This is a genomic window from Sinomicrobium endophyticum (assembly GCF_052983315.1).
Genome location: NZ_JBRKIS010000022.1, coordinates 1 through 57,671, shown reverse-complemented (window position 1 = coordinate 57,671; position 57,671 = coordinate 1). Strand labels below are relative to the sequence as shown.

Sequence of the window (57,671 nt, the reverse complement as noted above, 5' to 3'; positions counted from 1 at the left end):
AACTCAGGTGATTTTAAATTTATATTTGTTAAAATATTCTGATATTGTGAAAACCAAGAGGTAAATTTCGTGAAAAGAAAGTATATTAGTGTGGAGGTAAAAGAAAATGCTTAATATAAGAAGTAATCTAAACTACTTCTAGTAAAATAATCACTAATGAAACATCTACCATTTTTATTAACCCTAATTTCCTTTACTTTGTCTGGACAAAAAATTGAAACAAAAAAAATAAATTCGACTATACTAGAACAGGAAAGGAATCTGTGGATTTATACCCCTTGGCAACATGAAGAATTTCCGGAAAAGAAATTAGAAGTTATTTATGTTTTTGACGCTCAGGCGAGAGAATATTTTGATATGGTACATTCTACTATACAGTTTATGGGGGGAGAGGAATTCGCTTTTCTGGTAGTCGGGGTAGAATCCCCATATATTGAGGATAAAAAACAGAATAGGAATACAGATTTTTTACCGAACGCGATACACAGTGAAACTTTAGAGAGCTACGATGGTTATTGTGGTGGGGCAAACAAATTTTTGACTTTTATACAGAAAGAGTTGATCCCCTATATAGAAGATCAATACCCCACTTTACCTACAAGAGTTGCTGTAGGACATTCTAATGGAGCTACGTTTATAAGCTACGCCCTTTTAAGAAAAAATGACTTATTTGATGCTTACATAGCTATTTCTCCTAATTATGCTTATGATCAGGGACAATTGGTGGACCGTTTAAAGAAAACCATCCCTGAAACCCAGGAAAGGAAAAAATTTCTATTCATTAGTCATGCCAATGAAAATAGTCAAACGGATAGCCGATGGAAAAACTGGGAAGAATGTCGTGAAGAAGTTGAGAAGATTCTAAAAGAAAAGAAGTGGAGTTCTAAAATTCATTTAGAAACGAGAGATTTTTCTGAGACGGAAAACCATGAGTCTACCTTTCCTATTGGTGTGTTTTATGGGCTTAAGTCCTATGTTGATTATCAGTTTAGGACAGGAGTGAATATCACAAAATACTACGACCACTTGACCAGACTCGGATTGGTGGAGTTAACTCCCCAAAATGTCAATTCCATGGCCTATGAGTGTTTTTGGAACGATAGGATTGAAGATGCATTGGTAGTGATAAATTGGGCTGTTAAAAAATTCCCCCAAGAACATAATCTTTACGATAGCCGGGGTGAGTTCTACGAGAAGAAAGGTAATCTGAAACAGGCAGCAGAATCGTATAAAAAAGCTATGGATATCCTTTCTGTTACAGCGAAAGGACTGGACAAAAGAACCTTTGAAGAAAAAATGAAATTATATCAAGAGAATTATGAACGGGTAAGTCAATGATTATATTTATTTTTTGTATTAATATTTTTCATTAACAAAAAAAGTGATGGAGAATACGTAAACTATATAACTTGAGTATTTTATTGGGTGCTTTAAGAAATATGGTTAAAGTTTCCATGAGTTTGTTAAAAAATACTAATTTAGTAAAATTGCTCCGATTACCGTGAACCGTTTTATCACTACATTTTTAATCAGTGCTATATACAATTGTGTATTATTCGGACAAACAGATACATTATTAAGCCGACCTTATGAAAAATTGGTAGAGAGTTATGGTAAAGGTGCTTCTTTTGAAAAAAAAGAAATCTTTGCAAAAGCCATAATACGAAAAGCCAAAAAAGAAAAAGATACTTCTTGGATCATATCTGGTTATCACATAATGACTGATTTATACAATGATGTTAATGTCCTTAAATATTGTGACAGCATTATTTCCTTAAGTACTAATCCGGATGATAAATACTACCCTGCAACCGCTAATTTGATTAAAGGAGTATACTACTACAATAAACGTGATTTTCAAAAAGCCCTGGACGAATATCTCGTAGCAAAGAAACTGGCTACCAGAAACTATAATCCATACCTAATTCAAAAAATTAATTACAGTATAGGGATTTTAAAAGATAGAATCGGCGAAAGTGAAGAAGCCTTAAAGATACACCAAGAGAATTTTTCTTATACCCGCAAAAATATTCAATTAGTAGACAAACAAGATTACCTCTTTTCCATTTTTGCTTTGGCTAGTACTTTCAATGATTTGAGAATTTTGGACTCTGCCTCTTATTATAACAATTTCGGGGTCAAAGAAGCTATAAAGTTAGATAACGAAACGGAATACAATCATTTTATTTTAAATGAAGGGGTTACTCTTTTTTATCAAAATAGGTATGCAGAAGCATTAGATAGTATTGAAAAATCAACAGCGTATTTTGAAGAAATAGAGAACTTGCCTAATATGGCTGTGGGGTATTTTTACTCGGGAAAAGTCTACTCCGAACTTGGAAAAACAGATTCCACTATTCTTTATTTCAAGAAGGTAGATACAGTTTTTCAAAAGAATAATGATTTGCTTCCAGTGGTAAGGGAGAGTTATGAGTATCTCATAAATCATTACAAACAACAGAACGATCTGAAACAACAGCTGATATATATTAAACAGCTTATAAAGCTGGATAGTATATTGTACAATGACAAAATATATCTCAGCAGTAATATTGTAAGAGAATATGATATTCCCAGACTTATGTCTGCTAAAGAAAATGTTATTACATCATTGCAAAGAAAGGAAGCTCGCTCTCGATTTGTTATCCTGTTTGTTTCGATTGGATTGGTACTGATGACCATTTTATTCTGTTATCAATACTACAAGAAAAAAATGTATAAAAGGAGATTCGAGGATATTTTTAATAGTGAACAAATTGATCTTACCTCAGCAACTAAAAAATTAGAAAGCCAAAAAGACAGAGATAAAATTGATTTGCCAGAAGAAGTTGTAAAAAATATCTTATTCGATCTTGACGGTTTTGAAAAGGACAAAAAATTCCTGAATTCAAATATTACCATTCAGATTCTTGCTAAAAGAATAGGAACTAATTCAAATTATCTTTCAAAAGTTGTAAATTTTTATAAGAAACAATCTTTTATCAATTATATTAATCAGCTGCGAATAACATATGCCATTGAGGAATTAAAAACAAATACAGAATATAGAAAATACACGATCAAAGCTATTGCCAAAGAGTTTGGTTTTAACAATAGTGAATCCTTTTCATCGGCGTTTTATAAAAATACCGGGATAAAATTGTCCTATTTTATTAAGGAGCTTTCCAAGAAGGATATAAAACATGAGGCTTTGGTCGAGAAATAAACCGAAATTCATGAATTTCGGTTTATTTCCACATAATTTTAACAATTTTATACTCTATTACGAAATAAGTTTGTTCTGTTAATCTAAAATTTGAAAAATAATGAAAAAAAAGAACAAATCTTTGGGACTGAACAAATTTACTATTGCTAAATTAAATAATAGCCAAAACATAGTGGGAGGAAATCCCCCCGATGACGGTACTGACCAAGGTAATGGAGGTGCTAAATGTCTGCAAACATCTAAAATAGTCATTGAAAATGGGGCATAAATTTTAAAGGTATTGTTTAGAAAGAAGATGACTTTGGATATATTTCAAAGTCATTTTTTATATTTATATCTATTTAACTGAAAATCTCTGCTATGCTAAAAAAGCTCTTTATCCTTTTATCTTTCTCTGTTGGCTTATTCCTTTTTTGTTGCAAACGATTTCCTGAGCTTCCCTACGTGTCTTATCCAAGTACACATCCTAAGAAAAAGGTGCAACTTACCGAAAATGAATTAAAGGATTGGTATCATAAAGACATTGTGGATGATACCATTCCCGGGATTAGTTTGGAAAAAGCGTATGATTTATTATTAAAGGATAAAAAAGGTAAAGAAATTATCATTGCAGTTATAGATATGGAGGTCGATATTGAACATAAAGATTTACATGATCAAATATGGATAAACGATAAAGAGATTCCCAATAATAATATTGATGATGATGATAATGGGTATGTAGACGATATTCACGGCTGGAATTTTTTGGGAAACAATAGAGGTGAAAATCTCAATTTTATGAAATATGAATACACTAGGATTATAAACAAATACGATAGTTTATTCAAAGACAGAGATATAAGTCATATCTCATTAGATAAAAGAAAACTTTTCTTGGATTATACAAGGGCTAAAAAGAAGTACAAGGAAAGAATGGAATATGCTTTAGAAGCTAAAAGGAATAGCGATCTGTTATATGACGGTTATTATTTGGCCAAGAAAGAACTTGCCCAATATTTTCCTTCAGAAAATTATACATTGGATAAACTGGATAGTCTTAAAAATACTTCTGTAGATACCATAATGAAGGGGCATATTACACTTTTATTTGATTGTATCAAATATAACATGACTGAAAATTATATCAAGGAATACAAGTTACATGCAGATGAGCGCATTAATAAATTGTTGAATCTATCTTATAATGACCGAGAAATTTTAGGAGATGACCCGAACAATATTTCGGATACAAAATATGGTAATAACAGGGTAAGTGCCCATACAACTTTTTTAGATCACGGCACTATAACTTCAGGAATCATTGCGGCGACAAGGTCTAATAACACTGGAATAAAAGGGTTCTCGGATAACTTCAAAATTATGCCCTTATGTACTTCCTCCTATGGAGATGAACACGATAAAGATATTGCTTTGGCAATTAAATATGCAGTAGATAATGGAGCTAAAGTCATTAATATGAGTTTCGGAAAGGAATTTTCAATGCATAAGAACTGGGTGGATAATGCCATTAAATATGCAGAAGAAAACAATGTACTGATTGTTACGTCTGCAGGTAATGATGGATACAATCTGGATAAAGAGGAGTTTTTTAATTATCCAGATGACAGCGATAACAATGGAATAGAGTTAGTTCAAAATTTCATCAAAGTTGGAGAAAGTGGTTATACTCTGGATGAAAAGCTGATAAGTTCAGAAAGTAACTATGGTAAAAAAAGTATAGATGTTTTTGCTCCTGGAACTAACATTTACACTACCTCCACAAAACCTGAAAAGTATGAGGTTGTCAATGGGACTTCTTTCTCTTCTGCTATGGTTTCTGGTATCGCCGCTCTATTATTTTCCTACTTTCCAAACCTTACTGCTTCCCAGGTAAAAAAGATTATCCTGGAATCAGGAGTTTCCTATGATATAGATTGCACAATATCAGGAAATGAGGACGGAAAAAAACAACCTTTTACCGAGTTTTCTAAATCTGGAAAGATAGTTAATGCATATAATGCCCTACTTATGGCTGAAAGGGAATTTTCTAAATAACAATATTTTTTCTTGTCTTTTTATGTAGAAGTCATCTAAACTTTTCTCCATTGGCTGCAAAGTGGTCTTTTTACCCCATATTTTGCTTTTTTTTTGCTCCGTAGCTAAGGCTATGCAGCAAAAAAACTGTATCTGGAACACCCCCCTGTTTTGCGCTTCAATTAAAAAAGTTTAGATGACTTCATAAGGATAAGTTTCGCTTAATAGTTAGAATAACGGAATAGTCAATTTTTAAATTTATAAGAAGTACTCCAAAATTAACAGGAAACTACTCCAAAACAGTTTCGAGAAGTCCATGCAAGGTGGGTTTGTGGAGAAAACACAAGTGTCACTTGTCATTTTTGTCGATCTGCCTAAGTATATTCAAGAGGCTACAACTATTCCAGATACTAAAAAAACTGGGGCTTGGCCTAGTATACCTTGTGTTATACTCCCGATAAAATATAGGCTACCGCTAATGAATATAAGAATCTTTGAATAAATGCTCTGGAATTCACGAATTTCAAGTCGAAATTCATGAATTTCGATTATAACTACTTGTTTTTAAATAATATCCCTAATAATATTGATGATTAAATAACCCCTTCTTACAAAATGAAGTTTCAAAATAGAGAAAGATTGTTTATGAATTTAACGAGTTTTTTCTGTAATCTTATGCAAATTCCTTTTTTTTCATATTCCAAGTTTCAAATTTCTGGAAAAGTGACAGAAGCCAATGGACAAGAACTTGAATTTGCTAATGTTCTTTTGAAAGATTCCACTGATAATATCATGACAGATGTTTTTACGAATAAAGATGGGGTTTATACAATAGTAAATGTCTCTAAAGGGAAGTATACCGTTATTGTAAGTTTTATAGGGTATAAGAATCAAATTAAGGAAATACTAGTGGATAAGGATATAGAACTTGGTCCAGTGGCATTAGAGGAAAGAGGCATTGGCATCTTAAGTAAAAGAATATAAATTCTCTCGATTGTTGGGACAAAGTATTATAAAATAGAGTTTAATAATAGGATTGAAAGAGAAAAATTCATAATAAGAATTTAGATAATATTCCATACGAAATGGTTTCCGGAAGCAAACGATAAAACATGAAGAATACAAAAAAAATCCTCATTTTTATTTTAGTTTTTATTTCCTATACCTCCTTTTCTCAAACGTATAAAGGTGTAGTTGTTGACTCTCAAAATAACCCAATTGAATATGCAAATGTTATTGCTAAAAGTCTCGATGATATAACTATTACTGGGACTATTACCAATAAGTCTGGGGAGTTCGAAATGTTGGTACAATCTAGGGATTCCTTTAATCTTACAATTAGCTTTATCGGTTATCGTGATTGGTCTAAAATCATGGAACCTAATATGAACTTGGACTTAGGGGGAATAACTATGAGCGAAAGTATTAGTGAACTTGAGGAAGTTGAAGTGGTTGCCAAAAAGCCAATCATAGAAAGAAAATTCGGTCGATTGATTTTTAATGTTGAAAACAGCGTTGTGGCTTCAGGGTACGATGGAATGGAAGCTCTTAAATATGCTCCTAAGATTGACCCGACCAGCCAGGGAATTAAGATGATTGGTAAAAGTTCCCTAGCCGTTATGGTTAATGACCGCTTAATTAATTTAGGAGGTAAGGATTTGGAAGCATATCTCAAATCATTACGATCGGAAAATATTTCTAGAATTGAAATAATTACTACTCCCCCTGCCAAATTTGATGCCCAAGGAAATAGTGGTTTGGTGAATATAATATTAAAAAAACGTGTGGATATAGGCTTTGATGGTTCGGTTACAGCGACCTATATACAAAGAAAGTACGCTGGCTTTATGCCATCGACGTATTTAAATTACTCTACCGAGAAACTCTCAATGGCTTTTAATATCTATGCCGATAATGAGATTAAAAAATACGAAGCGGAAACCAGTTTTTTATACCCTAATTATAGACGTAATTCAGATTCTGGACGTAAGCAAGAAATTAAAGGATTGTCCAGTGGATTGAACTTGGAATATCGATTTACCAATAAGCAAAAGGCTGGGGTAATTCTAAATGGTAATTTATGGAACACCGATGAAAAACTTGACAACATCATTAAATATCGTACTTCACTTAATAATCAAATTGACTCAACATTAGTAACTCCATCCAGAAATTCAAATGATTATCATTATTTATCTACATCCGCTTATTATGATATCGAATTGGATAGTATAGGGAGTAAGTTACAGTTCAATTATAACCATTTGGAGAAAAATAATGAAGATGATAGATCACTTTCATCAATAGTTTATCAAGGGGATTTAGGAACTAATTTAAATTCAAACTCAGCTACAAGTAATTCAGAGGCAACTTATAGTGTGAATTCCTTTAATGTGGATGTTATTTTACCAATAAATGAATCTAAATTAGGATTTGGAGGTAAAGCGACTTTTATTGAAAACAATAGTAATATCGACTATTTCGATACTTCAACGGGAGCTCCAGTCATAGATGAAAGTCAAAGTGATATTTTTAGGTATAATGAAGATATTTTAGCATTGTATACTTCCTTTGAGAAATCTTTTGGAGAGAAAGTATACCTAATTTTAGGACTTCGCTTTGAAAATACTCGTACAAAAGGATACTCCGTTACGTTGGCTTCCGAAAACTCCAATAGTTTTAGTACTCTGTTTCCTTCTGCAACTCTGGCGTATGATCCAAACGAGAACCATTCGTTTTCCATTGGATATGCAAAACGCATTGATAGACCAGGTTTTTCTGATGTTAACCCATTTAGAACGTATACCGATTTCTTTTCATATGAAGCAGGAAATCCTTTGTTGCTTCCGTCGATTACTCATAATATAGACTTCTCCTATCTCTTTAATAATAATTTGGAAGTAAGTTTTTATTATTCATTACTTAAAGATGCAGCAGATTATATCACTCTATCTTCTTCCAACAGTAATATTATTATTTCTCGACCAGAAAACTTTTATGACCAGCATACATTAGGTCTTGATGTATATTATAATTGGGAACCAATAAGCTGGTTTGCTAGTAATAATGGTTTTAGTGCATATTATAATGATTCAGATTCCAATCTGCCAGACATAACGTTATCCAATGTAAGCGGATATGGTTATTATGTATCTACGCGAAACACTTTTACATTAAACAAAGAAAATGGAAATAGTATATATGTGAATTTTTTTCAAAACTTTCCCTCCTATGAAGGTCTTTCCAAAATTTTCAATAGAGCTAATCTTCAAATTGGTGCGCGTTTCTCATTCCTTGAAAGAAAATTACAATTAAATATTTCTGCTAGTGATATTTTTAGGCAAAATCGAAATCGGGTAAAAGAAGTGTATCAAGACTATATCTTCACTTCCAACATATACAATGATATTAGGAGACTCAATATCTCCTTAACCTATAAGATAGGTAACAATAAATATAAATCATCTAATCGAAAGATAGATGACTCGGAGAAAAATAGAATGTAACCAATTAAAGAAACACTATGAAAGTAGTACAGAGTTTTTGGTCTGGAGGAAGTACAACTATTCAAAAATATGGTTGGTTGTCAGCAAAATATCATTTTCTCGGATGGATACTAAGTGCAAACCAATTACGTAAGTATTATGACAACCTCGAATTGGTAACAGATTCTTTTGGTTATTCATTACTCATCGAAACACTAAAATTGCCTTATACTGATGTTCGTGTCGAATTAGATGAATTAAACCGTTATCCTAGTGGTCTCTGGGCCTTGGCGAAAGTAAAAGCATATCAATTACAAAATAAGCCCTTTTTGCATGTGGATGGTGATGTTTTTATTTGGAAGGAATTTTCTAAAGAACTTTTGGAGTCCGGTTTAATATCACAGAATAAAGAAATAATTACAAAGTACTATCGAAATATGTGGGATGATATTTCATGTCATTTATGTTATTTACCTAAAAGCTTACATGCCTTTGATAATGGATATAATAATTATTCATATAACATGGGAATTTTTGGAGGCTATGATTTAGACTTCATAAAGGAATATACAAATAAAATACTCTCTTTTGTCAGCAGGAATTGTAGTGTTTGGACAAAAATTAATCTTTTCAATTTTAATATTTTTTTTGAGCAAGTATTATTCTATGGATTGACGAAGGAAAGTTCAAAAAATGTTTCTACAATGTTCTCTAATGTAATAAAGGATGGGGAATATATAGGTTTGGATGATTTTGATAGTATTCCAAAAAAAACATATCTACATCTACTTGGCCCATTTAAGCGTCAATTGACTACTTGTAAAAAATTGGAGTCGTATGTAATGAATTTTTACCCAAAATATTATGAAAGACTGGAAAAGCTTATTAAGCAAGAACCTCTTTCTTCATATTTGGAATATGACTACACCCTTGAAAAAAATATAACCCTTAAAAAAAATTATGCGGACTTACTTGCAAAAAATAGATGTGATAATGTCGATAAAACACCGATCAAAAATTGGAGAGAAAATATATTAGGCAGGGACCTTTTTATGGTTGGACAAGTCCAGTTTTTCTGGAAGCTAATGAAAGAAGAGAGGTGTTTTCTGATAATACCAATAGCAGACTTTGAGATTGTAATAAGTAGTCATGTAGAAAAGAAAATAGTAATTAAAGAATTAGACGGGAATAATATTGAAGAATCTTGGATAAGCATAGATGAGATCATTTTTAATGAGTTGAAGGGAGTGTGTGATAATCAAATGTTTATTGAAAATTCGCTAAAGTATTTATCCGAGGATTTTCCTGATGATGAGAAGGAAGCTTTTTTAGAAACATTATGGTTGCGGGTTGCCCAATTTATTTCATTAAAGATTTTTGTAGCTGTTCGAGGGGATTTTTTGACGAATCCTGGAAAAAACATAAAAAATAATTCATTGGCCGATGGTAGTTTTTATCATTACTACTAAAACAAATGATGAGGAATCAGTCATGCCTACGTATAAAGATGACAATTATCAACTTTAATTATTTTAATTATGAAAAAGTTTAATTTGGAAGAATTCAACAAAGCCAAATTAACATTGTCTGAAAGACTAAATGTTAAAGGTGGTTCAGGTTCTACTACTTCAAGAAGAACTCATACCTCCTGTACAGGAAGCGATTCTGATTCTCGAAGGACAGATTCAGATTAATTTGAATAGGCGCATTGATGTAATTACATCAATGCGCCTTTAATAGTTATTCTAAGATTAGAATAATACTCCTTTAATATGCATAATTGTTAGTGATTAAATATTATGATTCTAATTTTTTCCATCGAAAATGAGCTTTCAACAAGTTCAGTCATAAAGTGGCTAAAACATTATGACCAAGAAGTTGTCCGAATAAATGCTGACGATCATACATACAAGTTTTGTCAAATGAATAATAAGGGGATTTTTTTTACAAATACTAAAACTGACCATACCTATAATCTGTTGGATGCTAAAAGTTGTTGGTGGAGACGTACAGGTCTTAGCCTAACAAATTTTCTTTGGGAAGATCCCAAAGAAAAATTTATTGTTGACGGGTTTGATTTAACTCCATTGGTAAATGGTAACAAAAGTCTTCTTAAATCAGAAGCCATTAGCTTGAAAAAATATATATTTAAAAGAATCTACGATAAGTGCAAGATAAATATTGGAACTCCATGGACATATAGTTTAAACAAACTGGAAGTACTTGACATCGCTAGAGAAGAAGGACTAAAAGTTCCATATTACGAAATTATTTCAAAAACAAATCAAATTTTACAAAGTAAAATTCAAACTGAATTTGTAACTAAATCCATAGCGGAAGGGATTTATGAAGTTGTTGATAATTATAGTTTTTATTCTTATACAGAACTGAACTTGAAGGAAAATTATAAAGAAAGTGAAATACCACTATTTCCTTCAATGATTATGGATGTGATTAGAAAAAAAATGGAAATACGAACTTTTTATTTAGATGATAGTTTTTATTCGATGGCAATAATGTCACAATCGTCAGATCAAACGAAAACAGATTTCAGAAAATACTTAGAATCAAAGCCCAACAAATGCGAAGTTTATAAACTTCCAGAAGAAATAGAACAGAAGTTAAAGCGAATTTTTAAACGTTTAACATTGAATAGTGGATCAGTTGATTTAATTGTGAATCAACAAGATGAGTATGTTTTTTTGGAAATAAATCCTGTAGGTCAATACGCCATGACAAGTGAACCTTGTAATTACAATTTGGATAAGGAAATAGCAAAGTATCTTATACATGGAAACACTAAATAAAATTGAGCTAAATAATTCAGAACTAAAAGGGCTTCCCCTCTTTTTTAAGAAAATATTTTATAATCAGGTAACAAATGCTGAAGATGAATTAAAGCTTTATAAGTATCATACTAATCTACAAAGTATTGAGATGAGAAATTATGATCCTCATAGAGTTATTTGCAAAATTAATTATCCTGAAACTGAAGAAAATGAAGTATTCAAAAAATGATATTTTTTTTATATCCTCTAGTTGTAAATTAGTAAAAGGAGCCAATAGAAGTGTAATCATTGACTATCCAAGGGCAGATGTTCAGATTATCTCCAATCAGTTTTACGATTTACTGCAACTGATGGACCGAAAAAAGATCCAAGAAACTTTGGACCATATAGAGGAAGATTCGTTAGATAAATTTTATGATTTTTTAGATTTTTTATTAGAAAATGAATATGGATTTATAACATCGAATATTGATAGTTTCCCTGAAATTTCTACAATATTTGACGATGCCCATGTTACAGTGAAGGACATTATTGTAGAAATTGACGAACAGTTATTCCTTGAGGATGACTTTACTGATATCATACATCAAATAGATGCTTTAGGTTGTAGTGATCTACAATTACGAATATTATCTCCTTCAAATTATAGTTTTTTAAATAAAATTTTAGCTATAGCGGATGCATCAAATCTAACATATTTGGAATTGCTTGTACAAGAAGTACGGGAAGACATTTCTAATAATCAATGGCATAAGCTATTCGAAAATTATTCGTCTCTTTCAAGTGTAAATGTATATAATTCTGATGAAAACAAGTCTATAGAGTTTTTTATAGAAAGAAACCGTTTTCATTCACTAGCTATCGGTAAGTTAAATTACTTAGAAGAAAGCTCTATTAGTGATTGTTGTGGGATTATAACTTTTGATCACCTAACATTCAACGATACTTCAACACATCATCTTCATCAAAAATTTAATGGTTGTTTATATAAAAAATTAGCCATTGATAAATATGGAAATATCAAGAATTGTCCAAGCATGGAAAAAACATATGGTCACATAAATAATATATCTATCCATAATGCTTATAAAAGTGAAGGGTTTAGAAATCTTTGGACTGTAAATAAAGACATTATATCCGTTTGTAAAGATTGTGAGTTTAGATATAACTGTTCGGACTGTAGGGCCTTTACCTCAGACAAAGATGACATACATAGCAAACCATTAAAATGTGGCTATAATCCGTATACCAATACTTGGGAAGATTGGAGTTTAAATGAGTTGAAAACATACGAGGCGAAAAAATATGGCTTTAAAGAGGTTAATTAATAAGCTAAAACCTTTTGAATTTGTTATTCAACATGACGCGATGGATTGCGGTCCGGCTTGTTTGGTCATGATAGCTCGTTTTTATGGAAAAAAATACTACATAAAACAAATCCGTGACGAATGTTATTTGGGAAAAGATGGGGCTAATTTGTTAGGTGTCGAGGAAGGAGCCATTAAAATGGGATTTAAAACCATGCCGGTAAAAATCACCTTAGCCGAACTAGTTGAAAAAGGTCCGTTACCTTGTATACTTTTTTGGAATAAAAGTCACTATGTTGTCTTGTACGACATTAAAATCAATCCTCTCTCCAAAAGGAGAGTATTTAAAATTGCTGACCCATCGCATGGAAAAACTTCTTTGAATCAGGAAAACTTTGAAACATTATGGGCGGAAAAGGGAGAAGGGATCGCTTTATTTTTAAGTCCTACCAAGTTCTTTTATGAAAAAGAAATTTCCAATCAGAAAGGGTTTAATGCGGCTTTTCTATTAAAGTTTTTAAAACCATATAAAAAGGAAGTTTCAATACTTATTTTGGGGTTAGGAGTTACGAGTCTTTTCACCTTAATATTTCCTTTTCTAACAAAGGCATTGATTGATATAGGTGTTGACTCTAAAAATTTAAATTTTGTGTTTATCATTTTATTAGCCCAAATTTTTTTGTTCTTAAGCTCGACAGTAGTGGAGATCGTAAAAAGTTGGGTACTATTATTCATCAATTCAAAAATAAATATCACTATTGTTTCTGATTTTTTGCACAAAATAATACGTCTTCCGTTTTCATTTTTTGATTCAAGACAGCTTGGGGATTTTTCACAGCGTATACAGGATCATGAAAGAATTGAAGAGTTTTTGACTTCTCAAAGTTTAATGGTTATATTTTCTTCACTTAACTTTTTAATTTTCTTTTTCGTCTTAACATACTATGACTTTAAAATTTTATTGGTATACTCACTTTTGACTGCTTTTGCAATTGTTTGGTCATTAGTTTTTTTAAAGAAGTTAGAAAAAATAGATTACTATCGTTTTAACTATAGAAGCGAAAGTCAACAATCAGTATTTGAGTTAATAAATGGGATTACTGAAGTTAAACTAAATAATATAGAACGATATAGAATATCACAATGGAGAAAAGCACAAATAAAATTGTTCAGAGTAAATTTAAGAGCATTGAAATTAGATCAAGTTCAATTAATAGGATATGATTTTGTAAATCAATTAAAGAATATCGTGGTCATATTTATTGCTGCTAGGGAAGTTATTCTTGGCAATATTACATTGGGAGCCTTATTGAGTATTTCTTATATAATTGGACAAATGAATTCTCCGATCGATCAATTAATTGACTTTTTTAGATCATGGCAATATGCAAAATTGAGCTTAGAAAGATTGTATGAGGTTCAAGAGATAGACGATGAAGAGAAAGAAAGCGATGTACCTTTAGCGAAAACTGATAATGCAAAAATAAAAACAAATGGAGTTTTTCCTTGTATCAAAATCAAGGATATTTCTTTTCAATATAATGGCCCACGTTCTCCTTATGTTTTAAAAAATCTTTCCTTCGATATTCCGTATGGCAAAACAACAGCTATTGTTGGAGAGAGTGGTAGTGGAAAAACCACACTAATGAAATTACTATTGAAATTTTATAGCCCGGTAAAAGGAGAAATAAGCTATGAGAATATTAGCCTTACTAATATCTCTGCCAGTGATTTAAGAAAGAGATGTGGTATTGTTTTGCAAGATGGATTCCTCTTCTCAGACACATTAGAAAGGAACATAGCAGTTGGAGAAGATGATATTGATCTAAAAAAGCTACAAAAAGCCATACAAATAGCGAATTTAGATGAATTTGTGAAGTCGTTACCTATGGGATTGAAAACACAGGTTGGCTCAAACGGAAATGGGCTCTCAGGGGGACAACGTCAACGCGTTTATATTGCTCGTGCAGTATATAAAAATCCTCAGTTTATTTATTTTGATGAAGCAACTTCTGCTTTAGATGCCGAAAACGAAAAAATAATCTATAATAACCTTCAAAAATTTTTCAGAGGTAAAACAGTAATCAAAATTGCACATCGTTTATCTACGGTCAAAAATGCAGATCAAATTATTGTTATTAAAAAAGGGGAAATTATCGAATCTGGTACTCATGATGAATTGGTTGCGCTAAAATCTACCTATTTTAATTTAGTTAGAAATCAACTTGAACTAAGTGTCTAAGAAAAATGGAAAAGGATTTTGAAGATATAATAAGTCGAAAGAATTATTTTCTTGTTCGATACGGTATGCTAATTATTATTATTGTTCTAGTTCTGACAATAATAACTATGGAAGTTCTCAAAATAAATGAAAAGTCTATTTTGAAAATGGTCATAGAATACTATTTCCATTAATAATGAATAAAATCTATTTAAAATAAACTAATGCTATCACCTAAAATCAATATGATAGGTATATATTATGGTTCTTGGCCATGGTATTTTGATTTTTTTTTAAAATCATGTTCCTATAATTCGGATGTTACATTTTATATTATAACCGATATTAAACCTCCCCAAAAATATCCAGACAATGTGATGTTTATTTTTATGACACTTAAAGAAGTGGAAAAAATTGCTTCTGAAAAATTAGGTTTTAATGTTAATTTGGAGAATCCATATAAGCTATGTGATTTTAAGCCAGCTTATGGTTTTTTCTTTGAAGATATTTTGTTTGAATATGATTTTTGGGGGCATATTGACATCGATCTGATTTTTGGTAGAATAAGAAATTTCTTTAGCAATGATTTATTAAGTCAATATGACGTCTTCAGTGTAAGGAATGAATACCCTTCAGGTTTTTTTATGTTATATCGGAATAATGATTTAGTAAATAAATTATTTAAAAGGAGTAAAGACTACAAACGTATATTCTCCTCTCCAGAACACTTTTGCTTTGACGAATGTAATTTTCAGCATCTACCTCTCATGGATGGAGTCGATATCACTGATACTAATTCAACTATAGAAAGTATGATGCATGTGATAAAAAAAGCTCAAGAAATGAATCTTATAAAAGCACATTTTGATTTTTACGTTATTGAGGGCATGCCTGGATACATTAAATGGACAAATGGTGTTTTATCATACAGAAATGAATTCGAAATTTTGTTGTACCACTTAATTCAGGCAAAAAGTAATCATTATTTTAGAGCCCAAAGATGGAGAAAAATCCCAAATACTTTTTACGTTGAAAAAACAAATTTTTTTAGGTTTTCTAGAAAGTCTTTGACAGGATATTTTATGAGGCTTATTGATAAATTTAGAGTAGAATGCCATAAAGAAATAAATCACTTTTTAATTTTACTTAATAAAAGAATAATGTGGGCTTTTCCTTATTTTCATCGGAGATTAGTTAGTGAAGGGTCTTATTTTTTTGGGAACAAAAAAATAAATATCAAAAGAGAAAACAACTTATACTATGCTTCTTTTGATGATGATGAAAAAGAACAATTAACTCCCGTGTTTTACAGTAAATATTTATTTTTTTGTCATAATTGGTATTGGTTGTTTGAGTTCAGGGAAAATATGTTAATAGTAAGGGAAGGAAATGGGCAAAAAGTAAACTACAAACTTAAAGAGAATGTTGACAAGACCTTCAATTTAGATAGGTTTACCCCCTCTAATAGGATTTGAACTAACCCGTTTTCCAATGACTAACTTCTTCAAATCTTCCAAAAACCGGTTCGAAAATCGTTCTGCCAGGCTCACTACAAGCATCAGGTCCGGCAACACATGTTGCCGGATTTTGTTTTTTGGAGAAGTTGAAACGCAGTTTCCAAACTTCGGAAAAAAACAAAAGGAGCAAAACGAGAGCTTTGCGGGCTTGGTATTTGCAAAGAGGAGCTATCATCCGGGATCACGAAGTAATCTCTCCGGGAAATGGCGCCATTTTTTGTATAACTACGTTATTTGTTTACGCTTAAGGTGATAATTTTCTAAGAGAAGTTGTAATAGCCACTATTTGATCTGACAGTTGGGGGTACTAAAAATTGTCAGCTATGCTCTTAGGTATGTACTTGGTGCCGTTTTCTTTGGTCCTGTTTTCATACCCTACGAGAGCTGTTCCCGTATACCCCCTTCTTTCTTAGCCCTGCGCATCCCGAAGAACACATTTAATTTTCCATGTAAAATAAGTAAAACCCCATTGCTATTATTATTGGGTGCAAACCATATTTTGAAAATGCAACATTTAGCTAACCTCCATGGTAAAAGTTAATATTCCTGAACAAAATCAAAAAGGTACTGCCTCGAATCAAGACCTAATTTTTTTTTCAATCGGTTTCTGGCTACTCTCAAACTTTCTTTTTTTACAAGCATTGCTTTGGCTATATCAGAAGATGTCATGCCAAGTTTTATAAAAGCAAGATGTTTAAGTTCTTTTTTGGACAAATCCGGGAATTTACCGGAGATATTCTTATAAAAATCGGGGTGGATCTTTTTAAAATGAACCATGAAATCTTCCCAATCTTCATCTAAATTCAGGGTTTCCTGAATGTATGTCAAAACACACCTCAATTCTTTTCTCATTTCAGGTTCAAGTTCTAATATTTTATGCTCTACCTTTTTAACAATCTCTTTCTTTTTTTCAAGCAATGCTGATGACAGCAGTAAATTTTGCTGAATAATCTCTCTTTTTTGCTTTTCTATTTCAGCAATTTTTCGTTCCTGAATGTTCCGTGTGCAGCTCAAAATCAAAACAACCTCACCCTGTTGATTATATAAAGGTATGGTATACCCTTCGAACCATTGATATCCTCCTTGTTTTGTTTTAAAAAGCAATTCGAGTTTCTCCGGTTTGTTAGAAAGCCCTGTTGTTGAAGCTGAAATATTCTTTTGAAGGATTATGAAATGATCGGGGTGAATGAAATCGTTAGGTATTTTGCCCTCCAGGTCTTCGGCTGTATAGCCCATTATTTTCGCTGTGGAAGGACTGGCATATAAATATCTTCCATCTGTAGGGTGATGTAAACATACTACATCAATAGTGTGTTCTGCTATTAACTTTAACTTATCAATATTGTGCTCCTTGAGCAGTTTGGATAAAGCAAAACTATCTAGTTTTTTATTGCTTTCTATTAGCTTTAACAGCGCTTCGGTTTCCCGCCCTTGTGTTTTATAACGCATTGATTGATGATAAGATATTTAATAGCAATTCTAATTATTGCTTACTGCTAAAATAAATACTTTAGATGTAAATGAAATTAAATTTCACACATTAATGAAGCTTTTCATATCCTCTGGTATAACCTGCCGCATTTTATAACTATGCTTAAATAAAGTTTCTCAATAAAAATTTCATGTTTGATAACGGTATGTTAACGGTCTGACAGATATGTATTTGTACGAGGTTTGCCTACCCATTATTTTTGGCCATCCTTTAAAAAAAGGAGAATAATTTTTTACAGACACTTAATTTATTTTTATGAAAGCAACAAAAATGGTTTTATGCCTGCTTTTGGTTTTTATGGGTTTTCCAGCCCGTGCACAACAATTAAAGAATGGCACCTATTATCGCACAGCCAGTGATGGTATCGTCGAAATATCCGATTGCTGTGATAATGAAAAATTTACCGTTACATTTAAAAATTCCGATGGAACAGAAAATACCAGGGAATTAAAATCGGTTCAGGGTACTGACGGACTTTATTTATATGTTGGTGAAGGTTTCTTCTATTTTATTGCCGAAAGTGACGGATATCTCGAACGTTATATATTTAACGGAGATTTTAATTATGCTACAGCAAAGCCTGCCGATTATTATGAAATACTGTCCCGCGACCAGTCACTGGTCAACTCAAAAAAGAGTACAGCAGAATTGAGACGAAACGTATTGGAAAGCGGAAAGGAAAAATTCTATTTTCCAAGACTACTGACCAAATATGCTAAAGCTCCTGCAGATGAAAGGTTTCAGGTTGATAAATATTACAGGGGTATCAGCTCAACGGGAAAGAAGAGTACGATGCATGTGAAAGTGGTGGACAAGAACACGGTTGATGTAGTTTTCGGGGCTAAAATAAAAATGCTCACCCTGGCAGGTAAAATGGGGACACAGACATTTTCCAGGCACCATTTAAACCCGAATCTCTTTGTTTATTACGATACCCCCAGGTATTGGGGAAGAAGTGACCCGAACCAGTACTTATACTTTGGCGCAAACGGTATTCATTATATCTATAATGAAGGTGATAAATCCATCTTTCTGTTTGGGGATGAAAAGAAAAAGAAATACAGCGAACAAGAGATTACGGAAATGGAGTTCAAGACCAAAGAAGACATAGAAAAAGGATTCTGGAAACAAAAGGAAATATTTATGAAAAGCTGGGTGGACAATCCTGAGATGCCGGCAGCAGCCATGAATGACGATGGAATAAAGGCCGAAGCTTTAAAAGCCCTTCAGAAACACGCCAAGGATAAAGGATGGAAAGAGAATTTTACCGATGTTGTAATTACCTCCGGTAGCTGGAGCGATGTGATTACGGCATCCTATATTGGCCGTACTATAGAAGTTGCTGCAAAGGCCACATGGCCTGACGGACATTGCACTTTTCAATATTTTGATTTGATCTCCATGCATGAGAATGGGGGGTACAGTAAAACACTCTTCCACTACACCACGGGAAATCAATACGATACAGACTGCAATTAATTTTTTAAACTAAAGCACTCCGGACTGCAAGTCCAGGGTTTAGGAAGGCAATCCTGCCCGTCCGGCCGGAGAGGAAATTACCATAGTTATTAGGTTATTTAGTCAAGACGCAACAACTCAATAATCTAATAACCAAAGGATATACAAAAACTAAAGTATGATATACAGAGCCAGCCGAAGTAACTACAATGAAATCGAAGGCTTTTAACCTTTAACCTGATAATTAACACCTCCGGTGCCGGCCTGTCTGACAAAGGCAGGTACGTAAGGCATCATGTGAAAAATCTAAAAAGCATTTTAAATAATAAACTAATGAACACAAAAAAAATATTTGCTCTTATTGCTGTCCCTTTTTTACTTTTTACAAGTTGTAGTAGTGATAATGATAGCGATAATCCGTCACCAATAGCACCAATACCTGCTGAATTTTCGATAAATGAAAACACAGTTGACTTTGGAGAGGTAGAAATATCGACACAAAAGGAAGTAGAATTGACCATTACCAACACAGGCGAAGAAGATCTAGCTTTAAAAAATTATACCTTTTCCGGCTCAAATGCTTCAGCGTTCAGTACTGATGCCGGTGAAACTGAAGAAATAGTACAAGCCGGTAAAACGTATAACTTTACCATAGTGTTTGAACCCGCAGGGGAAGGGAATAAAACAGCGGTTCTGACAATTACCAGTAACGTCGGGGAGCATAAAATAGAATTATCCGCTAGTGCTACTCTTGATCCAAATGCCATAGTAAACATTCCGGACGCTAACTTTAAAGCAGTATTACTGGGGCAAGGAACTACTACATCGGGAACCGTGGGAGGATACCGGAATAGTAAAATTGACACTAACGATGATGGAGAGATACAAATCAGTGAAGCACGAGCGTATGAAAGTGCCCTGATTGCCAGTAGTGTTTTAAATGATAGTTATCACATAAGCGATATGACAGGAATAGAAGCTTTTGTAAACATTAAGGCGTTATGGGTTTCAAAGAACCAATTGACCAGTTTGGATATTTCTAATAATACTGCTCTTGAATATTTAATTTGTGATAACAACCAATTAAGCAATTTAGATGTCTCCAATAATACAGCCCTGGAGTATTTGAATTGTGCCACCAACCAATTAACCGATTTAGATATTTCCAAAAATACAGCCTTAATTCAATTGTTTTGTTACAACAACCAGCTATCAGATTTAGATGTTTCCCAAAATGCTGATTTAGAAATGTTAATGTGTAATGACAATCAGCTTTCAAATATAGACGTTACAAGCAATACTTCCTTATTCCGGTTAAGGATTCATAATAACAAGCTTACTAATTTAGATGTTTCTAAAAATACTGTCTTGAAAGACCTTAACTGCACTAATAATCAATTGACAAGTTTAGACCTTTCCAATGCTGCCAAATTAGAAATATTATTTTGTGATCATAATGAGTTAACAAGCATCGATATTTCTCAAAATACGCTTTTGAAGGAATTGAAATGTACTTATAATAAATTAACTGGCCTGGATACTTCTACAAACACTACCCTGGAATCGTTAAACTGCGGATATAACCAATTAGCAAGTCTGGATGTTTCCCAAAATACCGCATTAAAATTTCTTTACTGCTATAATAATCAGTTAACAACCTTAGATGTTTCCAAAAATATTGTATTGAAGTACTTTTACTGTTATGAAAACCAATTAACAAGTTTGGATGTTTCCAATAACCCTTCGTTAGGACTTTTTAGTTGTCATAGCAATAAACTAACCAGCCTGAACCTTGCTAATGGTAATAACAATAACCTGACACAAGTGGAAGCCGTTTATAACGATTTGACTTGTATTCAAATAGACCCGGGATTTGTCCCTCCCGATAATTGGACAAAAGACGATGCTGTAGCTTATACTTATAACGAGAGTTGTCTTTAATTTTACAGTCGAAAAAACAAAAAAGCTAAGAACAAAAACCTGCAAGATTTTGAAAACCTTGCAGGTTTAATGATCAAGAAACAACCGATATCAATCAAAATGACCGCAAAATCAAAAAAAATCCTCCTCCTCTTAATGGTATTAACAATTGGTTTTCAGCCCTACGTTAATGCACAGGATTTACAAGCTGACACAAAATCCACGGAAAATACATTTACCGACCCCCGCGATGGTAAGGTATATAAAACCGTAAACATAGGAACACAGGTATGGTTTGCCGAAAATTTCGCTTATCTGCCGGAGGTAGATACTGTAAACATATCCGTTTACGGTTATAAGGGAAATTCGGTTAAAAAAGCAAAAAGAACAGAATCATACGAAAAGTATGGAGCTTTATACTCTTGGGAAAAAGCAAATGAATTAGCGCTCGAAGGATGGCGATTACCGACAGATGCCGACTGGATGCAACTGGAAACTACCGTAGGAATGCCCAAAGAACTGGCTGTCAAAAATGGCTGGCGAGGAGATGAAAACAGTGCTGTTGCATTGAAGGAAAAAGGACGTTCCGGATTTGATATAAAGTTTGCCGGATGGCGAACGGATTACGGTGATTTCAGATTTCAGAATGAACACGCCAATTTTTGGGTAGCAGATGCCCATGACAATGAAAGAGCTTATGAAAGATTAATAGGGTTGAATAATCAGAAAATCGGACGTGAATACGGAAATAAAGGTTGCGGGTTTAGTGTAAGATACGTGAGGGATATGCCAGTTGAGGAACATATCACATACCCCGAAAAAGAATGGGAGATGATGGACGACGTATCCGAGTTTGGTTGGAGTCAGGATAAAATCAATCAACTTTACCGCTATGCTATTGATAGCACAAATGCTACCGGGATTATTGTTATACAAAGTGGTAAAATGATATACGACTATGGAGATACGCATGAATTGAGTTATATAGCCTCGGTTAGAAAAAGTTTATTGTCCATGTTATATGGGAAATACGTAGAGAATGGCACCATTAAGCTGAACAAAACGCTTAAAGAGTTGCATATTGATGATGTCGGTGGATTATTAGAGATTGAAAAAGAAGCTACAATTTCGGATATCCTGCAGTCAAAATCGGGAGTATACCACCCCGCAAGTAATCCCGGAGGAAATGAATGGTTATTTCCCGAACGCGGCAGTAAAAAACCAGGCACCTACTTTATATACAATAATTGGGATTTTAATGTGGCCGGATACATTTTCGAACAGGAAACCGGAAAAGATATCTACGAGGCTTTTGAAAAGGATATCGCAAAAAAAGCAGGCTTTCAACAATGGGATATATCGAAACAACAAAAATCAGGTGATACAAGTAAATCTAAATTCAAAGCCTACCATTTTGAACTATCCACCAGGGATATGGCAAGGATCGGGTATCTCATGTTGCGAAAAGGAAAATGGAAGAATGAACAAGTAATACCCGCATCATGGGTAGAAAGAATGACTACCATTACAACGAGTTATAAAGAAATGTATAAAGTTGACCCAAGACTTAAGGATTGGCGCTGGTGGAAGTGGGGACAAGGACTTATGTGGAGAATATGGGATAGTCCTGGTGTACCTCCGGAATTTAAGGGCGCTTATACGGCTACGGGCAACCAGGGACAATATATTACTATCTTTCCTGCAATGGACATTGTTGTCGCATTAAAAACAAAAGCCGTTTACGGAAGAAGAACAGATAAAGAAGCCTATGAATGTTTTTTGAACAAGCTGATCGATGCCAGAAAGTAAAGAACCAACCCATAAATATATGCCTGTATATATTTCATTATACCGGTATTTTATCATTGTATTTATTGTTTGTTTTTCAAGCTGCAAGAATACTTCAGGAAAAAAAAGTTGTTCTGACGAACAGTTTAATCAAAATCAGAACTTTAAGTTGTCAGACAGTCTGCTGCCTTATGTAAAGTACCACGAGAATCTGATGGCATTTACCAATGTCACCTTAATAGACGGCACGGGCGGGTTTATAAAGTCAAACCAGGTCATCATCATAGAGAACGGAATTTTTAAAGCCATAGGGAATGCCGGTGAAATTAAAATTCCGGCGAAAGCATCCGTTATTAATTTGAACGGAAAAACCATCATACCCGGTATTGTGGGAATGCACAATCATTTACATATTCCGGGGTTTCCATACGTTGGTGATGTTGCTTCCAAACTCTATCTGGCCTCCGGGGTAACAACCATCCAGACCTGTGGGGCCGCATCCCCCGGGCAGGAACTGATGTTGTCTGAAAACATCGAACAGGGAAAACAAATCGGCCCGGATATCATACCAAGTGCTCCCTTTATAACCGGAGCAGGCGGAAATCCTAACATGATCATCCCGAGAAATGAAAAGCATTTGAGGGATACTATGCAGTACTATATTAAACAAGGGATAAAATGGTTTAAAGTGTATCGGAATACCAGGCCGGAAAACCTGAAAATTATTCTGGACGAAGCTCATAAAAACAAGGCTAAAGTAAGGGGACATTTATGTTCCGTAACCTTTGAGGAAGCAACTAAACTCGGAATTGACGGTATAGAACACGGATTGAACAGCACCAGTGATTTCAGGACCGGTAAGGAGTATGGTATATGTAACGGTGGCCGGGAATATATGGATGAACTCATTATAGACAGCCCGAAAGTGCGGAGGCTTCAGCAGTTAATGATCGACAATGGAGTATTGCTTACCTCTACTCTTTCCATTTATGAGGCCAGTATACCCAGCCGGGCTTATGCAGATTCCCGAGCGCTGAAAGCAATGTCTCCCTATTTACGAAGTCAATATAAAGAACGAAGAAAGCAATTTGACAAGAACATTGCCGATTCAACCCGGAATAAGCGACTTAAAAGAATTATGCAATTTGAATACCAGTATTACAAAATGGGAGGTTTGTTATGTAGTGGCGTGGATGCCGGGAGGCACGTACTTCCGGGCTTCGGTGATCAACGGAATTATGAGCTGCTTATAGAGGCCGGTTTTTCAACAGAGGAAGCCATTAAAATAATGACGTATAATGGTGCTAAAGCATTAAACCGCAACGATATTGGCACCATTAGCGCCGATAAAAGAGCAGATTTCGTAATTCTCAACGGAAATTTAAAAAAAGATGGCTCTGTGATTGAAAGCGTCGAAACTGTCTTTAAAAATGGTATTGGTTATGACCCAAAAGCGATTTTGGAAAAAACACAAGGGCGGTTTGGAAAAGAATGAGTTATTAAAGGGCCGTATAACACTTGAAATATTTATTCACTAAAACGGTATAGACATGAGAAGAAGCACTACACAACATACTACTAAAACAAAAACCTTAACTGTTTTTATTATAACCATCATTTTAGGTTATATACTTTTTATAATTCCCGATATATTCTTTGGGATCACCACAATTGGTGGGGGCAAAATCGGTATTAACTTGTTGTATATTGCCTTATTCCAGTTGTTATCTGTTACAGCCCTACTCTATGTCTCCCTTAAAATCCTGAAAAAGGACTTCAAGTATATCGGACTCAGGTTTGAAAACCTCGGAAAAGATATTTTATCCGGTGCCTGTTTCGGGGTGTTATGGGCCATCCTTCAGTTCGTTTTCATTATCCCCAACACTGGCGGGATCAACCGTCCGGATATCTATGACATGTCGGCAATGTATGACGGAACTTTGTTGGGAACGCTTTCATTTGTTGCTTTGGGAGTAATTGGTGGCGGTATCACAGAAGAACTTTTTAACAGGGGATATTTTATCAATGTTCTTAAAGATGTTTTCAAAAATCCCAAAACCGGGCTATGGATTTCGGCAATTCTTTCCATTATACTTTTTGCACTGGGTCATCTGCCCGTAAGCGTATTGGATTGGTTTGACATCCTGGTCCCCACAATAATGTACACTTTGTTGTTTCTTTTCACCAAAAGATTAACAGCTTCGATAGTAGCCCACGGCATTTATAACATGTCGGCTATTATACTGACTTATTATATGTATTTTAAATAAAAAAAGAAGAATCTTGAACAGCATATTAAGACTGGAAACAATAAAAAAATACAGCAAAGTAATGGCAGTAAATATGGGCCTGTGGATCATCTTGTTTGCCTGCTCTATGCCTTCAGATAACAAAAAGTATTTAGGGCAGGCCCCTCCTTCATTGAAACCGGAGCTGTTTGCACCGGGCCTTATTTCAAAAAAAGGGGAATCGGAATTCGGATCGGTTTTTAATAAGGAAGCTAATGAATTTTACTATGGGACAGACATAAACGGCAGATCGGAAATTCGTTTCACTACACTGGAGAAGGAAGCCTGGAGCCAGCCGCAAACACTGCTGTCTAATGAAAAATACAGTTGTAACGACCCCTTCCTTTCTCCTGATGAACAAAGATTATACTTTATATCCGACAGGACTGTTGATGGGCTTGACGTCAAAGACGATTACGATATATGGTATATAGAAAGGGATTGAAAAACTATACGAGGATATACAAAAAATGAATAATTAGGATCTGAAAACCTTAACAATGAATGTAAAACCTTTTTTGGCGCTTCTGCTTGCGGTAGTGCTTTCTTGCTGTTCTGCAGAAAAGTCAAATTTTCAGACCGATGAATTAATCGGAGTATGGTCAGGATTATTATTTCAGACCGAAGCAAAATTCGATTCGTTGATAATACTTCCTGCAAATAACCCAACAGAAGCCCGGCTTTATAAAAATTCTGAAAAAACGGCTTATCCTGTCTTGCAGAAAAGAGAAAATCTGAGTTTTAAAGGCTCTTCGAATCTTCGATTTGATGCTTTTCTGTCTGATGACGATAAAATTCTTAATGGGGTTCTGACTAATGATTTATGGGCACAAGATCTAAATTTTGAAAAAAAAGGAGATGCATGGATTTCCAAGGTTCATAAGCCCGAAATAATTGACACCGACTATATCGTCTATCTGGAATTTTACAAAGACTCCGATGGAAATTTACAAGCCCGTATTCAAAGCAATAAGGAAAACAGGGAATTACACTTCACCATTGAGGAAGTCCTGATCGAAGAAAACAATATTGACTTCAGGATAACCAACGACCGTTTCGGGATTTCAGCTGTGTATGATACGGGGAAAAAGAATATGGTACTAACTTATGGCAATCCAGGTGGGAAAAGGAAAATACGATTAAGGAAGCTTCGAGATGATGAACTGGAAGGTTATTTGCCAAGGTCCCCGAAAGAAAAGTACCGGTATAAAATACCAAAGTCTCCCGATTCCTCCATGCAAACGGCTTCTTTGGAAGATGTGGGTATTGATATGTCACTGGTAGGTTTCATGGATAAAATGACCGGTAATGATTATAAACATATTCATAGCATTATAATTACAAAGAACAAAAAACTTGTGTTTGAAGAGTATTTTCACGGGTACGACAGGGAATACCTCCATGACATACGATCTGCATTCAAATCAATAGCATCGCTGGCCATGGGCAAGGCAATGATGAAAAACGAGGAGTTGAAAGTTGAAAATGCCATTCTTGACTATTATCCCGATTACAAAATAAATGATGTACAAAAGAAAAAGATTACCGTTCATCACTCCTTGACCATGAGTACAGGGATAAAACCGGAAAATGAGGATAAAATGCAATGGGATCACAATGATTGGGTGGGCTACAAATTAAACCTTCCCATGAAACATGAACCCGGTGAAATATTCGAATATTCGTCTGGAGGCAGTAATCTGTTAACAGGAGTTATTGAGAAATCTGTCGATACCTACCTCCCTCTTTTTATTTATGAGGAATTATTGTTACCAATGGGAATTAATAAATTTCAAATGCTGACATCTCCGCAAGGGAGAGGATATCTGGCCGGCTCATTTTACCTGCGCCCCATTGATTTTACCAGGTTTGGGTTGTTGATGCTCAATAACGGGAAATGGAATGGAAAACAGCTCGTTGCAGAATCATGGATTGAAGAATCCGTTAAACCTCATATAAAAGGGAATTGGCCCAAAAACTCCGATTACGGGTATTTATGGAGATTATGGGAACGAGAGATAGGAGGAAAACAGGTGAAAACCATTGAAGCCTGGGGTAATGGAGGTCAATTTCTGATAATAATTCCTGAAATTGAAATGACTATCACCATAACAAGTGGTAATTATAACCTGTTTCCGGATATGGAAGAAATACCGTTCTCAATTTTGGATACATACATCTTGCCCGCCGTTAAATTAAAATAGGCTTACATCATCAATCAGGACACCATCAAATCAAAAAATATGAAAAGACATCTTCCAACAATCAACTTCATCTTTTTAATCGGATTGACTTGCTTTTTCTTTTATGACAGCCATGTCAATGACATTAAAATATTCAAAGAAATTCAAGCGGAAAGATTAAGTATCATTGGACCTGATAAAAATTTATATATTTCGATTAGCAATCCCGAAAGGCAAGCATTGGCCACTACCCACGGTATTCCACATAATCCGGGTTCAAAAAGAGATTTGCCAGGAATAATATTCTTTAATCGCGTAGGTGATGAAGTGGGAGGTATTTATTATGATGGACCTGATGAAGAGAATTTTGCAGGCATCACTTTCGACCAGCAAAAAAACGACCAGATAATGGACATCATGAAAGACGAATACCTGGAAGAAGGTGAGTGGAAAAGATGGTATGGAATGTTTTTTAGGGAACGCTCTGACTCCATACGAGTTGAAAAATTGTATGATCAATTTCTTGAGAGGACGAAATCAATGACAAAAAAGGAAAAGATGCTGAATATTTGAAATTCAAAAAACACCTGGACTCCGAAATTAATGTGTACAGAATGTTCCTGGGTCGTGAAGAAAACAAAAATACCGGCTTGTTTATATATGATTCAAAGGGAAATGAACGGATTAAAATTTATGTAGATGAATTGGACAATACCCGGTTTGAGATTTTTGATAAAAAAGGAATTAAGAGAACCTACTAAAAAATGAAAAAAACACTTCTGATCGTTCTGATCGTCTTTTCCGCCTGCAAGCAAAAAAAGAGTTCGGAGATCATACCGGCAGCATTACATAATGATTCCATATCTCAAATAGAAGGTATCGAAAAAAACCTGGTCCCGGTGCATTACCTGAAGGGCAGGGACCATAAAAAGTCGATACCTCAACTCATGCAGGAAGACAAGATCCCGGGGGTGAGCATCGCATTTTTTGATAACGGGAGAATATCCTGGCAAAAAACATATGGGTATTCCAATCTAACGTATTCCGCAAAGGTTACTCCCAATACGGTTTTTAACGGTGCCTCGTTAAGCAAGCCCGTAACCGCAATGGCAGCCTTAAATTTAGTGGAACAAGGTATTTTAGCCTTGAATGAAGACGTCAACAATTATCTCGAAGGATGGAAAGTTCCTGACAATAAATTCACGGAACATGAAAAAGTAACCCTCAGGCGACTTATTGGTCATACTGCAGGTTTTGAAAGATATGTACAGTCATCCTTTTTTCCCAACGCAGGATTTCCAACGATAACCCAGATGCTGGCAGGAGAAAAACCTTCCGTTGACCCGGCTGTTTCTGTAGTCTATGTTCCCGGGCAAAAACAAGTATATTCAAACCCGGGCTATTCCGTTATTGAAAAACTTATAGAAGATGTCACGGACAAGGAGTTTAATGCCGTCATCAATGACCTGATATTTGAACCATGTGATATGCCCCATAGTTCATTTGAACAGCCTGTCCCGAACCGCCTTTCAAAACAAATGGCTACAGGATATTCCGATAAACCGGAGCCCTACCCTTATAAACTGTTTCCTTTTAAAGCGGCCGGGGGCATCTGGACTACGCCTACTGATTTAGCAAAATTTTTATTGACAGTATTGGAAGACCATCATTCGGGTACTAATGTCATCCTGTCTAAAAAAATGACAGACAGCATATTCACTAAAACACCCGAAAGATTAGGGTTTGCAAAGGTTTATAATGACGAAAGCCGGGATATCCTCTTTGAACACTGGGGAAGTAATTCGGGATTTACCTGCTATATGGTAGCTTCCTTAAACAATAAACAAGGCGTGGTTATCATGACCAACAGCGATAACGGGATGTCCCTGATGAGTTATATCGTCAGGGCAGTCGCAGTAGCATACAACTGGGACTTCTTAAAACCCAGGGTGTTCGATAGCATTGTAATGAACGAGGCAGAGATGAACAGGTTTACAGGAAAATTTAAAGGAGGGAACGAAGTCTTGGGGTTTGAGATTGTTGAAGGAACCCTTCACTTTTTAAGTGAGACAGATACTACTTCAAAACTTATTCCTGTGGCAGAGAATAAATTTATACAGTCAGATAACAATACACTTTATGAGTTCTTAAAAAATAGAGATGGTGAAATAAAGTATGTCCGTATGACAAAGACAGATGGATATAACAGCGATTATCTTAAACAATAAACGAAATGAAAAGGAAGTTTTTCGTGCTTTAAAATCTCTGGCTTCGGAACATTCCGGGCCTTTAGAATTTGAAGTCCGTGATCGTATTGGCATTTAAAAAAAGGTTTTAGTCTCCAAAGAAAGTTTGCTGAAGTTGTATATAACAAGGTGTAATGAAAGGAAGAAGTATTATTAACCATAATAAAAATGGTAAAATTCATCAATTTTTAATGCCGACGGTTTTTTTTCGATCGGCACCCGGTTCAACCGAACGGCATCAATCACCCTGTCTGATATCGACCAAGATGGGGATTTAGATGCGCTTGTAGCAAATGGCCGTCACTGGGCCGAACAAAATTATGTGTTTTACAACGATGGAAAAGGCGGTTTTAAACAGGCGCAACCCATAGGGAAATTTTTGAACGCTTCATACGCCATGGTAAGTGCTGACTTTAATAATGATGGATTTATGGATATCGCAGTAGCCAATGACAATATAAGAAATGAGTTGTATTTCGGAACCGCCGGTAATGATTTCGGCAATGCAACGACCTTCGGTTCCATATCTCCCTCACGGAACCTCACCACAGCCGATATAAATCAAGACGGATTTTTGGATTTAATTACGGCAGAGCGTGGCAGCAGCAATAAAATATATCTCAATAACGGCCAATTGAATTCTTTTTTGTCCCGTTTTTATTTGGAGGTAATTATTTGTTAATGTGGTGGATAAGATCTGCTACATCGTTAATCCTTTCGGTTCCAAACGAAAATCCGTCAAAAGTCAAATTAGAGGGGATATCGAACTGGTCAGGCTCCGGGATTCTTCCCGGTCCGCATGTTTAAACAATCTCCCCGTGTAGTCCCCGCAGGGTTGTAGCGTCGTAGAAGAGCTTTCTGCCACGTCTTTATTCATTCTCAAAAAAAATGTATTTTTGTTTTACCCCCGGACCCGAACGGCTCCTTAATAACCGGCCTATGAAAAAAATCTACCCTTGTATTTATTTCCTGTTATGCAGTTTTCCGTTATGTGCCCAACAATATTCCGATGAGACAGCGCAGTTGCTGGAAAGTCGATCTCCCATAGAGAGGGCCCGGGCCATTAACACGTATATTTTAAGGCATTCCGATGAAGAAGAGATAAATATGTTATTGAAAAATGCCACCTCTTTTGCCCGGAGACATCACGATGAATTTCTTCTGAAAGAACTCCGTTTTTTAAGGCTAAGGCAATCGGCTCTGTTTGAAGCCGACAGTTATAAACGGCTGAAGGTCTATCAGGATATACTGGAAAACAAAGAATTTAAAGACGATCCCCTCTACAAAGGCATGTGCCTCCATGAAATCGGGCAAAACCAGTTTGTACTGGAAGAATACGGCCCGGCATTTGAGAATTCGTTGAATGCTCAGAAAATATTCAGAAAGCTGGGGTATGAGAATGTGCCCAATATCGGCAAGTACCTACACGACCTGGCCCTCGACTATTATTTTTTCCGAAACTACGATGAGGTTATCAGGGTAATGAAGACTTCTATAAAACTGCCTGCGTTTGACGATAACCTCGATATTCAGCGCTACAATACACTGGGAATGGCCTATCTGAAATCAGGCGGGATGGATAGCGCTGTCACTTACCTGCGTAGGGCCTATAAAAAAGCAGAACACTATCACGATACCATTTGGATGGGGCTCATATCGGGCAATATAGGCGAGGTGTATTATGCCAGGCAGGCCTATCAAAAATCCCTGCCCGATTTCCTTAAAAACTATGAGCTGAACAAAAATACCGATCAGCATTTCGAAATACCCCTGGAGGCCTGTGCAGACCTCGCCAAAGCGTACCTGAAAACCGATTCGCTGCAAAAAGCCCACAGACTTATCCTGTTGACCGAAAGCTATTTCCCGAAAAACAGGTCGTTTCAATTTGGTGAACAACAGGTCTTGGAAATTAACAAAAGGCAACACTATGAAAATTTTTATCGCTATTACCTTAAAAAGACAGACTATAAAAAAGCGCTGTTTTACCAGGATAGCCTGGTGGCCGTAGAAAATGCGGTGAATTCCAAATACAATACTGCTCTGGTCAAAATGACGCAAGACCAGCTCCACATACAGGAAAACCGTGACAAAATAGCCCGGCAAGAAAAGGAAAATATTGCCATGCGCTTTCGTTACAGTGCCTTCATAGGGATAGTTTCCCTATTGGCCGTAATGGGATTTACGCTGTATTACACAGTCCGGTTAAAGAAAAATAAAGAAAAACTACTCTGGGCCCGCCAACAGCAAATTGAAGAACTGGAACATAAAAATACCAGGCAGGTGTTAAAACACGCCCGGGCGAAACTCGACAATCTCACCCAAAAAATACGGGAGAACCACCAGGTGATCGAGAAACTTCAAAAAACACGCAATACAGCCAAAGACGGCCTGCTCGAAGAACTGAAGAGCAGGAGCATTCTAACTCCCAAAGACTGGAATAACTTTAAAAGATCGTTCAACGAAGTATATCCCGATTTTATCGCCCGGTTGACAACCTTATATCCCAACCTTACCCAGGCCGAATTGCGCTGTTTGTGCCTGGGAAAATTGCAGCTTACCAATAACGAAATGGCGCTGATGTCCGGCGTATCGGCCAATACCATTTTGGTTACCCAGCACCGCATCCGCAAAAAACTGCAGCTCAACGACCGCAAAGAACTCTTCCAGCTCGTTCGAAGCCTGTAATATCTACTTCTCTTAACACGGAGCTTATTTCCCCCCGTACTGATACAGGCAGGGTTGATAATGGAGGGCATGGTCTGTATTCTACCTCTTTTTTTATTTATATGGAAAACAGTGTTTTATCATAAAAAATCGCAAATTGTAAGGTTTTTGTAAGGTTAGTTTTTTGGTGTTTTTTTAGGTTATATCCAATTTTGGTATGTACAAAATGCTTAAAAATCTATCCTATGAAAACGCCTTATCCCCTTTTTAGTATCAGTCCCTCTTACCACTGTTTTTTTCAAAATCAGTTATATAAATGAATTAACCACTAAAGCAAAAACAAAATGAAATTAAAATCATTAGAAAAGACGCCTCAGGAAACACTCTTATCAATGAGTAATATACCCATGGGATGTATATTTCCTTTTATATTACAGGAAGTTAATATTCCGAAAGGCTGGCTATTATGCAATGGCATGACAATACCCCAAAAATATCAAAAATTAATAGCTGCCATAGGAAAAAAAACTCCGAACCTATGCGGGAGGGCATTGATTGGAGCTGGGACATCTACTGTCTCAAAAAAGGAATATAAATTACAGGGAATCGGAGGGGAAGAAGAGCATAAGTTAGTTATAGAAGAAATGCCTAAACATAGTCATAGCTATGTTTATAGGGATCCTTTAGGCAAAGAAGACAGTGGGAATTATTATAGCGGATCATATTGGGCACCCACCACAGTCAATAATAAAACAGAAGTAGAAGGTGGAGATATCCCTCATAATAACATGCAGCCTTATTTTGTCATAAATTATATCATATATACTGGAGAAAATAATTAATCCTTAAGTTTTCGAGATGTTCAATAAAAAAGACCCTAATTCGTATACCAAATACCTTAAATTATTCAAAGGTACCCCGTCTTCGGATGGAAAAAACCAAATAGGCTATATAGCATTGGATTACCAAGTACAAAATTATATCGACACAAAGTTAAATCAACCGGACTCATGGAATAAAAAGAATAGAAAACAGTTTATATTAAATTGTTCGCAACGAATAGTTATTTATAATCCTAACTTAATAGGCTTTCCTCTTTCTAATCAAGAAGCTTTTCCTTTTGAAAACTATCCCGTACTTTTTAATACTTTTATGGAACTTCAGCCCGAAGCTGAATCGGGTGTGAATATTCAAATATTAGATTATGCTCCCATGACTGTTAACACAAAAGTTCAAAGTTCAGGTTCAACAGGTATCGGGCAGGCAAAATCACAAAACAGCTCAATAAGCAATACGATAGGTTCATCTAATTCTGAAACCAATAGTTTTGGAGTTTCAGTTAGTGTAAGTGATACAGGGGGAAGTGTGAGCGGCAATTATGAACATGCATCCACTTCGATTCATGATCATTCACAGACACATGGGAAAGACACGTCCTCAAGCAGTAATGAAAATCAATCTAACTCTAACTCTATGAGTATAAAAGATTGGGGCGCTTACGCTTTTGTGAATCCATTTAATCAAAACCCTACCTGGATATTTGGACAGGAATATCCGTGGGATGTAATTTTATGTAGAGAAATTTCTAATACTATTACAAATCCAAACTCTAAAAATGGAAATGCCTCCAATCAGTATAAATTGGTATTACCCAAAGACATGATCAATCGTCTTTATGACCCAGACGCCGATTGTTTATATCCACCGAGCCAATTATCCATGTTTGGGATCAATTTTGTAATGAAAGCATCATGGCTTATTTCAATAAATATCGATGATAAAGGAGAAAATCCTGATATTGATGTTAGTCATAATATCTACTATTATAGTGCTTCTCATTCCGTTACTTCAGAAAAGGAACTCGGAGTATATTTGGATGAAAAACCCGTTAGCCTACAAAGTGACGATGATATTGTTACCAGTATTAATCTGGATATTATGGCACTCGATGTATTGGGACAAGCAAACAAACCTGCAATAATCGGGTTTACTCCTAATAAATTTACGGTTCCCCCTGTTATAGGTCCTTTTAAAATCAATGCTACCAATAACACTTTACTGGTTAAAGATACTACGAAATACGACAAATATCCAGATCCGTTGAATATTCCTTTCTCTGTTTCCGAGACATCTATATCTGCTGTTTTCAAAAAAGATACTAAATCACCATTACGTATATCTGTTTATTTTAAAGTAGTAGATACAATAAATGATTATAAGTTATATATAAAACACTGGATAGACACTGCTAAAGTAGGTGTGAAACTAACTTTTATCGTAAATGGAGATAAAACTAATCAGATCATTAAATATGTAAATACTACTGAAGCCGAAGGAGGAGAGAACAATCTCCTTTCAATTGCTTTACGAAATCAGGATTTTAGCTCTGTTGATTATCACGATTACTTACAATTAGGTCTAAACTGCATTGAAATTTCAATAGAACCCAATGCCTCTACCTATGAACAATGTATATATAAAGTTCGTGCGATTTCCGTAGAAAAGTATTAACTATGTGTCCAAAATATAAAATTGAAAAAGATGATACATTAACACGATCTCAAAGTAAGAATAAACAATTTAAATCAAATCGCGGCTTTCGAAATCCTTCTAACAAAACATTAGCAGGACATAGAAGCGGATATCATGAATCTGCGGTAACCACGGATACCTATACTTATTTAACCCAAGCCACTAATAATAATGATGGCACGCATACGCTGGCAAATGCCACAAAGAATAAAATTTTTAAGAAGTATGTAAACACCAAGGTGAACAGTAAAATCCTAAACCATGTTATAAATATAGCAGATGGCTATAGAACTGATACAGCTCAAACAATTTTATCAAGGTCAAATAACCGTATTGCAGGCCACTCAGGATCGGGCATGCCACTATCTGGACAGGCAGAGGCACACGACCTCTTAAGAAAATCAGTTATGGATATTCTTACCGATGGTGATCTGGCTAAATCGACATCATCAGAGGAAGTAATTGCCATTATTTTTGGATCAATGACAGTAACTTCCATTGCCCCAGGGAAATTAGCTCAAACATTGATTTCAAAGAAGCACACACTTAAAGATACCACTGCTGGTCCCATATGGGAAGCAAATAGGAATGAAATGAAAAAAAGAGTGAGTAAAATGTATGCTAAACTCGATGATGATAGTAAACAAATTGTTTTGAAGTATGCGAAAGACTTTATATCAAGTACTCAAGATACTACACTTAACCAACCTGATAGATATCTTGAAGTCGACGAACCACATTCTCCAATGAGAGACGAAGATTTACTTCCGGGAGTCAAGATTTCCGGAGGGTCCTATGCAAAAGGAAAGCGTAAACTGAACACTAATACTCTTTCTCCTCCTGATAATACTACTCATGCCGGGGAATATATAACAGCTCCAAAAAGAGCTAAAAGACGGAAACTTAAATAACCCTTGAAAGATTTTCGTGTCCGCTAATCTGTATTTATTGACCTCAACGATCGTGAAGAAGTGCAATAATCGCAAATTGTAATGTTTTTGTAAGGTTATTTTTTTGGTGTTTTTTCAGGTTAAATCCAATTTTGACACGTAAAATACTCAAGCATTATCGCCAAAAAACCATACCCATATGAAGATACCTCTACCCTTTTTAAAACGAACATTCCCATTTGCCATATCTCAAATCAACATTATAATTATGATGATGTTGCTGTTTACAGGTTTTTCGGGCTCCGGTCTCTATGCACAATCATGTCCTGATTCACAAGTTCACTTTTATAGCCCGGTCCTTGGGGTTGACCAAACCTATACTATCAATTACAGCCCGGGCAAGGAAATAGAGTTAGAAACTTTTACTCCGGCAGAAGGCTCTCTGGGAGAAGGTTGGGGAGATCTGACAACCCATGTGAGCTATGGAAGTAGCGACCATACTGTTGCCACAATAAGTGAAGACAACGGGCAGTTTTTTCTTGTAATTCAAGGGGCAGGGACAAGTACGATAGCAGTTCACTACGATGACGACCCAGCCGATTGCAAAACTGTGTTTACCTTGGAAGTACGTTCTCCTGTCATTCAACCGGGCGCCGGCAATATCCTCTATGTGAACCAAAACGTAAGCGGCGGTAATGAAAGCGGTGATAGTTGGGTCAATGCCATTCCTGAACTCGCCGATGCGCTAAAATGGGCAAGAGAACAACACGATGCAGACAATAACTGGCTGCAAAGCGACTCTTTACAAATTTACGTGGCCCAAGGCACGTATAAACCGCTGTATAGTGCCGAAGACGGAAACTACACCGCCGATGGTGGCCGAGACAACGCCTTTGTACTCGTGCCTGATGTACAGCTTTTCGGTGGATTCCCCAATAATGGTAGCCCAACGGTCAATGATCGGGATTGGAATACTAACAAAACGATATTAAGCGGAGAGTTGCAGCTGGATAATAATCGGGAGAATAATGCCTATCACATATTCCTGTCTGTCGGTGATATAGGGAATGCAGTCGTCGATGGATTTACTGTTCAGGAAGGATGTGGGTATGAAATCCCGGATAATGAGTATGTTCAACCTGAAATTAAGGTTAATGGAACTTTCATAGAAAGCCGGTTTGGAGCATTTATCATGAACAGTTCCTCGCCAACGATTTCAAATTGTATTTTTACTAAAAACAGCGGGTACTGGACTATGGCCTTGAGTATCTACAACGGCGGTTCACCATTGGTGAAAAACTCGCTTTTTACCGGAAACCTGGAACAGGCAGGCAAATATGGTTACGTTATTGGTAACGCGGGGGGCGGCAGTGAATTGGTATTGGTAAATGTTACAGTGACAAATAATGAAAGGGGAATTAGAAGCAATGGCGGTTCTATAGTAAATAGTATCATATGGGATAATGGATCAATTAATACTGTTTCAAATACAAGCATAAACAACACGATTATAGAAAACGATCTGGGAGGAATAAATGTCGACCCGCAATTTACCAACCCGGCAAATGGCGACTATACCCTGCAAAACACCAGCCCCGCCATTAATGCGGGCGATAATGCAGCTTATACCACTGCCCGTGGCGATTTGGCCAATGATATCGATTTAGCGGGTAATGCCCGAGTATATGACTATACCAACAGCGGTGTGATAGATATGGGGGCCTATGAATTTCAGGGCAATCCCCGGCCTCCTGTGGTAACGGATGTTGCAGTCCCTTCCGACGGTACTTATAGTGTCGGGGAAAATCTGGATTTTACCGTTAATTTCGATAAAGATATAACGGTAAATACCGCGGGAGGTACCCCGGAACTCGCATTGACCATAGGGGATACCACCCGGTATGCCCGTTATATTTCCGGGAGCGGGACTGCTGCCCTGCTATTCAGGTATACTGTACAGGAGGGCGATATGGACATGGATGGCATTGCAACAGGCGCCCTCGCTGCCAATGACGGGACCATTCAACACAACGGAACAGATGCCGACCTTACGCTGAACAACCTCCCCGATACCGGCAATATATTTGTAAATACGGAACATCCTTCGGTCACTTTATCCACTGCCACCGTTTCATCAGTAAATCAGCCCTTCGAGATCAATATCGTATTCTCCGAAGCCGTAACGGGCCTAACCGTGGAAGATATATCCGCGACCAATGTCGCCACCATAAGCAACCTGCAAACCACCGATAATATGACCTACACCGCAACGGTAACGCCAGCAGCAGATGGCGAGGTAAGCCTGAGTATCCCTGCCGGCGCAGCACAGAATATCGGCAACAATGACAATGTCGCTTCCGATACGCTTACGCTCAACTATGATGGTACTTCACCGGTCGTAACATCCGTATCCGTACCGGCCAACGGTACCTATCGCAACGGAGATGAGTTAAGTTTTACTATGAACTACAGCGAGCAGGTGACGGTCAGCGGCGGTATGCCCTCCCTGCCGGTCACTATCGGTACTGCTACCGTGCATGCAGGCTATACCGGAGGTACCGGTACTAGTGTGCTGACCTTCGCTTACACCGTACAGGATGGCGACCTGGATACGAACGGCATCAGCCTGGGTGCTGCCATTGTGCAGAACGGTGCTATTTTGCAGGATGTGGCTGGTAATAATGCTTCCCCCACCCTCTCAGGGATAGGCAGCACCAGTGCCGTGCTGGTAGATGCCGTAGTGCCAGCGGGGTATGGTGTTTCGATCGACCAGGACCCCATTAATGCGGCTAACCAATCGGCCGTAAGTTTTACGTTTTCAGGTGCAGAAGCAGGTGCGGATTACCATTATACATTTTCCAGTAGCGAAGGAGGTACCGATGTTTCGGGCAATGGCACCATCGTCTCGTCAACCGATCAGATCGCGGGTATTGACCTGAACGGTTTAAATCCGGGAACACTCACACTGACAGTATATCTTGAAGATCCTTATGGAAATACCGGAAGTGAAGTGACCGATACGGTTAGCAAGTTAGTCCCCATAACCGCACAGGTCATTGCCCAATCAAATGTCTCGTGTAATGGGGGATCTGACGGAAGTCTCACCGTCCAGGTGAATGACGGCACACCCGATTATACCTATGGCTGGAGCAATGGTTCTTCTTCCCTTAATACTTCTTCTGCTACGAATACCGTTAGCGCCTTGAAAGCTGGAAACTATACGGTTACGGTAACAGATGGAAATGGTCAGGAGGCTACTGCTTCGGCAACGGTGACGGCGCCCGATATGGCAACGGTGACTACCGCTTCAACTTCCCATGTCACTTCATCCGGTGCGGAACTCGGCGGAACAGTAGTCTATAGTGAGGTGAACTGTAAACGGGAGTCGGGAATTGTGTATGCGACATCTTCCAATCCGACCATCTCGGATACAAAAATAGTGATGCCGGTCACATCGGGATCCTTCGGAACGGACGTATCAGGGTTACAGTCCAATACGGTTTATTATGTCAGGGCATTTAGCACCAATGAAAATGATGTAACCGTTTATGGTGATGAAATAAGCTTCACTACTTTAGAGAAGAAGCTGACCGTGACAGTAACGGCCAGCCAGGACAAAGTGTACGGAGAGGTGGATCCGACATTTACGTACACGGTAACGGGTTTGGAGAACGGGGATGATGAATCCGTTTTGAGCGGGGAGCTTACCCGTGTGGCAGGTGAAGATGTCGGGACCTATACCATTCAACAGGGGACCTTGAGCGCAGGCCCCGGTTACGTCATTAACTTTATACGTGCTGACTTTGCGATCACCCCGGCAAGCTTGATGGTTACAACAGCCGATAAGACAAAAGTTTACGGAGAAACGGATCCGACCTGGACGGTAAGCTATACGGGTTTTGTCAACGGCGATGATGAAAGTGACCTGGACGGCAGTTTGTCCGTTTCCAGGGCTGCAGGCGAGGATGTGGGTGATTATGGCATAATCGCTTCGGGCCATACTTCCCCGAATTATACAATTGGCTATACGCAGGGCAATTTAGAGATCACCCGGGCCGCATTAATCATAACAGCCGATAGCCAAAGTAAGGTATATGGAGAGGCTGATCTCGAACTGACTTATACGGCAGACGGGCTGATCGGGGATGATGCCTTTTCGGGAGCCCTTGAACGCGAATCCGGTGAAACGGTAGGCGAATACACCATTACGCAAGGCACACTGACCGCCGGGAGCAATTACGACATCACCTATGAAGGGGCAGTATTTGCCATTACCCCGGCGAATCTTGATAACATTGCCTTTAACGATGACGAGTTCACCTATGACGGTGCGGAACATACACTTGCCATTGCCGGTGAATTGCCCGAAGGCGCTTCGGTCACCTACCGGAACAATGGCCGAACCGATGCCGGAACTCAAACGGTAACCGCGCAGATCAACGGCGGAGCGAATTATGAAGATCTGGAACTCACCGCCACACTGACCATACACCGGGCCACCCAGGAAATCGTATTTGCCCCCATACCTGCCAAAAATCTCGAAAATACCCCCGAATTTGTATTGGAAGCCTCGGCAAGCTCCGGGTTGCCGGTCACTTATTCCCATGCTTCCGAAGGAACCGGTTCTCCGGCTACCGTAACTTCTGATGGAAAAGTCACCCTGCACACTTCCGGGGAAATAACGATCACCGCCACCCAGGAAGGAAACCACAACTTCCTTCCTGCAACGCCTGTTAACCGTGTATTAGAGATCAGTAGCGGTGATGCCTCCATACATATCCTTCGGATCGCCGAAAGCGTGTATGAAATCCCCGGCCCGGAGACCCGTTACGTAGTGAATTGTGGTAATATGGCCGGTTCGGTTGAGGTGGAAATAGAGACCGAGGCCAATGCTTCGGTAAGCCCGGCCCGTCAATTCACTATGGATCTGCCCCGGCCGGGTATTTATACCGAAGAAATAACGGTGGCCTCCGAGGATGGTAGCACCACCAAAACCTATAAAGTCACCGTGGAAAAACGGTTTGATTTTCAAGACATCGTAATCCAGAAGTTCAATAATGTCCTACTGGTCAACAATAACCCGCAGACCAACGGCGGTTATGAATTTGTAGGCTATAAATGGTATAGGAATGGCAGTTTTATCGGTGACGGGCAATACTATTCAGCCGGGGACAGCAGCACGGACCTCCTGGACTCTGATGCCGCTTATCATGTGGAAATGACCACCAGAGACGGACAGACCCTGCGGAGTTGCCCCATGCAGCCGCAAATACAGCACAGCGGGAAGATCATCGTATATCCCAACCCCGTGCTCACGGGAAATACTGTAAACATACAGGCCGATATTCCGGAAAAAGAACGGAAGACCATGCAGGTGCGGGTCTATAGCCATTCCGGTCGCGAAATCAAACGTTTCTTTACAGACAGGGAAAACAGTACGATGCAGGTCTCGGGCATGCCCCCCGGGGTATATATTATCCAGTGTACTACAGACCGCCTGCAAAAGTCATTTAAGATCATCGTAAAATAAAACGCTACCATACCCATGAAAATAGCTTTATCTCATATAAAACAAAACTACGCCGTTGTCTTGTTGTTTCTGCTCACCGTTTTTATCATGCCAGAGGGCTACGGACAACAGCGGCATGAAGTATCGGCCTATGTAAACGGTGTATTTTCATCTCTTCACTACGATACGGACCAGGGACACCGTACCCGTTCGGACAATGTGGGCGGAGGAATAGGTTATGCCTATGCGCTTAACAAACACTGGAGCCTTGGACTGGGCGGGGAAGTACAGTCCTATAACTCCAGGGCCGTTTTCAACGGGCTGGAAGACAGCTATCCTGCAATAGATATTGAGGGTGATGAATTTGAGTTCAATTACAATATCGATCGGTATGAAGAACGGCAATATGTATATTACCTCAATATCCCTTTAACTTTAACTTATCAATCCAAAGACGATAACGTGCGTTTTTATGCCACAGGCGGCTTTAAGCTGGGACTCCCGGTCCATACGGAATACAGCGTGACGGCAGAAGGCCTCCACACCAGCGGTTACTATCCGCAATGGAATGCACTACTGGGATCCCCGTCGTTCATGGGCTTCGGTGACTTTGGCAACCAGGGAACAGGCGGACAGGAACTCGACCTGGACAATTCCTATAGTATCGTGGCAGAAACCGGGATAAAGCATATTATCAACGAAAAGAATGTCTTATATGTGGGGATCTTTGTGGAATACGGGCTTAACACGATTAATGATGCAGGCAATGATCATTTAATTACCTATAATACCCAGTCTCCTGCGGATTTTACGTATAACTCCGTCTTTACCTCATCCAACAAAAATGCAGGCCAGGCCTATGCAGATAGTGTGCGTACCTTTGCAGCAGGGATAAAAATAAGGTATGCTCTTTTATGGTAATTATGACGGAACACAGGCTATTTTTTGAGATAAAAAGGTCCTTGATTGCTTTAATGATTTTGTTCCCTGTGAGGCCATCGCATAAACTCTTCTTTTATGAAATAACCTTTTCCCGGATAAAACGTTTTGATGAACTGTAAAGAAATAAATATACTAATGCAATCTTGAAGTTATCCAACCTTCTATTGCCAACCTCTTAAAATTCCCATAGACCGGTTCGAAAATCGCTCTGCCAGCGTCACTTATAAAGGGACAAGCCACATAATTTTTGACTTGTCCCTTTTTTAATTTATAAATATAGTCCCGGTTTTAAGCATGTAAAGTTATTTTACATTTTTCGGTGGATTTCTCAACGGAATCGCTTCAATATTTCTTTTATACTTTCAATAAAAATATCGAGTTCATCCAGGGTGTTATAATAATGGGGAGAAGCTCTTATGGCCCAGGTAACCCCTTTTTCATCAAAATCAAAAACACCGAATTCCCGGTAACTTGGTACCACATTGATCTTTCTTTTCAAAAGCTCATCTACAAGGGTCACAGGACTGGAATTCCTGACTGTAAATGTGACCAAACCTCCCAGTTCCGGCCCTCTGTCCAAAACCCGTATCCGGTCAGTATCCATTTCCTGCAATTTTTTTCTGAGCGTTTCAGAAAGGATTTTTACCTGCTGTTCTATTCGGTCTTCACCAATATTCCGGCAATATTCAATCGCAAATTTTGTTCCCATCACGGTGGAGTAGGCAAACTCCCAATCTTCATACCTCATGGCGTGGGGTTGTTGTTCATACCGGTCTTTTTCAATCCAGGTAGCACCGCGCATATCGATAAACATGGGCTCTAAACGGCTATCAAGAGCTTTGTTGGAAATGTATAGTATACCGGTGCCACGGGGTCCCCTCAAAAATTTTCTGCAGGTTATACTTAAAAAATCGCACTTGAGATGGTGTACATCTAGTTTCATTTGACCAGCTGATTGGCATGCGTCCAATATGTACCAGGTCTTATCGGTAACAGTTTGGGAGTAGTCATCGAAAATCCTGGCAATTTCATCAACGGGCTGGACTAAACCGGAATTTGTGGGGATATGAGTTATAGCCAAAAGTTTTGGTTGATACTTTTTCAGTTTTTCCTCCAGGTCTTGCAGATCCACACCACCAATAGAGGCATTATTGATATGGACAATTTGAACGCCCAATCTTTTTTGCAGGGAAAGAAACTGTATTTGATTGGATACAAAATCGTCCTTGTCCGTAAGAATTATATCTCCCTGTTGAAAAGGAATGGAAGATAAGGCCCTGATATACGAATCCGTGGCACTGGAAGTAAACGCAATGTTATTGGGACTACAGTTCAGCAAACCGGCCGCCTGTTGATAAAACTCCTGTACCAGGTCTGCCCGAAGTGCAGAGGCTTCGTACCCTCCTATTTCAGCTTCTAACATGATATGGTCCAATTGTGCCTGTGTAACAACATCCGGCATTAACCCGGCGCCTGCATTATTGAGGTGTATAACGTTGTTACATCCCCTGGTTTCATTTCTGAACTTTTGTACTTCTCCGGTTGAAAATACACTGCCGGAAGGAAGTGCGATTTTTTGATCTGAATTCATAAGTGTTCTGTTTAATTGATTTCTGCGATTAATTCTATTTCCACAAGGGCTTTTAGTGGTAACCCCTTTACAGCTACGGTACTCCGGGCAGGTTTATGCCCGTTGAAATACACTTCATAAGCTTCATTCATTTCCGGAAAAAGTGCCATGTCGGATAGAAACACATTTGTTTTTACCACATGCTGTAAGGTCAGGTCCGCTTTTTTTAAAACTGCTTCAAGGTTTTTAAGGGCTCTTTTTGTCTGGCCCTGTATTTCATCTTCTTCAATTTTCATGGTTATCGGATTTAAAGGTGTTTGCCCCGAACAAAACAGGAAATTTCCGGAGCGTATTGCTTGTGAATAAGGGCCAATGGCTTTTGGAGCTGATTCTGAAAAAATAGTCTTCATATTTTATGAATTAGATTATATTGCAAATTTATAGGCGTTTATGTGATTAAATAATTCGATTTTTATCTTACTAGGTATATTTTACCCTATTTTTGATTAAAAATGAATAATATTATGCATTCCCTGGATGAACACGATAAAAGGATATTGAGATTGTTGCAGCGAAACAATAAATTGACTGCGGAAGAAATGAGTGTTGAAGTAAATTTAAGCCAAAGTGCGGTACAACGCAGGATAACAAAATTGAGAAGAGAAAAGATAATTGAGGCTGATGTGTCCATAATCTCTCCGAAAGCGGCTGGGGTCGGAATCACCTGTGTAGTGGATGTGGTCCTTCACGAAGGAAGCTCAAAATCTATCGATAAATTTAAAACCGCCATGCAAAAATGTACGGAAGTAGCACAGTGTTATTATGTGACGGGAACCTATGATTTTGTCCTGATCGTTAATGTAAGGGATATGCAACATTTCGAGGAGTTTTCTAAAAAGCAGCTTATGGATAATTCTAATTTAAAGCATTTCTATACCCATGTCGTAATGGACAAGGTTAAAGTGAGTTATGGTATTGACATTTAAATACAAGATATTGAGGGCATATGGAATGACGAAGTACATTCCCTGATTTTCAGACCAGAGGTAGTCCCCGTAATTTAGCCACGGATACACGAATAATTATTATTCGTGTATCCGTGGCTAAACAGATTTTTCGTCTGCTGTAAACCGTAAAGATTGGTGGTTATAAATTTACTTCACTACCGTAGCTTCAAATTCGATCTTCAGCGTTTCGAAAAGGACTTTTACTTCCATTAAGGTAAGTGCTGTTTTAACACCGTGTTTTCTTACCCAGTCCAGGTAAATGTCAAAACCGGTATCAAAGAGTTCTTCCGATGAAGTGGTGTAGACATTTAACCGAACGATGTTTTTGCATGCATATCCGGCTTCTTCAATTACCCGTTCCAGGTTTTCCAGTGCCTGGATCACTTGTGTTTTCATATCGGAATTGCTCGAAGACCCGTCCGGGTTTACGGCAGCCTGTCCGGCACAATACAGCGTTCCTTCTGTTTGTTTAACTTCTACGGCCTGTACATAGCCGCGTTCGTCCTGCCATGACCAGGGATTGAATTCTCTCTTTTCCATTTGTACGTGTTTTTGGGTTAACGATTACTAATCATATGGCAAAGATGAGGGTGGTATGAAGTTTTATTGCGTGACAAATGTCACAATTAAGAACAGGAGGAAGCGGCTCAGGAAGAAAGCCTGCTGAGGGTTTCGCGCGAAACACCGAGGTAGGAAGCGATCAGGGTTTTAGGTACTCTCTGAAAAAGGGAAGGATAGCGTTTGATCAACTGTTCGTAGCGTTCTTTGGCATTGGAACTCAAAAGGGACAAGATGCGTTGCTGTGATGCGATATGTCCCGAAGTCGCTTTTTTGAGAAAAAAATGTTCCATCTTCGGAAGCCCCGAACACAGTTTCTGATAATCTTCCAATGAAATACAGAGTACACAGGTATCCTCCAGGCACTGTAAGGACATGGTGGCTTTGATCTTTGAATAAAAAGCAAGAAAATCCGTTTCCCACCAGTCTTCCATGGCAAAAGATAAAATATGCTCTTTGCCAGACTCGTCGTTGTAAATCAGTTTTAAAAGCCCCGAAACCACAAAGTAAGTATATGTTACATCTTCCCCCTGGCGGATAAGATATTCACGTTTTTTGAAATTATGAACGGAGAAATGAGTAGCGACAAATGCAAATTCATCATCCGTCAGTGGTACTATTTCTTCTATATGTTGCCTTAACGTTTCTCGCATATGTCCGGTCTATAGAAGTTTTAGTGGAAATCCAGTTGATCCAGGATATCACTTTTACGATTAATAACCAGGGAATCTGCTTTTTTAAGTAATCGTTCCTTGTTGCTAAAGTAATATTTGTATTTTGCTTTGTTCAGCAGGCTTATGTCGTAGTCGTCAAAATTTCCCTTTACATCCACGCCTGTTTTGAAGGGAACAGGAGATTTGAGTACTGAAATGTGATAGTCATAACTCATGTCCAGGTTTTGTATTCCCCCCACGGCGAGTTGGTAACGGTCGATTTCTAGCAGTGCGGGAAGTATTTCCAGGTGGCTTTCTTCGAAGGTCATTTCCATGTTCAGCTCCTTTATCGGATTCTTTTCTTTGTTTTTGAACATGAAGGTTTTGGCAAGATCGGAGAAGGCCGGTCCGTCAAGTACCATGATGTCATGGGCCTTTAAGGCGGCGATACCTTTAAGTGTGGGGATTTTTATGTCCATGTCTTCGCTCAGTCTGGCGTTGCCTTTCAGCCTGAAATCGGCTTTACCTTCAAAAGATCTGGTCATCGGGAAAAGAGAATCCAGAACAGGGAACACGCGGTGGATCTGATCCATTTCAATATTGCTCAGGTATAAGCGGAAATCGAGATCGGCTTCTTTATTGGTTTTTGCCGAGTAAGATATGTCGGTCTGCAATTGTGCTGCCAGGGTATTGAGGTGAAAATCCTCTAGTTTCATTCTGCCTTCTTTAATTCTCGCTCTGCCATAGATATTGCGCATGTCCATATCACCGAATTTTAATCGGTTGATATTGGTGTTTAAAGTGAAATGAAGATTGTCCGGGATTTTAAAAGTGTGTTTTTCGCCTTTAAGAGCATCCGTTGCAATTTCCTCATCTATTTTCTCCATATTATCTACATCCACAACTTCGTCGGGAGGAGAAGAGAATACCTGCATTAACTGATTGGCATCTATAAAATCTGCATCTACCTCGAGGGTTGCCGTCACGGGTTCGCCGGATTTGAAGCCTTTGAGGTGTTGTATATTACCGGTAAGGGTTGCGTCGGAGTGCCCGAAATGAAACTTGGCGTGATCCAGGATAATGTTGTCATTTTCAAAAGAAATCCTGGAAGCAGGCATTTTAAGCGGAACACCCATTTTCGGACTGTATGCGATAAGGCGGTGAAAGTTAACATCGCCTTTCGGGGTCCATTTTTTCGGAGCTTTTTTGTCCAGTCTCATCACGTAGTTTCCCTGTTTTATTGCGACAAAATCTTTCTTCTGGCGTAAAGCCGCACTATCTATGGTAAAACGAGATGTAATATAGGCTGCTTTGTCGTCCTCTTCCGGAAAAAGCCTGGCTTCCACATTTGCTTTTTTGACAATCCCCTTCAGAGAATCCGATTTTGAAGTGAATTTGAGTGTTTTCAGACCAATCGTCACGTCGAGCTTGATTTTCTTTTCTCCTTGCTGATCTACTTTAAGGTCGGCCGTGAGCTCTTCGGCGGTAAAATCGAGATCGTTCTTATAGACAAGCCTGGCATCCCGGATATCCACATTTCCGGCCATATTACTCCGCTCATTTTTCTGTTGAAAGAAAGAAGTTTGCAGTTGTCTTGTGCGAAACCACAAGCTGTCTTTGGGCGAATCGATATCTACATCGTCAAATTGCAGATTCCCTACCAGATTGATGTTCTCATAGTGATTGCCCGTGAGGTCATGGAGTTTAAAATTGGTTTTGAGATCGGCTTCGATATTCCCTTTGGCTTTAATGTTTTCGTCTACCGGGAAACTGGCGTAGAACTCGGTAAAGTCGATATTGCTTTTCAGGGCAATATCAAAAATTGCGTTTTCGAAAAGGTGCTCTATATTCCCCGATGCGTCTATATGAACTCCCGTTCCGCTGACACGCAGATTGTCGATGGTCACCGATGAAGGAGCGGACCCATCCGGAAATAGGACAGAAGTGGCCCTGACCGACATATCCTCGATTTTTCCCGGGAAATCCGAATAAGCCAAACTTGCATGATCGATATGGAGACTGGCATCTATACGGGGTTGATGATCTTTGCCGTAAAGGCCGTTTACAGTTAACTGAAGGTCTACCTTCCCCTCGGTGTCTATTTTTTCGTTGTGCAGGATATGGGGAGGTATCAGTTCAACAATATTTTTAAAGGAATTGGTAACCAGCCGGGTTTCCAGGTCGGCAGATAATTCCTGCCGTTCCGGATACAGTCGTATTTGTCCCTTAGTGGAAAAGTGGATGTCGTTCAAAGAAAAATCACTCTCTTTAATATGTATTGTTCTATTGGATTGATCGTAAAAAAGTGTAGAAATTATGGTGATATTTTTTATTTGATAAGGCTTACCTCCATCTTTATACATGGAAATATTATCACTTTTATTGTGAGTGTTGAGAAAAAGTCCCTTATCTCCTTTCACAGCTTTCACGCGGAAATTGAAATCCTGTACCAGATAATTGTTTTTGGAGAGCCCGTCTTCATAAAGGAGGTTACCGTGTTGAATCTCGAGATTCTTCAGTACAATTTTCTTAAAGGAAAAATCGCTTTCGGTAGTATCGGCCGGAATGGTATCTGTTACCAATCCCAGTACATCCCAGTTGGGATTACCCAGGGAGTCTACCGTAGCATGTATATCCGGACGATATAGTCTTATATTGTTGATATGAAGTTCGTTTTTTGCCAGTAATTTATACATATTAAGGGTTACCTGGGCATCGTTAAAGGCTGCCAGTGTATCCCCGGAACCGGAGTGTGCCGGGGGCAATACGGCGCCGTTTTTCAGATGGACGCCAAATCGTGGGAAGCTGGAAAAAAAGGTGAGTTCTATACTTTCGCAATCTACCTTGCCCCGGATATTTTCATTGATGATCCGTACCACCTCGGGAGTGATCTTTTCCGGGGTGAAAATAAAATTGAGGGTTATGGCAATGATTACCGACATCACTGCAAAAAATGTCAGTAATGCGATCCCTGCTCTTTTTAATGTTTTGCTGATCTTCATTTGTAACGGGTACTGTTTCCGGATAACAAAGATATCACGAGAAAAATATCGGGGGTCAGATCTTTTAAATTTCTTTCTTTGATAAACGAGTTCATTATAAAAGAACCGGGAAATTTAAGAAATACACAATTTTAATTAAAACTGTTTTATAAACATTCATTATATTTGGTTATAGTACATTAGACTAAAAGGTGCTCCGGGGGACAGAACGGGAGTAAAAAGAGAACCTTTCCGGTTTTGATGGGGTCAGAATCATAAACGGATTAAAGAAACTAAGAAATAATGATAAATACAGTACGCTTAAATGGTATTAACAGTATGGGGAAGTGGGGCTTTATTATTGCGCTAATGGTTAGTTTTGTGAGCTACGGGCAATCTAAGTTCCCGTTTCAAGACCCGGAATTACCGGTAGAAGAGCGGTTGAATGACCTGGTGTCCAGGCTTACCCCGGAAGAAAAAATAGCACAGTTGATGTCCGATGCCCCGGCAATAGAACGCCTGGGAGTACCGAAATATGACTGGTGGAATGAAGCTTTACATGGCGTAGCCAGGGCGGGCTACGCCACTGTGTTCCCGCAATCCATAACCATAGCGGCTTCGTGGAATGAGGACCTGCTTTTTGAGGTGGCTACGGCAATTTCTGACGAAGGCAGGGCGAAGCATCATGAATATATCCGGAGAGGGCAGCACGATATTTACCAGGGACTTACCTTCTGGTCGCCCAATATCAATATTTTCCGGGACCCCCGATGGGGCAGGGGACATGAAACGTATGGGGAAGACCCGTTTCTGACAGGGCAGTTGGGGCTGCAATTTGTAAAAGGGCTACAGGGCGATGACCCTGAATACTTAAAGACAGTAGCCACTGCCAAACATTTTGCCGTGCATTCCGGGCCCGAACCGTCGCGACATGAGTTTAATGTTATACCGGATAAACGCGACCTGTGGGAAACCTACCTGCCTGCCTTCAGGACATTGGTTAAGGAAGGCCATGTCTATTCCGTAATGACCGCTTATAACCGGGTGAACGGCGAAGCGGCAAGCGCCAGCGAATATCTGTATGATATCCTGAGAAACAAATGGGGTTTTGAAGGATATGTAGTATCCGACTGCGGGGCGATCTCCGATATCTGGAAAACGCACAAGATAGCAGATAATGCGGCCATAGCCTCGGCACTGGCGGTAAAGGCCGGATGTGACCTGAATTGTGGAAACTCCTACGAATTCCTCAATGCTGCCATTAAGGAAGGACTGGTAAGTGAACAGGACCTGGATATAGCTGTTAAAAGACTTTTCAGGGCCCGGTTTAAACTGGGGATGTTCGATAATGAAGAGCAATCCCCTTACTTTCGGATACCATTTTCAGTAAATAGCAATGCTGCTCATAATTATCTGGCAAGAAAAGCAGCACAGGAAAGTGTAGTCCTGTTGCGCAATGAAAACCAAACGCTGCCCTTATCCAAAAATGTAAAGAATATTGCTGTCATAGGCCCCAATGCAGATAATGTCCAATCCCTGTGGGGGAATTATAACGGTATTCCCGAAAAACCTGTTACGGTATTACAGGGAATAAAAAACAAATTGTCTCCGGAGGTTAATATTTTATATGAAGAAGGAAGTCCGCTGGCCGACGGCATTCCTACCATGGAGGTTATACCCTCGGTCTATTTGCAGGGCGAGAACGGTTTGCAGGGGCTGAAGGGAGAGTATTTTGATAATGATAACTGGGAGGGGGAACCGCTGTTTACACGACAGGACGATAATATCGATTTTCAATGGGACATCAATACACCGGATCCCCGGCTGGAAATGAGGAATTACAGTATACGCTGGACAGGGTATCTCACCCCTCCGAAAACAGGAACGTATTACTTCAGCGATTGGGGAAAACCATTTATGGAATTTTCTATTGCGGACAAAATAGAGGGGGGAGGAAATCATAAGCACCGTGCTTCCCTGAATCCCAAAGAAATAGTTCTGGAAAAGGGAAAGAAATATAAAATAGAGGTAAAGTATAAAAACTACTACGGGGACGCTACGGCACAAATGCTTTGGAGTACTCCCAAAGAAGATCAAAGGAGCAAAGCCGTGGAAACAGCTAAAAAGGCCGATGTGATTGTTTTGGCCCTGGGACTGAACGAACGCCTGGAAGGAGAAGAAATGAGCATCGAAGTGGAGGGGTTTTCCGGGGGCGACCGTACAAAACTGGATTTACCGGAAGCGCAGGAAAAACTGATGCAGGAAATTGTAGCCCTCGGCAAACCCGTGGTCCTCGTATTGCTCAATGGTAGCGCACTGTCCGTAAACTGGGCGGCAGATCATGTTCCGGCCATCGTGTCTGCCGGTTATCCCGGCCAGCAGGGCGGTAATGCCATAGCCGATGTTTTGTTCGGGGATTACAACCCGGCAGGGCGGCTCCCTGTTACCTATTATAAATCTGCGGAACAGTTACCATCTTTTGAAGATTATCATATGAAAGGACGAACCTATCGCTATTTTGATAAAGAACCTTTATACCCTTTCGGATACGGGCTCAGTTATACCAGGTTTACCTATGACAAACTTGAAATACCTTCGGAAACAAGTACCAACGAACCTATTGCTGTTGAAGTGGAAGTAGCTAATACGGGAGAGGCAGACGGAGATGAGGTGGTACAGGTATATCTCAAAGACGAAAAAGCTTCTACCCCGAGGCCCAGGCACCAACTGGCAGGGTTTAAAAGGGTACATCTCAAAAAAGGAGAACGTAAAAAAGTACGGTTTACCATTCAGCCCCGGCAGCTTTCCATGATAAACGATAAGGAGAAACTGGTAATAGAACCCGGCTGGTTTACCATCACCGTTGGTGGCGAACAACCGGGATTTTCCGGCAGGTGCGATGCCGTTTCTACGGAGACCATTTCAAAACGCGTAAAGATTGTAGGTAAAACCGCGTATCTGGACTTTTAATGCTCCCGGAATTCCGGGTTACCCGGAATTTCCATAGATTCCGGAATAAACGAATCGCGGAACAGGTCGCTTTCTTCCCGTATTACCTGGTCCCGGTATTGCAGGGTCCACCCCATGGAATTGGTAAGGATGTATATTTTATGCAGTTCCGTAAGCAGCCGGTTCCGGGAATTAGACATTAAAGTAGAGTTTTTGATCTCCTTACGAAGGGAATTTTCTATCCGTTTCCGGATCTTGTTGTGATCGCCGGCATCAAAACGGTTAAAGTAGTCCTGTTGTATATCGTAATACTCGATTTTAGGATTAATCTCCAGTTCCGGTGGAGGTATATAAGTGATAACCACAGTCTTTTCATCTTTGAGTATTTCCGTCTTTATTTTACTGAGATCATAGGAAACACTTGCGGTAGCGTTGACCACTACCAGGGCTTTTTTCCTTGCAGACAGTATATCGATATAGAATTTTTTTGAATCCTCAAATGTAAAAACCTGGGCGTAGTTACCTTCCGTAACGATGAGTTTCCCTACATTCTTAATCTGTTTTTCCAGTAAGGTAGTATTGTGCAGCAGTATTTCCCTGTTTTCTTTGTGATAACGGTAAAATTGCCATACACACACAATGAGCAGTACAATTATAATAACCCTTAGCAGGGGGCGTGGTATATATTTGTGTTCTTTCAAAAGCTATGGTTTAGGTATTATATCCCCGTCTATATATATTCCTTACAGGATCGGGATGCATAAAAATACGATTATTTTTCAGGGCGATGTATACCTTATAAACCGGTTACGGAAGAACCTGCCTGTTTTTCGGGTAGAAAAGCAAGTCTGCAAAGGGAACAAACCGTGAAAATAATGGTTTCGGGGGATGTCCGGCTATACGCGAAATATGTAATTTTGAGCATTTGTTTTCCGGGTAACAACCTTTCCCGTAATCCCGGAATTTCATTAATAAAGAATGGCATGATAACCAATGAACGTAATGATGAAAATGATTAAAAACATATTTTCCCTTATATCGGTGCTCTTGTTCTCCGTAGTTTCCCGTGCACAGATTGTAGATGTGTCCCAGGGGCAGGCCGAAGAAACAGAGAATGGCCTTTCCCGTTTTGTAAACGGCTATGCGAGAGTAAAACTGGAGGGACGGAGTTTTTATATAGATACCACGGGGCAGTATGCTTTTGACGAAATGTATAACGCCAAAGACTTCGGTACTATCCGTGCGCAGGAACTGTACCGGGATGAAACGAAAAATGCGCCAGGAGAGATACCCAAAACCGTATTTGTCGTTTACCGGAGAAAAGATGATACGTGGGGCATACTTGCACCGGACGGGACCTGGGTGCTAAAACCGGAATACAATTATTTCGATGCTGCTTTCAGGAAATACGGAAAACCCGTACAGGACTGGAACAGTGCTCCCGTACCCCCTGTTTCCTCCCGGCTCGCACGTTTTGAGGATTACTATGTCCTGGACGGTAAACACTACGGTACAAAACAGGAAGGTAAATGGGGAATATATGATATAACGATTGACAAAATGATAGTGCCGACAGAGTATGACGAATTGGACTATTGCGGAGGTTGCGGACTGAAATCGGATTATGCATATGCGCGTAGAGATGGTAAATGGGGGATAATTTCCTTTAAAAACGAAGTTCTGGTGCCATTCCGTTATGACCATAAGCACTGGAACATGCGTAGTGATGACTGGGTTTTGTCTTTCACCCGGAACAGTAAACCGGTAGTGGTATATATACCTACGGCAAAAGAATTTACAGATGCCGAGTGGATGGGAGGGACTTTAGTGAAAATAAAAAAGGAAGGTAAAACCGGGGTTGCCGATAGGAACGGTAAGACCGTATTACCCCCGGTATATGATGATATCCGCGAACCGTCTTTTGATTTTGACGAAGGGTCTGAGCTTTATCTTTTACTGTTGAGGGATGGTCTCAAAGGACTTGCGAACGGGAAAGGCGATATTATCCTGGAACCGCAATACGAGGACATACGGATCTACGGGAACTTTTTTGCGGCCAAAATGGACGGACGGTACGGATTGCTGAATACCCGGGGTAAGGATGTGTTGCCTCCGGGATATGATGATATTTATCCTGTAGACGTAAAGCATTCCGATGATTCCGTGACCCGGTTATTCCGGCTGGAGGAAATGGAGTTGTACGGCTTTTTTAATCCGGGAAACGGCGTTCTGGTGGCACCGGCGTTCCGGAAGGTACAAAATGCCGAAAGCGGGTTTTACGGAGACACGGATGATGTCCCCCTGGGACTGGTAGAAGTTGGTTACGACGGAATGTTGGCCCTGTATGATTTGAACGGAAATGAAATTATGCCCATGCAATATGAAGAATGGGACCATTATGATAAAGATTATCCTTCGGTGCTGGAGGTGACCAGGAACGGAAAGAAAGGACTCTTTGATTTAAACACGAAAAAAGAGATACTACCCTCCGTTTATGGCTGGATAAAAAAACAGGATTCCACGAAGTTGGTTACCGTGAGTACCGAATCCTACGGAGGTGGAAAGCACGGGGTATTTACAGTAGATGGAAAACAGGTTGTCCCCGTAGAATATAATGAGGTCCGTTTTTTGGAAAACGGGCTTATCCTTGTTCGTAAGGAAACAAATAATAACGGTATACCTGCCGAGGTAAGCGGTTTGTTCGATACGAAAGGAAGGGAAGTGCTCCCCGTTAAATACGAAACAGTATCACCGCTGGAAGAGAATGTATGGTTGCTCAGGAAAGAACGGAAGCATTATCTGTTCCGGCCACAAAAACGAAAAACAATTCCCCTGGATTATCCCGCAGTGTGGGAAACGGGGAGCCCGGAGGTGTTACTGGTAAGCAAAGACAGCCTTTCCGGACAATTATACAATGTGCCGGAAAGGAAGGTTTATTCTGAAAAATACGGCACGTATTACTATAGCTACCTGGAAGACAGAACAAATCCGCTTTCCCTGATACACAGGTTTTCGGGCGGATTGGCCAGGGTAGATAAAGTAGCGGAAGATCGTTATAAAACCGGGTTTATAGATACCGAAGGAAAAACGATTATCCCCTTTGCGTATGATATAGCATCCGATGCTGTAGAACACGGTATTATCATGCTGGGAAAGGGAGGTCCTGTAAACTATGTTCACAGAAAAAATAAAAAAGAGGCTCCGGGAACAGGGATTATTGAAAAAACCGAAGCATACTCCGAAGCGGTATACGGGTATGCGGACAGTACGGGACAGATCGTCGTACCGTTACAATATGATTATTATAAGAGTACTAACCTGTCGTACATCAATAAAGATCACATGGTCCTTTTAAAAACAGACAGGGAAAGCATGGGAGAAACAATGGCAGGCCTTGCCAGCCACAATGGTAAGGTGATCCTGCCCCCTGTTTACAGTACTATCCTCCCGTTTAATAATCGGCGGGGTTTCCTGCTTCGGACGGGAGGTACAAGATATATCAATGATGTGTTTTACGGCCGGGATGTTCCCCCGGTAAAATTTGGTATCGCGGACTGGAAAGGAAAGATCATTATTCCCGCGGAGCTGGACGATGTGGTATTTAACAGTGTGATGAACCATTTCGATACTTCCGTAGACATGTCCTTTCCCGTGTTGTGCCAGAAAGACGGTCAATGGCAGTATTTTGCAAGAGACGGGAAGAACCTTTCCCGGAAGGCAGGGGACATAATAGAATTTGTCGGGAATTAAGGCAATACCCTGTACAAAAAGTTGTGGAGTTTTTTAGTTGGGAGTTTTTAGTTCTTTAAATTCAGTTGTTAAGTTTGGACCTATATAAAACCTGCTTTTAATAATTGTAAAAGAGCGGTTTTAACTTCATCATTGGTGTGTATTCCCGGGTTTCAGGGTTGATCTGATTCCCCGACTTTAGACCTCCTATCTTTGAAGGATCTCTTTAATAATTTTTTGAGTTATACACATAGATACTATTTGTATTAATCTCATAGACAAAGAGTTAAATATTTGTATGCCTATAAAATGAATACGCATTTCAAAAGAACCTGACTTTGTGGGCTTTGTGAAAAACTTTGAGCCCTTTGTGGTTTTCCCTGTCACGGGTCTTATTTTATCACAGGATTCACAAAGTAGGCACAGACCTGCCTGGCCGGCATAGGCAGGGTTGCACAAAGTATTGTAGAGAAATTAAATGTATAACTCAATAATTTTTATCACTGGTGCCCGTTTAGAATGTTTTGATTTTCATATATTTACACTTGTGTTCTTTGAGATAATGGTAGTCTGTATTTCCAAGCAGTTCTTTTTACAGCTACTTTGTCCGGTAGCGAGGTATCCGGAGTTAGTACTGTTTCGTAAGTTAAACGATCCACTCTCCGGTTATCATGTATTATTACTGTTGAGCAACAGGCTATTATCACTGTGAAAATCCGGATACGGTGTGCGCTCCTTCTGGTATTGCGAATATCTCTGGCTTCGCAGTCCGCGTTCGGTAAAACCCCGGGGTTACAACCAAAAGCATTTCTGCCAGTGCGATACCGGTAGGAACATAACTGTCAAACAGACGGTATCACTGCCGGCTTCCCGGCAAGTTCAGGACGGGTAACCTCCCTGTAAAGAAGGGCCTGCCTCTGTCACGGGACCGGCATATCGTATCCCCGACCGGATAATCCGGGGCCGGTTTTTGCCATTTAAGGGATTGTGTATACACTGAACCAGGTTACGTTTGCGGCATAAATAATTACGTATGCAGCAAACAGGATCCCTTATGATTTCGTCCCCATCCCCTTAAGCGGTAAAGGTAACCTGGTAAACTGCTTAAGCAATTGCTTATGATATCACAAGCAACCCGGTAAGCGGTCAACGGAACTGCGTTTGTTGTAAACAGGATCCCCTACGATTTCATATCCATTACCCTAAGCCGTAAACACAACCCGGTTAGTTGCTTAAGCAATTGCGTGTGATTTCACAAGCTAGGGGGTAAACGGTCGACGCAACTGTGTATGCCGCAAACGAAATCCCTTAGGCCGCGTACCCATTTCCTTTAGCCGCAAACGAAACCCGGTTAGCCGCCTGAGCAATTGCGTATGATTTCACAGGCAACCCGGTAAACAGTCAACGGAACTGTGTATGCCGCAAACCGGATCTCTTAGGATTTCACACCCGTTCCCTTAAGCCGTAAATATAACCCGGTAAGCCGCTTAAGCAGTTGTATGTGATTTCATAAGCAAGCCGGTAAGCGGCAAAAGGGAACAGGTAAACCGCATACCGGACCCGGTTCGGCATATACACAATCCCTTAAATGACCGTTTTCCGGCCTTTAAAGCGGAAAGAAACGGAGTGTTTTTCTGTGGGTACTGACACAGGAGGGTATGGAAAAGAAATGCGCTTAGGATGAGTACCCCGGTCTTCCGAAGATAGGCAGAGTTTTGAAAACCTGTCCGTACCTGCCGGGGTAGCAGGGGGAGTGCCATTCATACCATTCA

General features: G+C 38.7%; 40 protein-coding genes. 32 read left to right on the top strand and 8 right to left on the bottom strand.

Features of this window, described 5'->3' with window-relative positions; all coding sequences use genetic code 11:
- The first annotated feature begins 156 nt into the window (after positions 1-156).
- The 12 genes from ACVBDU_RS07345 to ACVBDU_RS07290 all read left to right on the top strand — a co-directional run bounded on the left by ACVBDU_RS07345 (position 157) and on the right by ACVBDU_RS07290 (position 16,498).
- Positions 157-1,338, top strand: coding sequence for an alpha/beta hydrolase-fold protein (locus ACVBDU_RS07345; RefSeq protein WP_447179117.1), 1,182 nt, complete (start codon positions 157-159; stop codon positions 1,336-1,338).
- A 163-nt stretch (positions 1,339-1,501) separates the two neighbouring features.
- On the top strand, positions 1,502-3,205 hold the full coding sequence (locus tag ACVBDU_RS07340) for a helix-turn-helix domain-containing protein (protein WP_447179116.1): 1,704 nt from the start codon (positions 1,502-1,504) through the stop codon (positions 3,203-3,205).
- Positions 3,206-3,305: 100 nt separating this feature from the next.
- A complete protein-coding gene (locus tag ACVBDU_RS07335; protein WP_447179115.1) occupies positions 3,306-3,473 on the top strand; it encodes a class I lanthipeptide in 168 nt (55 codons plus the stop codon).
- A 92-nt stretch (positions 3,474-3,565) separates the two neighbouring features.
- Entirely contained in the window at positions 3,566-5,242 is a 1,677-nt protein-coding gene (locus ACVBDU_RS07330; RefSeq protein ID WP_447179114.1) for a S8 family serine peptidase, read from the top strand.
- A 624-nt stretch (positions 5,243-5,866) separates the two neighbouring features.
- Complete coding sequence (locus ACVBDU_RS07325) at positions 5,867-6,205, top strand: carboxypeptidase-like regulatory domain-containing protein (protein WP_447179113.1); 339 nt, start codon at positions 5,867-5,869, stop codon at positions 6,203-6,205.
- 128 nt (positions 6,206-6,333) lie between these two features.
- Entirely contained in the window at positions 6,334-8,727 is a 2,394-nt protein-coding gene (locus ACVBDU_RS07320; RefSeq protein WP_447179112.1) for an outer membrane beta-barrel family protein, read from the top strand.
- 17 nt (positions 8,728-8,744) lie between these two features.
- A complete protein-coding gene (locus ACVBDU_RS07315) occupies positions 8,745-10,175 on the top strand; it encodes a DUF6734 family protein (RefSeq protein WP_447179111.1) in 1,431 nt (476 codons plus the stop codon).
- 330 nt (positions 10,176-10,505) lie between these two features.
- Positions 10,506-11,513, top strand: coding sequence for a grasp-with-spasm system ATP-grasp peptide maturase (gene gwsG, locus ACVBDU_RS07310; RefSeq protein WP_447179110.1), 1,008 nt, complete (start codon positions 10,506-10,508; stop codon positions 11,511-11,513).
- Positions 11,497-11,724, top strand: a complete 228-nt coding sequence (locus ACVBDU_RS07305; protein ID WP_447179109.1) for a hypothetical protein — start codon at positions 11,497-11,499, stop codon at positions 11,722-11,724. The genes gwsG and ACVBDU_RS07305 overlap by 17 nt, the downstream gene beginning before the upstream one ends.
- Positions 11,705-12,823 carry a grasp-with-spasm system SPASM domain peptide maturase gene (gene gwsS / locus ACVBDU_RS07300; protein WP_447179108.1) on the top strand — a complete coding sequence of 373 codons (1,119 nt, stop codon included), beginning with the start codon at positions 11,705-11,707 and terminating at the stop codon, positions 12,821-12,823. Before ACVBDU_RS07305 ends, gwsS begins: the two co-directional genes overlap by 20 nt.
- Complete coding sequence (locus ACVBDU_RS07295; RefSeq protein WP_447179107.1) at positions 12,801-15,044, top strand: peptidase domain-containing ABC transporter; 2,244 nt, start codon at positions 12,801-12,803, stop codon at positions 15,042-15,044. Before gwsS ends, ACVBDU_RS07295 begins: the two co-directional genes overlap by 23 nt.
- Positions 15,045-15,247: 203 nt before the next feature.
- Positions 15,248-16,498 carry a DUF6625 family protein gene (locus ACVBDU_RS07290; protein ID WP_447179106.1) on the top strand — a complete coding sequence of 417 codons (1,251 nt, stop codon included), beginning with the start codon at positions 15,248-15,250 and terminating at the stop codon, positions 16,496-16,498.
- Positions 16,499-17,077: 579 nt separating this feature from the next.
- Here ACVBDU_RS07290 and ACVBDU_RS07285 read toward each other — a convergent pair.
- Entirely contained in the window at positions 17,078-17,989 is a 912-nt protein-coding gene (locus ACVBDU_RS07285; protein ID WP_447179105.1) for a PAS domain S-box protein, read from the bottom strand.
- A 298-nt stretch (positions 17,990-18,287) separates the two neighbouring features.
- On the opposite strand from ACVBDU_RS07285, the gene ACVBDU_RS07280 reads away from it, so the two are divergent.
- From ACVBDU_RS07280 to ACVBDU_RS07200, 17 genes are all read left to right on the top strand, one after another.
- The gene (locus ACVBDU_RS07280) at positions 18,288-19,511 is read left to right on the top strand and encodes a hypothetical protein (RefSeq protein WP_447179104.1); all 1,224 of its coding nucleotides are present in this window, start codon (positions 18,288-18,290) and stop codon (positions 19,509-19,511) included.
- Between the two features lie 312 nt (positions 19,512-19,823).
- Entirely contained in the window at positions 19,824-21,431 is a 1,608-nt protein-coding gene (locus tag ACVBDU_RS07275) for a choice-of-anchor D domain-containing protein (protein WP_447179103.1), read from the top strand.
- A 135-nt stretch (positions 21,432-21,566) separates the two neighbouring features.
- Positions 21,567-23,219 (top strand): FISUMP domain-containing protein, encoded by a 1,653-nt coding sequence (locus ACVBDU_RS07270; protein ID WP_447179102.1) that lies wholly within the window; start codon positions 21,567-21,569, stop codon positions 23,217-23,219.
- Between the two features lie 148 nt (positions 23,220-23,367).
- The gene (locus ACVBDU_RS07265) at positions 23,368-24,693 is read left to right on the top strand and encodes an amidohydrolase family protein (protein WP_447179101.1); all 1,326 of its coding nucleotides are present in this window, start codon (positions 23,368-23,370) and stop codon (positions 24,691-24,693) included.
- A 55-nt stretch (positions 24,694-24,748) separates the two neighbouring features.
- Positions 24,749-25,468 (top strand): CPBP family intramembrane glutamic endopeptidase, encoded by a 720-nt coding sequence (locus ACVBDU_RS07260; protein WP_447179100.1) that lies wholly within the window; start codon positions 24,749-24,751, stop codon positions 25,466-25,468.
- 13 nt (positions 25,469-25,481) lie between these two features.
- Positions 25,482-25,931 carry a TolB-like translocation protein gene (locus ACVBDU_RS07255; protein ID WP_447179099.1) on the top strand — a complete coding sequence of 150 codons (450 nt, stop codon included), beginning with the start codon at positions 25,482-25,484 and terminating at the stop codon, positions 25,929-25,931.
- Between the two features lie 55 nt (positions 25,932-25,986).
- Entirely contained in the window at positions 25,987-27,690 is a 1,704-nt protein-coding gene (locus ACVBDU_RS07250; protein WP_447179098.1) for a serine hydrolase domain-containing protein, read from the top strand.
- A 39-nt stretch (positions 27,691-27,729) separates the two neighbouring features.
- A complete protein-coding gene (locus tag ACVBDU_RS07245) occupies positions 27,730-28,242 on the top strand; it encodes a hypothetical protein (RefSeq protein ID WP_447179097.1) in 513 nt (170 codons plus the stop codon).
- Positions 28,239-28,430 carry a hypothetical protein gene (locus ACVBDU_RS07240; RefSeq protein ID WP_447179096.1) on the top strand — a complete coding sequence of 64 codons (192 nt, stop codon included), beginning with the start codon at positions 28,239-28,241 and terminating at the stop codon, positions 28,428-28,430. The genes ACVBDU_RS07245 and ACVBDU_RS07240 overlap by 4 nt, the downstream gene beginning before the upstream one ends.
- Positions 28,431-28,433: 3 nt before the next feature.
- Positions 28,434-29,897 carry a serine hydrolase domain-containing protein gene (locus ACVBDU_RS07235; RefSeq protein ID WP_447179095.1) on the top strand — a complete coding sequence of 488 codons (1,464 nt, stop codon included), beginning with the start codon at positions 28,434-28,436 and terminating at the stop codon, positions 29,895-29,897.
- A 202-nt stretch (positions 29,898-30,099) separates the two neighbouring features.
- A complete protein-coding gene (locus ACVBDU_RS07230; protein WP_447179275.1) occupies positions 30,100-30,597 on the top strand; it encodes an FG-GAP repeat domain-containing protein in 498 nt (165 codons plus the stop codon).
- Positions 30,598-30,854: 257 nt separating this feature from the next.
- Complete coding sequence (locus tag ACVBDU_RS07225) at positions 30,855-32,600, top strand: hypothetical protein (protein ID WP_447179094.1); 1,746 nt, start codon at positions 30,855-30,857, stop codon at positions 32,598-32,600.
- Positions 32,601-32,923: 323 nt separating this feature from the next.
- The gene (locus tag ACVBDU_RS07220; protein ID WP_447179093.1) at positions 32,924-33,421 is read left to right on the top strand and encodes a phage tail protein; all 498 of its coding nucleotides are present in this window, start codon (positions 32,924-32,926) and stop codon (positions 33,419-33,421) included.
- A 16-nt stretch (positions 33,422-33,437) separates the two neighbouring features.
- On the top strand, positions 33,438-35,090 hold the full coding sequence (locus ACVBDU_RS07215) for a hypothetical protein (protein ID WP_447179092.1): 1,653 nt from the start codon (positions 33,438-33,440) through the stop codon (positions 35,088-35,090).
- Positions 35,091-35,092: 2 nt separating this feature from the next.
- Positions 35,093-36,022 (top strand): hypothetical protein, encoded by a 930-nt coding sequence (locus ACVBDU_RS07210; RefSeq protein WP_447179091.1) that lies wholly within the window; start codon positions 35,093-35,095, stop codon positions 36,020-36,022.
- A 178-nt stretch (positions 36,023-36,200) separates the two neighbouring features.
- Positions 36,201-41,531, top strand: a complete 5,331-nt coding sequence (locus ACVBDU_RS07205) for an MBG domain-containing protein (RefSeq protein ID WP_447179090.1) — start codon at positions 36,201-36,203, stop codon at positions 41,529-41,531.
- Between the two features lie 15 nt (positions 41,532-41,546).
- On the top strand, positions 41,547-42,431 hold the full coding sequence (locus ACVBDU_RS07200; protein WP_447179089.1) for a hypothetical protein: 885 nt from the start codon (positions 41,547-41,549) through the stop codon (positions 42,429-42,431).
- Between the two features lie 349 nt (positions 42,432-42,780).
- Here the strand turns inward: ACVBDU_RS07200 and ACVBDU_RS07195 are convergent, their stop codons facing one another.
- Positions 42,781-44,043 carry an aminotransferase class V-fold PLP-dependent enzyme gene (locus ACVBDU_RS07195; protein WP_447179088.1) on the bottom strand — a complete coding sequence of 421 codons (1,263 nt, stop codon included), beginning with the start codon at positions 44,041-44,043 and terminating at the stop codon, positions 42,781-42,783.
- Positions 44,044-44,054: 11 nt separating this feature from the next.
- Complete coding sequence (locus ACVBDU_RS07190; protein WP_447179087.1) at positions 44,055-44,432, bottom strand: RidA family protein; 378 nt, start codon at positions 44,430-44,432, stop codon at positions 44,055-44,057.
- 102 nt (positions 44,433-44,534) lie between these two features.
- On the opposite strand from ACVBDU_RS07190, the gene ACVBDU_RS07185 reads away from it, so the two are divergent.
- The gene (locus ACVBDU_RS07185) at positions 44,535-45,008 is read left to right on the top strand and encodes an Lrp/AsnC family transcriptional regulator (RefSeq protein ID WP_447179086.1); all 474 of its coding nucleotides are present in this window, start codon (positions 44,535-44,537) and stop codon (positions 45,006-45,008) included.
- Positions 45,009-45,176: 168 nt separating this feature from the next.
- Here the strand turns inward: ACVBDU_RS07185 and ACVBDU_RS07180 are convergent, their stop codons facing one another.
- The 3 genes from ACVBDU_RS07180 to ACVBDU_RS07170 all read right to left on the bottom strand — a co-directional run bounded on the left by ACVBDU_RS07180 (position 45,177) and on the right by ACVBDU_RS07170 (position 49,242).
- Positions 45,177-45,569 (bottom strand): RidA family protein, encoded by a 393-nt coding sequence (locus ACVBDU_RS07180; RefSeq protein WP_447179085.1) that lies wholly within the window; start codon positions 45,567-45,569, stop codon positions 45,177-45,179.
- A 107-nt stretch (positions 45,570-45,676) separates the two neighbouring features.
- On the bottom strand, positions 45,677-46,240 hold the full coding sequence (locus ACVBDU_RS07175; protein WP_447179084.1) for a Crp/Fnr family transcriptional regulator: 564 nt from the start codon (positions 46,238-46,240) through the stop codon (positions 45,677-45,679).
- 20 nt (positions 46,241-46,260) lie between these two features.
- On the bottom strand, positions 46,261-49,242 hold the full coding sequence (locus tag ACVBDU_RS07170) for an AsmA family protein (protein WP_447179083.1): 2,982 nt from the start codon (positions 49,240-49,242) through the stop codon (positions 46,261-46,263).
- Positions 49,243-49,524: 282 nt separating this feature from the next.
- Here ACVBDU_RS07170 and ACVBDU_RS07165 point away from each other — a divergent pair, with 282 nt between their 5' ends.
- Positions 49,525-52,191, top strand: coding sequence for a glycoside hydrolase family 3 protein (locus tag ACVBDU_RS07165; RefSeq protein ID WP_447179082.1), 2,667 nt, complete (start codon positions 49,525-49,527; stop codon positions 52,189-52,191).
- Here the strand turns inward: ACVBDU_RS07165 and ACVBDU_RS07160 are convergent.
- A complete protein-coding gene (locus tag ACVBDU_RS07160) occupies positions 52,188-52,871 on the bottom strand; it encodes a DUF4230 domain-containing protein (RefSeq protein WP_447179081.1) in 684 nt (227 codons plus the stop codon). The genes ACVBDU_RS07165 and ACVBDU_RS07160 overlap by 4 nt on opposite strands.
- A 301-nt stretch (positions 52,872-53,172) precedes the next feature.
- Between ACVBDU_RS07160 and ACVBDU_RS07155 the strand changes: the two genes are divergently transcribed.
- Positions 53,173-55,920, top strand: coding sequence for a WG repeat-containing protein (locus ACVBDU_RS07155; RefSeq protein WP_447179080.1), 2,748 nt, complete (start codon positions 53,173-53,175; stop codon positions 55,918-55,920).
- A gap of 1,563 nt (positions 55,921-57,483) precedes the next feature.
- Here the strand turns inward: ACVBDU_RS07155 and ACVBDU_RS07150 are convergent.
- Positions 57,484-57,671: hypothetical protein (locus ACVBDU_RS07150; protein ID WP_447177765.1), on the bottom strand; the 188-nt coding region annotated here is incomplete at its 5' end.

Excerpts from the sequence above, each read along its gene's own strand:
- ACVBDU_RS07345 (WP_447179117.1), top strand. The coding sequence starts at position 157 with ATGAAACATCTACCATTTTTATTAACCCTAATTTCCTTTACTTTGTCT.
- ACVBDU_RS07335 (WP_447179115.1), top strand. The coding sequence starts at position 3,306 with ATGAAAAAAAAGAACAAATCTTTGGGACTGAACAAATTTACTATTGCT.
- ACVBDU_RS07330 (WP_447179114.1), top strand. The coding sequence starts at position 3,566 with ATGCTAAAAAAGCTCTTTATCCTTTTATCTTTCTCTGTTGGCTTATTC.
- ACVBDU_RS07325 (WP_447179113.1), top strand. The coding sequence starts at position 5,867 with ATGAATTTAACGAGTTTTTTCTGTAATCTTATGCAAATTCCTTTTTTT.
- ACVBDU_RS07320 (WP_447179112.1), top strand. The coding sequence starts at position 6,334 with ATGAAGAATACAAAAAAAATCCTCATTTTTATTTTAGTTTTTATTTCC.
- ACVBDU_RS07315 (WP_447179111.1), top strand. The coding sequence starts at position 8,745 with ATGAAAGTAGTACAGAGTTTTTGGTCTGGAGGAAGTACAACTATTCAA.
- gwsG (WP_447179110.1), top strand. The coding sequence starts at position 10,506 with ATGATTCTAATTTTTTCCATCGAAAATGAGCTTTCAACAAGTTCAGTC.
- ACVBDU_RS07305 (WP_447179109.1), top strand. The coding sequence starts at position 11,497 with ATGGAAACACTAAATAAAATTGAGCTAAATAATTCAGAACTAAAAGGG.
- gwsS (WP_447179108.1), top strand. The coding sequence starts at position 11,705 with ATGAAGTATTCAAAAAATGATATTTTTTTTATATCCTCTAGTTGTAAA.
- ACVBDU_RS07295 (WP_447179107.1), top strand. The coding sequence starts at position 12,801 with ATGGCTTTAAAGAGGTTAATTAATAAGCTAAAACCTTTTGAATTTGTT.
- ACVBDU_RS07290 (WP_447179106.1), top strand. The coding sequence starts at position 15,248 with ATGCTATCACCTAAAATCAATATGATAGGTATATATTATGGTTCTTGG.
- ACVBDU_RS07285 (WP_447179105.1), bottom strand. The coding sequence starts at position 17,989 with ATGCGTTATAAAACACAAGGGCGGGAAACCGAAGCGCTGTTAAAGCTA.
- ACVBDU_RS07280 (WP_447179104.1), top strand. The coding sequence starts at position 18,288 with ATGAAAGCAACAAAAATGGTTTTATGCCTGCTTTTGGTTTTTATGGGT.
- ACVBDU_RS07275 (WP_447179103.1), top strand. The coding sequence starts at position 19,824 with ATGAACACAAAAAAAATATTTGCTCTTATTGCTGTCCCTTTTTTACTT.
- ACVBDU_RS07270 (WP_447179102.1), top strand. The coding sequence starts at position 21,567 with ATGGTATTAACAATTGGTTTTCAGCCCTACGTTAATGCACAGGATTTA.
- ACVBDU_RS07260 (WP_447179100.1), top strand. The coding sequence starts at position 24,749 with ATGAGAAGAAGCACTACACAACATACTACTAAAACAAAAACCTTAACT.
- ACVBDU_RS07250 (WP_447179098.1), top strand. The coding sequence starts at position 25,987 with ATGAATGTAAAACCTTTTTTGGCGCTTCTGCTTGCGGTAGTGCTTTCT.
- ACVBDU_RS07245 (WP_447179097.1), top strand. The coding sequence starts at position 27,730 with ATGAAAAGACATCTTCCAACAATCAACTTCATCTTTTTAATCGGATTG.
- ACVBDU_RS07235 (WP_447179095.1), top strand. The coding sequence starts at position 28,434 with ATGAAAAAAACACTTCTGATCGTTCTGATCGTCTTTTCCGCCTGCAAG.
- ACVBDU_RS07225 (WP_447179094.1), top strand. The coding sequence starts at position 30,855 with ATGAAAAAAATCTACCCTTGTATTTATTTCCTGTTATGCAGTTTTCCG.
- ACVBDU_RS07220 (WP_447179093.1), top strand. The coding sequence starts at position 32,924 with ATGAAATTAAAATCATTAGAAAAGACGCCTCAGGAAACACTCTTATCA.
- ACVBDU_RS07215 (WP_447179092.1), top strand. The coding sequence starts at position 33,438 with ATGTTCAATAAAAAAGACCCTAATTCGTATACCAAATACCTTAAATTA.
- ACVBDU_RS07210 (WP_447179091.1), top strand. The coding sequence starts at position 35,093 with ATGTGTCCAAAATATAAAATTGAAAAAGATGATACATTAACACGATCT.
- ACVBDU_RS07205 (WP_447179090.1), top strand. The coding sequence starts at position 36,201 with ATGAAGATACCTCTACCCTTTTTAAAACGAACATTCCCATTTGCCATA.
- ACVBDU_RS07200 (WP_447179089.1), top strand. The coding sequence starts at position 41,547 with ATGAAAATAGCTTTATCTCATATAAAACAAAACTACGCCGTTGTCTTG.
- ACVBDU_RS07195 (WP_447179088.1), bottom strand. The coding sequence starts at position 44,043 with ATGAATTCAGATCAAAAAATCGCACTTCCTTCCGGCAGTGTATTTTCA.
- ACVBDU_RS07190 (WP_447179087.1), bottom strand. The coding sequence starts at position 44,432 with ATGAAGACTATTTTTTCAGAATCAGCTCCAAAAGCCATTGGCCCTTAT.
- ACVBDU_RS07185 (WP_447179086.1), top strand. The coding sequence starts at position 44,535 with ATGAATAATATTATGCATTCCCTGGATGAACACGATAAAAGGATATTG.
- ACVBDU_RS07180 (WP_447179085.1), bottom strand. The coding sequence starts at position 45,569 with ATGGAAAAGAGAGAATTCAATCCCTGGTCATGGCAGGACGAACGCGGC.
- ACVBDU_RS07175 (WP_447179084.1), bottom strand. The coding sequence starts at position 46,240 with ATGCGAGAAACGTTAAGGCAACATATAGAAGAAATAGTACCACTGACG.
- ACVBDU_RS07170 (WP_447179083.1), bottom strand. The coding sequence starts at position 49,242 with ATGAAGATCAGCAAAACATTAAAAAGAGCAGGGATCGCATTACTGACA.
- ACVBDU_RS07165 (WP_447179082.1), top strand. The coding sequence starts at position 49,525 with ATGATAAATACAGTACGCTTAAATGGTATTAACAGTATGGGGAAGTGG.
- ACVBDU_RS07155 (WP_447179080.1), top strand. The coding sequence starts at position 53,173 with ATGATGAAAATGATTAAAAACATATTTTCCCTTATATCGGTGCTCTTG.